This is a genomic window from Sphaerotilus hippei (assembly GCF_003201595.1).
In the GTDB taxonomy this organism is placed as follows: Bacteria; Pseudomonadota; Gammaproteobacteria; order Burkholderiales; family Burkholderiaceae_C; genus Sphaerotilus; species Sphaerotilus hippei.
In genome coordinates this window covers 1-56847 of sequence record NZ_QJJS01000002.1, presented here as the reverse complement: position 1 = coordinate 56847, position 56847 = coordinate 1, and the positions used below count along the sequence as shown (strand labels likewise).

48 protein-coding genes, 1 tRNA gene and 1 riboswitch (1 of these 50 only partly in view) are annotated in these 56847 nt (G+C 71.8%); of the genes, 32 read left to right on the top strand and 17 right to left on the bottom strand.

The genetic code is table 11. The annotated features are described in order from the left end of the window. The 6 genes from C7444_RS02255 to C7444_RS02230 all read right to left on the bottom strand — a co-directional run. On the bottom strand, positions 1-760 hold the 5' end (the start) of the coding sequence (locus C7444_RS02255) for a chemotaxis protein CheW (RefSeq protein WP_110399222.1). Its footprint begins 764 nt before the window's first position; the window shows 760 of its 1524 coding nt (coding positions 1-760); it begins with the start codon at positions 758-760; its stop codon lies beyond the left edge, outside the window. Next, complete coding sequence (locus C7444_RS02250; protein WP_245909369.1) at positions 757-3159, bottom strand: methyl-accepting chemotaxis protein; 2403 nt, start codon at positions 3157-3159, stop codon at positions 757-759. Before C7444_RS02250 ends, C7444_RS02255 begins: the two co-directional genes overlap by 4 nt. A 258-nt stretch (positions 3160-3417) precedes the next feature. Continuing rightward, a complete protein-coding gene (locus C7444_RS02245) occupies positions 3418-4377 on the bottom strand; it encodes a cation diffusion facilitator family transporter (RefSeq protein WP_110399220.1) in 960 nt (319 codons plus the stop codon). A gap of 91 nt (positions 4378-4468) precedes the next feature. Continuing rightward, complete coding sequence (eda, locus tag C7444_RS02240; RefSeq protein WP_110399219.1) at positions 4469-5092, bottom strand: bifunctional 4-hydroxy-2-oxoglutarate aldolase/2-dehydro-3-deoxy-phosphogluconate aldolase; 624 nt, start codon at positions 5090-5092, stop codon at positions 4469-4471. Positions 5093-5136: 44 nt separating this feature from the next. Beyond that, positions 5137-6957 carry a phosphogluconate dehydratase gene (gene edd / locus C7444_RS02235; RefSeq protein WP_110399218.1) on the bottom strand — a complete coding sequence of 607 codons (1821 nt, stop codon included), beginning with the start codon at positions 6955-6957 and terminating at the stop codon, positions 5137-5139. A 187-nt stretch (positions 6958-7144) separates the two neighbouring features. Further along, entirely contained in the window at positions 7145-7666 is a 522-nt protein-coding gene (locus C7444_RS02230; protein WP_170130601.1) for an OmpA family protein, read from the bottom strand. A 130-nt stretch (positions 7667-7796) separates the two neighbouring features. Between C7444_RS02230 and C7444_RS02225 the strand changes: the two genes are divergently transcribed. Next, a complete protein-coding gene (locus tag C7444_RS02225; protein WP_170130600.1) occupies positions 7797-8405 on the top strand; it encodes a gamma-glutamylcyclotransferase in 609 nt (202 codons plus the stop codon). A 3-nt stretch (positions 8406-8408) separates the two neighbouring features. Here C7444_RS02225 and C7444_RS02220 read toward each other — a convergent pair whose 3' ends face one another. Then, positions 8409-9026, bottom strand: coding sequence for a nucleotidyltransferase family protein (locus C7444_RS02220; protein ID WP_110399215.1), 618 nt, complete (start codon positions 9024-9026; stop codon positions 8409-8411). A 236-nt stretch (positions 9027-9262) separates the two neighbouring features. Between C7444_RS02220 and pdxH the strand changes: the two genes are divergently transcribed. After that, a complete protein-coding gene (gene pdxH / locus C7444_RS02215) occupies positions 9263-9898 on the top strand; it encodes a pyridoxamine 5'-phosphate oxidase (protein WP_110399214.1) in 636 nt (211 codons plus the stop codon). A gap of 18 nt (positions 9899-9916) precedes the next feature. Here the strand turns inward: pdxH and msrA are convergent, their stop codons facing one another. Then, on the bottom strand, positions 9917-10483 hold the full coding sequence (gene msrA, locus C7444_RS02210) for a peptide-methionine (S)-S-oxide reductase MsrA (protein WP_110399213.1): 567 nt from the start codon (positions 10481-10483) through the stop codon (positions 9917-9919). Positions 10484-10562: 79 nt separating this feature from the next. Here msrA and C7444_RS02205 point away from each other — a divergent pair, with 79 nt between their 5' ends. Continuing rightward, positions 10563-11351 (top strand): YdcF family protein, encoded by a 789-nt coding sequence (locus tag C7444_RS02205; RefSeq protein WP_170130599.1) that lies wholly within the window; start codon positions 10563-10565, stop codon positions 11349-11351. Positions 11352-11590: 239 nt separating this feature from the next. On the opposite strand, the gene C7444_RS02200 is transcribed toward C7444_RS02205, so the two are convergent. Then, positions 11591-13177 carry a UbiD family decarboxylase gene (locus C7444_RS02200; RefSeq protein WP_146219341.1) on the bottom strand — a complete coding sequence of 529 codons (1587 nt, stop codon included), beginning with the start codon at positions 13175-13177 and terminating at the stop codon, positions 11591-11593. A 250-nt stretch (positions 13178-13427) separates the two neighbouring features. Between C7444_RS02200 and C7444_RS02195 the strand changes: the two genes are divergently transcribed. The 20 genes from C7444_RS02195 to C7444_RS20845 all read left to right on the top strand — a co-directional run bounded on the left by C7444_RS02195 (position 13428) and on the right by C7444_RS20845 (position 33458). Then, positions 13428-14351: a lytic transglycosylase domain-containing protein gene (locus C7444_RS02195; RefSeq protein WP_110399210.1), complete on the top strand. Its 924-nt coding sequence runs from the start codon at positions 13428-13430 to the stop codon at positions 14349-14351. A 37-nt stretch (positions 14352-14388) separates the two neighbouring features. Continuing rightward, positions 14389-14514, top strand: a riboswitch (ZMP/ZTP riboswitch). A 76-nt stretch (positions 14515-14590) separates the two neighbouring features. Continuing rightward, positions 14591-15841, top strand: coding sequence for a serine hydroxymethyltransferase (glyA, locus tag C7444_RS02190; protein ID WP_110399209.1), 1251 nt, complete (start codon positions 14591-14593; stop codon positions 15839-15841). Between the two features lie 113 nt (positions 15842-15954). Then, positions 15955-16398 (top strand): transcriptional regulator NrdR, encoded by a 444-nt coding sequence (gene nrdR, locus C7444_RS02185; protein WP_110399208.1) that lies wholly within the window; start codon positions 15955-15957, stop codon positions 16396-16398. A gap of 124 nt (positions 16399-16522) precedes the next feature. After that, complete coding sequence (locus tag C7444_RS02180; protein WP_110399207.1) at positions 16523-17059, top strand: GspH/FimT family pseudopilin; 537 nt, start codon at positions 16523-16525, stop codon at positions 17057-17059. 12 nt (positions 17060-17071) lie between these two features. Continuing rightward, a complete protein-coding gene (locus C7444_RS02175) occupies positions 17072-17539 on the top strand; it encodes a type IV pilin protein (protein ID WP_110399206.1) in 468 nt (155 codons plus the stop codon). Between the two features lie 38 nt (positions 17540-17577). Then, positions 17578-18237 (top strand): hypothetical protein, encoded by a 660-nt coding sequence (locus C7444_RS02170; protein WP_146219327.1) that lies wholly within the window; start codon positions 17578-17580, stop codon positions 18235-18237. Then, complete coding sequence (locus tag C7444_RS02165; RefSeq protein ID WP_110399204.1) at positions 18234-19499, top strand: hypothetical protein; 1266 nt, start codon at positions 18234-18236, stop codon at positions 19497-19499. Before C7444_RS02170 ends, C7444_RS02165 begins: the two co-directional genes overlap by 4 nt. Further along, on the top strand, positions 19486-20670 hold the full coding sequence (locus C7444_RS02160; protein WP_110399203.1) for a hypothetical protein: 1185 nt from the start codon (positions 19486-19488) through the stop codon (positions 20668-20670). Before C7444_RS02165 ends, C7444_RS02160 begins: the two co-directional genes overlap by 14 nt. A gap of 53 nt (positions 20671-20723) precedes the next feature. Further along, positions 20724-21896, top strand: a complete 1173-nt coding sequence (gene ribD, locus C7444_RS02155) for a bifunctional diaminohydroxyphosphoribosylaminopyrimidine deaminase/5-amino-6-(5-phosphoribosylamino)uracil reductase RibD (protein WP_110399202.1) — start codon at positions 20724-20726, stop codon at positions 21894-21896. 28 nt (positions 21897-21924) lie between these two features. Further along, complete coding sequence (ribBA, locus tag C7444_RS02150; RefSeq protein WP_110399201.1) at positions 21925-23022, top strand: bifunctional 3,4-dihydroxy-2-butanone-4-phosphate synthase/GTP cyclohydrolase II; 1098 nt, start codon at positions 21925-21927, stop codon at positions 23020-23022. A 49-nt stretch (positions 23023-23071) separates the two neighbouring features. Further along, positions 23072-23536 carry a 6,7-dimethyl-8-ribityllumazine synthase gene (ribH, locus tag C7444_RS02145; protein WP_110399200.1) on the top strand — a complete coding sequence of 155 codons (465 nt, stop codon included), beginning with the start codon at positions 23072-23074 and terminating at the stop codon, positions 23534-23536. Then, positions 23533-24033, top strand: coding sequence for a transcription antitermination factor NusB (gene nusB, locus C7444_RS02140; RefSeq protein ID WP_211317465.1), 501 nt, complete (start codon positions 23533-23535; stop codon positions 24031-24033). The genes ribH and nusB overlap by 4 nt, the downstream gene beginning before the upstream one ends. 11 nt (positions 24034-24044) lie before the next feature. Next, positions 24045-25244 (top strand): pyridoxal phosphate-dependent aminotransferase, encoded by a 1200-nt coding sequence (locus tag C7444_RS02135; RefSeq protein WP_110399198.1) that lies wholly within the window; start codon positions 24045-24047, stop codon positions 25242-25244. After that, positions 25241-26401, top strand: coding sequence for a serine/threonine-protein kinase (locus C7444_RS02130; protein ID WP_110399197.1), 1161 nt, complete (start codon positions 25241-25243; stop codon positions 26399-26401). The genes C7444_RS02135 and C7444_RS02130 overlap by 4 nt, the downstream gene beginning before the upstream one ends. Before the next feature lie 39 nt (positions 26402-26440). Then, positions 26441-26932, top strand: a complete 492-nt coding sequence (gene ybgC / locus C7444_RS02125) for a tol-pal system-associated acyl-CoA thioesterase (protein WP_110399196.1) — start codon at positions 26441-26443, stop codon at positions 26930-26932. After that, a complete protein-coding gene (gene tolQ / locus C7444_RS02120; RefSeq protein WP_110399195.1) occupies positions 26929-27636 on the top strand; it encodes a protein TolQ in 708 nt (235 codons plus the stop codon). Before ybgC ends, tolQ begins: the two co-directional genes overlap by 4 nt. A 13-nt stretch (positions 27637-27649) precedes the next feature. Further along, a complete protein-coding gene (locus C7444_RS02115) occupies positions 27650-28108 on the top strand; it encodes an ExbD/TolR family protein (RefSeq protein WP_110399194.1) in 459 nt (152 codons plus the stop codon). Between the two features lie 2 nt (positions 28109-28110). Beyond that, positions 28111-29472, top strand: a complete 1362-nt coding sequence (tolA, locus tag C7444_RS02110; RefSeq protein ID WP_110399193.1) for a cell envelope integrity protein TolA — start codon at positions 28111-28113, stop codon at positions 29470-29472. 120 nt (positions 29473-29592) lie between these two features. Continuing rightward, positions 29593-30924 carry a cyclic di-GMP phosphodiesterase gene (locus C7444_RS02105; RefSeq protein ID WP_110399192.1) on the top strand — a complete coding sequence of 444 codons (1332 nt, stop codon included), beginning with the start codon at positions 29593-29595 and terminating at the stop codon, positions 30922-30924. A 14-nt stretch (positions 30925-30938) separates the two neighbouring features. Then, positions 30939-33458 carry a sensor domain-containing protein gene (locus C7444_RS20845; protein ID WP_110399191.1) on the top strand — a complete coding sequence of 840 codons (2520 nt, stop codon included), beginning with the start codon at positions 30939-30941 and terminating at the stop codon, positions 33456-33458. A 24-nt stretch (positions 33459-33482) separates the two neighbouring features. On the opposite strand, the gene C7444_RS02095 is transcribed toward C7444_RS20845, so the two are convergent. Then, positions 33483-34613 carry a S1C family serine protease gene (locus C7444_RS02095; protein ID WP_110399190.1) on the bottom strand — a complete coding sequence of 377 codons (1131 nt, stop codon included), beginning with the start codon at positions 34611-34613 and terminating at the stop codon, positions 33483-33485. 68 nt (positions 34614-34681) lie between these two features. Here C7444_RS02095 and C7444_RS02090 point away from each other — a divergent pair, with 68 nt between their 5' ends. The 3 genes from C7444_RS02090 (at position 34682) to C7444_RS02080 (ending at position 39398) form a co-directional block, all read left to right on the top strand. Continuing rightward, positions 34682-36112: a TAXI family TRAP transporter solute-binding subunit gene (locus C7444_RS02090; RefSeq protein WP_110399189.1), complete on the top strand. Its 1431-nt coding sequence runs from the start codon at positions 34682-34684 to the stop codon at positions 36110-36112. Positions 36113-36148: 36 nt separating this feature from the next. Then, positions 36149-37978: an aminopeptidase P family protein gene (locus tag C7444_RS02085; RefSeq protein WP_110399188.1), complete on the top strand. Its 1830-nt coding sequence runs from the start codon at positions 36149-36151 to the stop codon at positions 37976-37978. 115 nt (positions 37979-38093) lie between these two features. Continuing rightward, entirely contained in the window at positions 38094-39398 is a 1305-nt protein-coding gene (locus C7444_RS02080; protein ID WP_110399187.1) for a DUF4397 domain-containing protein, read from the top strand. A gap of 114 nt (positions 39399-39512) precedes the next feature. On the opposite strand, the gene C7444_RS20840 is transcribed toward C7444_RS02080, so the two are convergent. The 4 genes from C7444_RS20840 to C7444_RS02060 form a co-directional block, all read right to left on the bottom strand. Further along, positions 39513-41120 (bottom strand): methyl-accepting chemotaxis protein, encoded by a 1608-nt coding sequence (locus C7444_RS20840; protein WP_110399186.1) that lies wholly within the window; start codon positions 41118-41120, stop codon positions 39513-39515. A gap of 112 nt (positions 41121-41232) precedes the next feature. Further along, positions 41233-42699, bottom strand: coding sequence for a methyl-accepting chemotaxis protein (locus C7444_RS02070; RefSeq protein ID WP_245909368.1), 1467 nt, complete (start codon positions 42697-42699; stop codon positions 41233-41235). A gap of 156 nt (positions 42700-42855) precedes the next feature. After that, positions 42856-45642 carry a zinc-dependent metalloprotease gene (locus tag C7444_RS02065; protein WP_110399184.1) on the bottom strand — a complete coding sequence of 929 codons (2787 nt, stop codon included), beginning with the start codon at positions 45640-45642 and terminating at the stop codon, positions 42856-42858. A 55-nt stretch (positions 45643-45697) separates the two neighbouring features. Next, complete coding sequence (locus C7444_RS02060) at positions 45698-47401, bottom strand: NAD+ synthase (protein WP_110399183.1); 1704 nt, start codon at positions 47399-47401, stop codon at positions 45698-45700. Here C7444_RS02060 and C7444_RS02055 point away from each other — a divergent pair. Beyond that, positions 47400-48650 (top strand): GNAT family N-acetyltransferase, encoded by a 1251-nt coding sequence (locus C7444_RS02055; RefSeq protein ID WP_110399182.1) that lies wholly within the window; start codon positions 47400-47402, stop codon positions 48648-48650. The two genes, C7444_RS02060 and C7444_RS02055, sit on opposite strands and share 2 nt — an antisense overlap. Before the next feature lie 132 nt (positions 48651-48782). Further along, a complete protein-coding gene (locus tag C7444_RS02050) occupies positions 48783-50108 on the top strand; it encodes a DUF1615 domain-containing protein (protein WP_146219326.1) in 1326 nt (441 codons plus the stop codon). Between the two features lie 120 nt (positions 50109-50228). On the opposite strand, the gene C7444_RS02045 is transcribed toward C7444_RS02050, so the two are convergent. Together C7444_RS02045 and ppa are read right to left on the bottom strand one after the other, a co-directional pair. Next, complete coding sequence (locus C7444_RS02045; RefSeq protein ID WP_110399180.1) at positions 50229-52013, bottom strand: ABC transporter ATP-binding protein/permease; 1785 nt, start codon at positions 52011-52013, stop codon at positions 50229-50231. Between the two features lie 110 nt (positions 52014-52123). Next, entirely contained in the window at positions 52124-52666 is a 543-nt protein-coding gene (gene ppa, locus C7444_RS02040) for an inorganic diphosphatase (protein ID WP_110399179.1), read from the bottom strand. A gap of 185 nt (positions 52667-52851) precedes the next feature. Here ppa and C7444_RS02035 point away from each other — a divergent pair, with 185 nt between their 5' ends. From C7444_RS02035 to C7444_RS02020, 4 genes are all read left to right on the top strand, one after another. Beyond that, complete coding sequence (locus tag C7444_RS02035) at positions 52852-53715, top strand: HDOD domain-containing protein (protein WP_110399178.1); 864 nt, start codon at positions 52852-52854, stop codon at positions 53713-53715. 196 nt (positions 53716-53911) lie between these two features. Continuing rightward, entirely contained in the window at positions 53912-55153 is a 1242-nt protein-coding gene (locus C7444_RS02030) for a polyhydroxyalkanoate depolymerase (RefSeq protein ID WP_110399177.1), read from the top strand. 80 nt (positions 55154-55233) lie between these two features. Beyond that, complete coding sequence (rsxB, locus tag C7444_RS02025) at positions 55234-55893, top strand: electron transport complex subunit RsxB (RefSeq protein WP_110399176.1); 660 nt, start codon at positions 55234-55236, stop codon at positions 55891-55893. 57 nt (positions 55894-55950) lie between these two features. Next, positions 55951-56026 (top strand) — tRNA-Ala (locus C7444_RS02020). Between the two features lie 263 nt (positions 56027-56289). Here the strand turns inward: C7444_RS02020 and C7444_RS02015 are convergent. After that, positions 56290-56751, bottom strand: a complete 462-nt coding sequence (locus C7444_RS02015) for a hypothetical protein (protein WP_146219325.1) — start codon at positions 56749-56751, stop codon at positions 56290-56292. Positions 56752-56847: the final 96 nt, after the last annotated feature.

Sequence of the window (56847 nt, the reverse complement as noted above, 5' to 3'; positions counted from 1 at the left end):
GCACGACGAAGGCCTGGGCACCGGCCTGCCCGGTGCACGGGCCCAGGCCGAAGAAGGTGATCAGGTCGAGCACCGGGATGTGGCTGCCGGCGTAGTCGATGACGCCCAGACAGTCGCCACGGGCCAGCACCGAGGGCCGGATCTTCGGGTCCGAGACGGTGGCATGCACCGACATCGCGTCGATGGCCAGCGGCACGCGGCCGCAGCGGAACAGCATGACGGGCACGAACTGGTCGTCGATCACCACCTCGGTGCTGTCGGCGACCCGCTGCTGGCGGGCCGGCTCCGGGTCGTCGACCATCGGCACCTGGGGCAGCCGCGCCAGCGCACGGGGCTCGAGCACGTTGACCAGGCTGCGGTCGTCGTTGCGCTGGATGCTGCCGGCGAACACCGCGGCGGTCGGGTCATCGACCTGCACGCGGTGCAGCGTGCCCTCGATGCCAGGGAAGACCCCGCTGACCCCTTCGGCCAGCAGACCGAGGATGCGGCCGTCGTCGACCATCAGCACGACGCAGGGCGCGGCGCAGGGCGGCGCCTCGCGGCCGAGCAGGCGGCGCAGGTCGACCACCGGCACCAGCACGCCGCGCAGGTCGATGCCGCCGATGACGCAGGCCGCCGGACACGGCAGGTCGATCAGCGGGCCGCACGGCACCACCTCGCGCAGCGCGGCCATCGGCAGCGCCAGCTGCATGCCGCCGAGCGTGAAGCCGCCGTAGCCCTCGACGGGGCCGGCACGGGTGGCGTCCGGCGGCGTGCTCATGCCTGCACCGGAGCGCCGGTCAGCGCGTCGATCAGACCGGACACCTCGTTGGCCGTCAGACGCTGGCTCTCGGTGGCCTGGGCGATCTGGGTGACGCTGCTGCCCGTGCGGCCGACGCTGCTGAGGATGCCCTCGAAGCTGCGGGCGGCCTCCTTGCTGACCTCGGCGCCGTGGGTGATCTGCAGCACCGAGTCCTCGATGAGGTGGGCGATCTCGCGGGCAGCCACCGAGCTGCGCTCGGCCAGCTTGCGCACCTCGCCGGCCACGACCGAGAAGCCCACGCCGTGCTGGCCCGCCCGCGCGGCCTCGATGGCCGCGTTGAAGGCCAGCAGATTGGTCTGGTTGGCGATGTCGCCGATGACCCGCACGATCTCGGACACCTTGACCGAACTGGTCTGGATGGCCCCGATCGCGGTGATCGATTTCTGCAGCGACTCCGCGCCCGAGCGGGCCGCCTGCGACGCCTCGTCGGCCATCTCGGCGGCCACGCCGGAGTTGGCGGCGATCTCGGTGATGCTCTGCACCAGGCGGCGCACGCTGACCGCCATCTCCGTGGAGTTGGCGGCGATGCGCTGCTCCAGCATCACCTCGTTGGTGACGTCGTAGGCGTACTTCACCACCTTGACCACCTTCCCGTTGAGGTCGAGGATGGGGTTGTAGGTGGCCTGGATCCAGACGTTGCGGTCGTACTTGCCCACGCGGTGGAAGCGCCCGCTGATGAACTGGCCCTCGGTCAGGCGCAGCCAGAAGTCGCGGTACTCGACGCTCTGGGTGTACTCGGCGGTGCAGAAGGTGCTGTGGTGCTGGCCCTGGATCTCGCGCAGCGTGTAGCCCATCGCGGCCAGGAAGTTGCGGTTGGCGGTGAGCACGTTGCCGTCGAGGTCGAACTCGATGACCGCCTGGCCGAGGTCGATGGCCGCGACCTTGGCCTCGAACTCGGCGTTGCGCAGCCGGGCCTGCGTGATGTCGCTGGCGAACTTGACCACCTTGACGGGTTTGCCAGACGGGTCGAACACCGGGTTGTAGGTGGCCTGGATCCAGACCTCCTTGCCGCCCTTGCCCACCCGTTTGTACTCGGCGGACTCGAACTCGCCCCGGCCCAGTCGTTCCCAGAAACCCTGGTACTCGGACGTCGTGGCGTGTGCGGGCTCGACGAACATGCGGTGGTGACGGCCCTTGACCTCGTCCAGCTGGTAGCCGAGCAGCTGCAGGAAATTGTCGTTGGCACTGAGCACCCGGCCGGTCAGGTCGAACTCGATCACCGCCTGGGCCCGGTCGATGGCGTGCAGCTTGCCTTCGGCGTCCAGCCGCTCGAGCTTGGTGGCGGTGATGTCCTGAGCCAGGACCAGGACCTTGAGCAGCGTGTCGTCCAGTCCCATCACCGGGCTGAGCACGGCGGAGAACCACAGCTCGCGCCCCCCTGATCCCTGACGACGGAATTCACCACTCACGGCCCGGCCGGCACGCAGCTCGCGCCAGTGCTCCAGGTGCGTGGCCGACCCGGCCTCGCCTTCGAACAGCAGCATCGATTCGGGCTGGCCGATCAGCTCCGAGGCGCTGTAGCCCAGCGTGCGCTGCATGCCGTCGTTGAGCGTCAGGATGACTCCGTCGCGGCTCAGCTCGATCACGCAGCTGCTGCTGGAGAGAGCGGCCATGCGCACATCGGTCTCGAGACCGGCCAGCTTGGCCGCGGTGACGTCGGTGGCGAACTTGACCACCTTGACCGGCTGGCCCTCGAGGTCGAGGATGGGGTTGTAGCTGGCCTGGATCCAGAGGCGCTTGCCGTTCTTGCCGAAGCGCAGATACTCGCCGGCATCGAACTCACCCCGGCCGAGCTTCTGCCAGAAAAGCCGGTAGGCCCCGCCGTTCACCTCCTCCTTGTCAATGAAGATGCGGTGATGCTGGCCCTGGACCTCCTCGAGCGTGTAGCCCGTCAGCTGCAGGAAGTTGTCGTTGGCCATCAGGACGTGGCCCGACAGATCGAACTCGATCACGCCCTGCGACCGCGAGATCGCCTCGAGCTTGCACCGGTCCTCGATGGACTTCAGCTTGGCCGCCGTGACATCGCTGGCGAGCATGAGCACCTTGATCGGCTCGCCCTGGTCACCCGCGATCGGCACGTAGCTGGCCCGCAGCCAGACCGGACGCCCCTGGCGGCTGCGACGCTGGAACTCGCCGTCCTGGACCTGGCCAGCCCGCAAGTGGGTCCAGAGCGCCTCCTCCCCCGCGTCATCAGGGCAGAAGAGGCGGTGGGGCTGACCCACGACATCGGACAGCGCATGATCCATGGCCGTCAGAAAACGTTCGTTGGCACTCAGCAAGCGCCCGTCGAGGTCGAATTCAGCCACCAGCTGGCTGCGCATCAGGGCGGTATGCAGGCTGCCCGCACCAGGGGGCATGCCAGCGGGCACATGGACCGAAGGGGCGACATCCGGGGGCGTTGATTTGTTCATGGTGTCCGGCAGTGAGGTGGAACGTGCAGACCGGATGCCGGCGCCGGGTCGCTGACCCGGCAGGCGCGGCGACCCGACGCACCGAACCGATGCGTCATGAACGGTTTTTCGGTCAATGCGCCGTCAGCTTGAGCCCTTCCACCTGGGCAGTTCCCCCAACCCGGCACCGTGCCTCGAACGGCAGGTGCCCGGATCGGCGGCGGCTCAACCGGACTGGACCGCCGTGGCGGGCGCGTGATCGAGGTCGGGACGCCGCCACGGGTCGACGTGGGTCATCAGGTTGAGCACCCGGTGGCGCTGCAGCACGCGGTGGCGGGCCTCGACGGCGATGTCGTGGCCCGCCTCGACGGTGAGGGTCGCGTCGACCTCGATGTGGGCGTCGACCACGATCATGTCGCCCATCTTGCGGGTGCGGATGTCGTGCACGCCGCTGACGCCGGGCGTGCCGGCGAGCGTGGCGCGGATGGCCGCGACCTCCTGCTCGTCGACCGCACGGTCCATCAGGTCGTGCATCGCGTCCCAGCCGAATTCCCAGCCCATCTTGCTGACCATGCAGCCGACGACCAGCGCGGCGATCGGGTCGAGGATGGGGTAGCCCATCAGGTTGCCGATGATGCCGATGCCCACGACCAGCGAGGAGGCGGCATCCGAGCGGGCGTGCCAGGCATTGGCCACCAGCATGCTCGACTTGACCCGCTTGGCCACCGCCAGCATGTAGCGGAACAGCAGCTCCTTGGCCACCAGCGCCCCGCCGGCGACCCACAGCGCCGCCAGCCCGACCGAGGGCACCAGCTCGGGCTGCTGCAGCTTCAGGAAGGCCGACCAGACCATGCCCAGGCCGACGGCCAGCAGCAGGCCGCCCAGCACGAGCGAGGCGGCGGTCTCGAAGCGCTGGTGGCCGTAGGGATGGTCCTCGTCGGCGTCCTTGCTGCTGTGGCGGTTGGCCAGCAGCACGACGAAGTCGGCCACCAGGTCCGACAGCGAGTGGATGCCGTCGGCCACCAGGCCCTGGGAGCGGGCCAGCACCCCGGCCGTGATCTGCAGCACCGTCAGCACCAGGTTGACCAGCACGCTGACCCAGGTGCTGCGGGAGGCCGCCCGGCGGCGCTCGGCGGCGGAGTGGTCGCTGTCTTCGGCTTCGGCGTTCAGATCGGAGAAGTGCATGGTGCGGCGGCGTGCAGTCCGTGAAGCCGACATCCTAGTGGGGTCCGCTGCACAACGGGCGCCGGAAACCGGGCGCCCGCCCGCCGGCGCCTCAGGCGCGCAGCGTGTGCGTCTGGCGCGCCAGCTCGGTGATGCGGGCCCAGTCGCCGTTCTTCACCGCATCAGCCGGCGTCAGCCAGGAGCCGCCACAGACCTTGACGTTGGGCAGCGACAGGAACTGCGGCGCGGTCTCGAGCGTGATGCCGCCGGTGGGACAGAACACCACGTCGTGGAAGGGGCTGGCGAAGGCCTTGAGCAGGTTGACGCCGCCGACCGCGGTGGCCGGGAACAGCTTGAGGAAGCGGTAGCCGTCGGCGTTGGCCATCATCACCTCGCTGGCGGTGGACACGCCCGGCAGCAGCGGCAGGCCGATGTCCAGGCAGGCACGGCCGATCTCGGAGGTGTAGCCCGGGCTGACCGCGAACTGGCAGCCCAGCGCCTGGACGGCCCTGGCGTCATCGACCGAGCGCACGGTGCCGGCGCCGACGATGGCCTCGGGCACCTCGGCGATCATCGCCTCGATGCACTTCAGCGCCGCGGGCGTGCGCAGCGTGACCTCGAGCACCTTGACGCCGCCGGCCACCAGGGCACGGGCGAGCGGGACGGCGTCCTCGACGCGGTCGAGCACGATGACGGGAATGACGGGGCCGTGGGCAATCAGATCGAGGGTGTTCATGGTCGGTGGGTCCGGGTTCGGTAGCGGAAAGGGAGAGGCCGGCTTCAGAGCCAGGTGATCGCGCCTTCTTCGGCGGTCAGCGCGTGGCGGCGCATGCCGCCGAACAGTTCGCGGCCCAGGCCGTGGCCGGCATCGTCGGCCAGCTCGGCCGAGCGCTCGCCCGGTGCACGGGCGGCCCATTCGTCGGCGGCGACCAGGGCCTCCAGCGTGCCGGCCACCGCGTCCAGGCGGATCAGGTCACCGTCACGCACCTTGCCCAGCGGCCCGCCGGCCAGCACTTCGGGGCTGACGTGGATGGCGGCCGGCACCTTGCCCGACGCCCCGCTCATGCGGCCGTCGGTCACCAGCGCGACCCGGAAGCCCTTGTCCTGCAGCACCGCCAGCGGCGGCGTCAGCTTGTGCAGCTCGGGCATGCCGTTGGCCTTGGGGCCCTGGAAGCGCACGACGGCGACGAAGTCGCGCTCGAGCCGGCCCGCCTTGAAGGCCTGCTGCAGCTGCTCCTGGCTGTCGAAGACGATGGCGGGCGCCTCGACGACGTGGCGCTCGACCGGCACCGCGCTGGCCTTGATGACCGCCCGGCCCAGGTTGCCGGTCAGCAGCTTCAGGCCGCCCTGCTCGCTGAACGGCGCGGCCGCGGTGCGCACGACACTGTCGTCGATCGGCTCGGCCGGCAGCGCCGTCCAGGTCAGGCTGCCGTCGGCCTGCTGCGACGGCACCGTGCCGTAGGCGGCCATGCCGCCGTCGGCCACGGTCAGCACGTCGCCGTGCACGCAGCCGGCGTCGAGCAGCTCACGCAGCACGAAGCCCGGGCCGCCGGCGGCCTGGAACTGGTTCACGTCGGCCTTGCCGTTCGGATAGACGCGCGACAGCAGCGGCACGCAGTCCGACAGCTCCGAGAAGTCGGTCCAGTCGATCAGGATGCCGGCCGAGCGCGCCACCGCGACCCAGTGGATCAGGTGGTTGGTGGAGCCGCCGGTGGCCAGCAGCGCGACCATCGCGTTGACGATGCAGCGCTCGTCGACCAGCTCGCCGATCGGCGTGTAGCGCTCTCCGCCGGCGCGCAGGCGCAGCGCCGTGCGCACGGCCTCGCGGGTCAGCGCCTCGCGCAGGCCTTCGTGCGGGTGGATGAAGGCGGCGCCGGGCACGTGCAGGCCCATGGCCTCCAGCAGCATCTGGTTGGAGTTGGCCGTGCCGTAGAAGGTGCAGGTGCCCGCGCCGTGGTAGGCGGCCGACTCGGCCCGCAGCAGCTCGTCGCGGCCGACCAGGCCCTGGGCAAACTGCTCGCGCACCTTCGACTTCTCGGTGTTGGACAGGCCGCTGCCCATCGGGCCGGCCGGCACGAACACGCACGGCAGGTGCCCGAAATGCAGCGCGCCGATCAGCAGGCCGGGCACGATCTTGTCGCACACGCCCAGCAGCAGGGCGGCGTCGAAGACGTCATGGGTCAGGCCCACGGCGGTGGCCATCGCGATGGTGTCGCGCGAGAACAGGCTGAGCTCCATGCCCGGCAGGCCCTGGGTCACGCCGTCGCACATCGCCGGCACGCCGCCGGCGACCTGCACGGTGGCGCCCTGGCGGTGCGCCTCGTCGCGGATCAGGGCCGGATAGGCCTCGTAGGGCTGGTGGGCCGACAGCATGTCGTTGTAGGCGGTGATGACCGCCAGGTTCGGCGCCTTCTCGGCCACGACGCGGAACTTGTCCGATCCCGGCAGCGCGGCAAAGGCGTGCGCCACATTGGCACAGCCCATGCGTTCGACGCCCCTCGGACGGCCGGCCGCCGCACGCACCCGGCGCAGGTAGTCGTCGCGTCCGGGCTGGCTGCGCTCACGGATGCGGGCGGTGATGTCGGCGATCTGGGTTTTCATGGCAGCGGGCTCGGCTGCCGGAGCAGCCTGATGTTGAAACCGATGCCTCGATTAGAACGAAACAAAGTTACAGCGTCAATCGCCTTTCCCCTCTGCGCAGCGGGTCGGGCGGGCACAAAAAAACCGCCCGGGCCACAAGGCCTCGGGCGGTCGATGCACGTCAGCCCGCCCTCGGCGGGAGCGCGCGTCAGGGCGCGTCGATCAGGCGGATCTCGACGCGGCGGGCAGCGGCCGCATCGGCGCCACCGTCGGTCACTTCCGGCTTGCGCAGCAGCACGCGGTCGGCGGCGATGCCACGGGCGACCAGCGCCGTGCGCACGGCCTTGGCCCGCTGCTTGGCCAGTTCGGCGTTCATCGCCGGGTCGCCGGTCGAGTCGTGGTAACCCGACAGCAGCACCTTCTTGGCCGCGTCGGCCTGCAGGGCGGTGACGGCGGCATCGAGCACGGTGGCGGACTCGGGCAGGATGTCGGCCGAGCCCGACGGGAAGAAGGTGGTGGCCAGGGCCTCTCCGGTGGTCACGATGTCGACCAGCACGTCGGCGGCGGCTTCAGCCGGTGCGGACGCCGCCATCCCGGTCGTCGGTGCGGCCGACTGGCCCGTGGTGCGCATCACGGCGTAGCCGATCACGCCGATCAGCAGCACCGCCACCGTCGTGAACACCACCCAGAGCCCCACCTTGCGGCTGTCGTCGCGGTCATCATCACTCATCGTTTCCTCCAGTTGTCGTGAAAAGATGCGCGCAGTGTAGTGGCCCCGCCGGGGCACAACCATGGCAAACCCTTGCGCAGACGCAACAGGCCGGACGGATCGCAGCCTTCTGGCGACACTGGAACCCGTGATGCACGAACCGACGCTCAGCCCCGAGCAGCACCTCCACCGCCAGCACCTGTTCAGGCAGGTCCAGGCCGAAGCCGCGCGGCAGCCGCGGCTCTGGGTGTTCGCCTACGCCTCGCTGCTGTGGCGCCCGGAGTTCGTGTCCGACGAGGCGCGCCCGGCCCGGGTCTGGGGCTACCACCGCACGCTGAGCATGCGCTCGAACATCAACCGGGGCAGCCCGCAGCGCCCCGGGCTGGTCTATGCGCTGATGCGCGGCGGCTCGTGCCGGGGACAGGTCCAGGCCGTGCCGCCGCACCGGCGTGACGAGACGCTGCAGGCGCTGTGGACCCGCGAGATGCCCACCGGCGTCTACCAGCCCCGCTGGCTGACCTGCCAGACGGCCCGGGGCGCGGTGCGGGCGCTGACCTTCACGCTGCCGCAGCACAGCCCACACCACACCGGCCCCCTGTCCGACGAGGCGCTGGTCGAGGTGTTCCGCCATGCCGAGGGGCGCTACGGGCGCTGCATCGACTACCTGCGCCTGACGGCCGAACGGCTGCGGGAGCTGCAGATCCACGATGCGCAGACCGAGCGCCTGATGCGCCTGGTCCGCCATCACGGGCTGGCCTGAGCGTCAGGACCGGTCGGCGGACCAGCGCTGGCGGGCCTGCTCCAGGTCGTCGCGGGTGTCGACGTCGAGCAGCACGCCAGGGTCGTCGATCTCGAGGCTGTAGGTCGGATAACGCGCCAGCAGGCGGCGCGCGCCTTCGTCGCCCTTCAGCGAGACCAGCTCGGAATACAGCTCCGACGAGAAGCCCACCGGATGACCGCGGCGCCCGCGGTGCTGGGCGTGCACGATCACGTGCTGCCGCATCGCCTGCGCGATGCGCTGGAAGGTGGCCGGACGCACCATCGGCATGTCCGCGGGCATGACCATCCAGCCGCTGGCCTGGGAGCGCGCGGCCACCCCCGCCGCGATGGAATAACCCATGCCGAGCGGCTCGTCGCCGCTGCCCACCGCCGGCACCAGCACGACGTCACGCGCGGCCACGACCCCCTGCGCCAGCGACGCCAGCGGGGCGGTGGTCACCACCACCATCGGCAGGCCGGCCGCCAGGATGCGGTGCAGCGTGGTCGCCAGCACCGTCGACGGACCGAAGGGCTGGGCCAGCTTGTGGCCGTCGCCGTCGAAACGGGCGCCACGACCGCCCGCCACGACCACCACCACGGGCCCTGGAGCAGCCGTGTTCATGCCCGACCGCCGCGCGGCCATCCGGCCCTGCCACCGCAGGACACGGCCCCTCGATCGATCAGGCACTCACGCTGTTTCACCCACACCCTCCCGGATCGGCGCTCGAGTCGAGCGCCATGCCCCGATGGAACCGCACAAGCGCCGCTCGCGAAAGTGGTGCGTTCACCTACGCACAAGCACCGCTCGACGGCGGGCGACGGACGCGCAATCCCGCAGAGCGTTCCTATACTGCACACATGAAGAACATCGCCGATCTGCGCAAGAGTTATGAAGCGGGCGAACTGGACGAGCACCAGAGCGCCAGCGAACCCCTGACCCAGTTCGAGGGCTGGCTCGATGCCGCCCTGAAGGCCGGACTGCCCGAGCCCAACGCGATGACGGTGGCCACCGTCGGGGCCGACGGCCGGCCGTCGACGCGCATCGTGCTGATCAAGGGCTGCGACGCCCGCGGCATCGTCTGGTACACCAACTACGACAGCCGCAAGGGCCGAGAGCTGGCCGGCCACCCATGGGCCGCGCTGCAGTTCCACTGGGTCGAGCACGAACGGGTGGTGCGCATCGAAGGCCGGGTCGAGCGCACCGCGGCCGAGGAGTCGGACGCCTACTTCGCCTCGCGGCCGCTGGACTCGCGCCTGGGCGCCTGGGCCTCGCCGCAGAGCCAGGTGATCAGCTCGCGGGCGGTGCTGGTGGGCCATGCGGCCCGGGCCGCCGTGCAGCACGGCCTGAACCCGCCGCGCCCGCCGCAATGGGGCGGCTTCCGGCTGGTGCCCGATCGCTGGGAGTTCTGGCAGGGCCGCCCGTCGCGGCTGCACGACCGGCTGGTCTACCGCCTCGAGGCCGGGCGATGGATCAAGGAACGGCTGGCGCCCTGAGCACCCGGGGCACGGCACTCAGCCGTGCCGCCGCAGCCGGGCGAAGGTGTGGCGGAACTTGGCCACCTTGGGCGCGACCACCCAGGCGCAGTAGCCCTGCTCCGGGTGCTGCTCGAAATAGCGCTGGTGATAGGCCTCGGCCGGCCAGTAGTTCTGCTCCGAGCGGACCTCGGTGACCACCGGGTCGGGCCACAGCGCCCGGGCCTCGTCCAGCACGGCCTCGATCACCTCGAGCTGCGACGGATCGTTCCAGTAGATGCCGGAGCGGTACTGGGTGCCCGCATCGTTGCCCTGGCGGTTCAGCGTGGTCGGGTCGTGCACCACGAAGAAGACCTGCAGCAGCTCGCGCAGGCTGACCCTCGACGGGTCGAAGCTCACCCGCACCACCTCGGCATGGCCGGTGCGCCCGGAGCAGACCTGCTCGTAGGTCGGATGGGGGAGCGGCCCGTTGCAGTAGCCGCTCTGCACCGCCAGCACCCCCTCGACGTCGAGGTAGACCGCCTCGGTGCACCAGAAGCAGCCGCCGCCGAGCGTGATGGTCTCGGTCGCGGGCAGGGTCGGGGAGGCATCGGCGGGCTGATTCATGGCGGGATCCGGTCGGGGCGTGCGAGGCATTATTCGGCAGAATGCGCCGCGCCGCCGTCCGGCCCCGACAAGCCCCCGCATGAACAGCCTCTACGCCCTCAAGCCCTTCATCACCGCCCTGCTGATGCCGCCGACCAGCCTGCTGCTGATGCTGGGCGCCTGCCTGGCCTGGCGGCGAACGACGCGCTGGACCCGTCCGGTGGCCGCCGCGCTGCTGGTGCTGCTGTGGCTCAGCGCCTGCCAGGGCAGCGGACGCTGGCTGGTGCGCGACGTGCTGAGGCCGCCCGCCGCGCTCGACCGCCCCGCGCTGGCCGCCCTCGCGGCCGGACCGGACGGCCCCTCCACCGCGGTGATCGTGCTGGGCGCCGGACGCTACGGCGCCGCGCCGGAATTCCTCGACCAGCCCGACCTGACGCCCAACGGCCTGGCCCGGCTGCGCTACGGCATGTGGCTGTCGCGCCAGCTGCAGCAGCCGCTGGGCTACAGCGGCGGGGTCGGCTGGGCGCAGAAGGACGGCCCGAGCGAAGCCGACGCCGCCGCACGCATCGTGCGGGACGAATGGGGCGGCACGCTGCGCTGGGCCGAAGGCCGCTCGCGCGACACGCGCGAGAACGCCGACTTCAGCGTGCCGCTGCTGCGGGCCGACGGCGTGCGCCGCATCGTGCTGGTCACGCACGCCTGGCACATGCCCCGGGCACTGGCGCACTTCCGCCGCGCCGCCGGCAGCGGGATCGAGGTGGTCGCCGCGCCGTTCGGCTTTCCGGGCGAGGACGAGCGTTCGCTGCTGGACTGGATCCCGAGCACCAGCGGGGTGCTGACGGTGCAGTGGGTGGTGCGCGAGCTGCTGGGGCGGGCCGCGGGGGCCTGAAACTGAAAACCCGCTCGGAACGGCTGTTCGCGAGCGGGTCCGGTGGATCAATGACCACCTGCGGCCACCAGAGGTATCAGGTCCGGTGAACCCTCCGCGCAGAGACTGCGCGGTCTGTAGGCCTGTTCAGTGAACAGGTGCCCCCACGTTAAGCGTTGCCGTGCGCCCGTGCAAGATCAGGGCTTCAATCGTGCGCGCGGACACCATCGTCAGCGCGATATTGACACCGCACTGCAACATCACTTCGCCACCGGAGCGGGCCGGCCGGCGGTCAGCTCGGCCCACAGCTTCTCCATGCGTGCGTCGACCTCGCGGTCCATCGTGATCGGACGCCCCCACTCGCGGCTGGTCTCGCCCGGCCACTTGTTGGTCGCATCCAGCCCCATCTTGCCGCCCAGGCCCGACACCGGCGAGGCGAAGTCGAGGTAGTCGATCGGGGTCTGCTCGACCAGCGTGGTGTCGCGCACCGGATCCATGCGGGTGGTGATGGCCCAGATCACCTCCTGCCAGGAGCGGGTGTCGACGTCATCGTCCACCACGACGATGAACTTGGTGTACATGAACTGGCGCAGGAAGCTCCAGATGCCGAACATCAGCCGCTTGGCGTGGCCCGGGTAGGCCTTGCGGATGCTGACCACCGCCATGCGGTAGCTGCAGCCCTCGGGCGGCAGGTAGAAGTCGACGATCTCCGGAAACTGCTTGCGCAGGATGGGCACGAACACCTCGTTGAGCGCCACCCCCAGCACGGCGGGCTCGTCGGGCGGCTTGCCGGTGTAGGTCGAGTGGTAGATCGGGTCGGGCCGCATCGTGATGCGCTCGATCTCGAAGACCGGGAACCAGTCCTGCTCGTTGTAGTAGCCGGTGTGGTCGCCGTAGGGGCCTTCGAGCGCATGCAGGTAGCCGCCCCGCTCCTTCAGGGGAACGCCGTGCGCGGACACGCCTTCGTAGCCGGGTTCGGCCACCGGGATGTGGCCCTCGAGCACGATTTCGGCGCTGGCGGGCACCTGCAGCTTCAGCTCGCCCTCGCCCACGCCGCTGTCGGCCACCTCGGTGCGCCCCCCGCGCAGCAGGCCGGCGAACTGGTACTCCGACAGGCTGTCGGGCACCGGCGTGACCGCGCCCAGGATGGTGGCCGGATCGGCGCCCAGCGCCACCACGATCGGGAACGGCCGGCCCGGGCGGGCCAGCGCGAAGTCGCGGAAGTCGAGCGCGCCGCCGCGGTGGGCCAGCCAGCGCATGATGGTCTGGCGCGGCCCGATCACCTGCTGGCGGTAGATGCCCAGGTTCTGGCGCAGGCGCGCCCGCGGCCCGCCCTGGGGCCCGCGGGTGACGACCAGGCCCCAGGTGATCAGCGGCGCGGCATCGCCGGGCCAGCAGTGCTGCACCGGCAGGCGCCCCAGGTCGACCTCGGCGCCCTCCAGCACGACCTGCTGGCAGTCCGGCCGCCGCACCAGCGCGGGTTTCATGTCCCACACCGTCTTGGCCATCTGCAGCAGTCGGCCGGCGTCCTTCAGGCCGCGCGGCGGCTCGGGCTCCTTCAGCCGGGCCAGCAGCTCGCCGATGTCGCGCAGGGCCGAGACGTCCTCGGCCCCCATGCCCAGCGCGACCCGCTCGGGGGTGCCGAACAGGTTGGTCAGTGCCGGCATGCCCACGGACGCACCTTGACGGTGCGGATCGGAGAACAGCAGCGCGGGCCCGCCGGCACGCAGCGCACGGTCGGACAGGCTGGTCATCTCCAGCTCGGTGGACACCGGCTGCGCCACGGTCAGCAGCTGGCCACGCCGCTCCAGCATGGCCATGAAGTCACGAAGGTCGCGATACTTAATCATGAAAAGGCATAAGAAAACCAGTCTTTATTATTGACTAGTTATTAGGAAGACTTCTAGAATCCGGCAACTTCAGTACCACAGGCCAGCGGCGTTTTTTCGCCCAGTCGTCAAGCCGCCTGTTCCGCCCCTGTCACGTGTGCAGCTATGCACGCTTTTTGCACTTCCCAGGTGCATGTCGACAGGGATTATCAGGGTGCCGATCCTACGGGGTCCCAGAGCACCCGAGCAGATGAACCGAAGGAGTGTCATGTCTGCCATCCAGTCGTGGTCGCATGTGCGATCGGCCGTTTCCCGTTCGTCACGCGTTTTTATCACCGATGTGGGCCACGGATTGCTCGCTGTCAGCCACAACTCCCTGGCCCTGATCGGCCTGGGCGTGCTGGGTGCCAGCCTGCTGCTGGGCGGACGGGCCGACCTGCGTTCTTCGCTCGAGGCGCAGGCCCTGGACTGGCTGCTCGAGCGCCATGAAGCCCGCATCGACGTCGACACCGACCTGCTCGCCCCCGGCGACGCCTCGGCCGTGGACCGGGCCACGGCGACCGACCCGGCCGAGCTCAACCGCCAGCAGGCCGCGGTCGCCCAGTGGCTGGCGCGGCGCTACCGCGTCGCCCCGGAGCCGGTGAGCCGGCTGGTGCAGGAGGCCTGGTCGCTCGGCCAGCGGGTGGGCCTGGAGCCCACGCTGATCCTGGCCATCGTGGCCATCGAGTCCAGCTTCAACCCCTTCGCGCAGAGCGCGGTCGGCGCGCAGGGCCTGATGCAGGTGATGACCCGGGTGCACGACGACAAGTACCTCGCCTTCGGCGGCAACCATGCGGCCTTCGACCCGCTGACCAATCTGCGCGTCGGTGTGCAGGTGCTCAAGGACTGCATCGCCAAGGCCGGCTCGGTCGAAGGCGGCCTGCGCCACTACGTCGGCGCGGCCAACCTGGTCGATGACGGCGGTTATGCCTTCAAGGTGCTCAGCGAGCAGGGTTTCCTGCAGCAGCTGCTGCGCGGACGCTCCGTGCCGGTGACCGCACGCATGCCGGTGCCCCAGACCGCGCCGAAGATCGACGGCGGTGATGCCGCCTCGGCCCCTTCCACGGCCCGCAGCACGCCGGCCGAAGAAGCCCCCCACGACCGCCAAGCGCCGTCGCCGGTGTCGACCGCCCGCATCGCGCTGGCGCGCTGACCCGCAGGCGCGTCAGCGCCTGCCTTCCGCTACACTCGCGTCGTCGTGCGACTGGCGTTCAAGGGCTCCGCAACGGAGTCCGTGGTGGGCAACCACCGTGGAGCACGACCTGCTGCGGGCAACAGCCGGCAGCGGTGTTTCGCCGTGCGCCTGGGCAGCCCTGACATCGATGGCCGGTCACCGATCGCGGCCGGCCGATCCGTGCAGGGACCAGCAATCACCGACAGGACGACCCCGACATGTTTGACCGCGCCACCCAGACCCTGGCCGCCATCGACCCCGAGATCGCCGCCGTCATCGCCGACGAGACGCGCCGCCAGGAAGACCACATCGAGCTGATCGCCAGCGAGAACTACACCTCGCCGGCCGTGATGGCCGCCCAGGGCAGCCAGCTGACCAACAAGTACGCCGAAGGCTACCCCGGCAAGCGCTACTACGGTGGCTGCGAGCATGTCGACGTGGCCGAGCAGCTGGCCATCGACCGCGCCAAGCAGCTGTTCGGCGCCGAGTTCGCCAACGTGCAGCCCAACAGCGGCTCGCAGGCCAACCAGGCCGTGTTCTTCGGCCTGCTGCAGCCCGGCGACACCATCATGGGCCTGAGCCTGGCCGAAGGCGGCCACCTGACGCACGGCATGCCGCTGAACATGTCGGGCAAGTGGTTCAAGGTCGTCTCCTACGGCCTGAACGCCGCCGAAGACATCGACTACGACGCGATGGAGCGTCTGGCGCATGAGCACAAGCCCAAGCTGATCATCGCGGGCGCCTCGGCCTTCGCGCTGCGCATCGACTTCGAGCGCTTCGCCAAGGTGGCCAAGGACGTCGGCGCCTACTTCATGGTCGACATGGCCCACTACGCCGGCCTGATCGCCGCGGGCGTCTACCCGAACCCGGTGCCCTTCGCCGACGTGGTCACCACCACCACGCACAAGACCCTGCGCGGCCCGCGCGGCGGCCTGATCCTGATGCGTGGCGAAGAAGTCGCCAAGAAGATCAACTCGGCCATCTTCCCCGGCATCCAGGGCGGCCCGCTGATGCACGTCATCGCCGGCAAGGCCGTGGCCTTCAAGGAAGCGCTGTCGCCCGAGTTCAAGGCCTATCAGGAGCAGGTCGTGAAGAACGCCGCCGTGCTGGCCCAGACGCTGACCGAGCGTGGCCTGCGCATCGTCAGCGGCCGCACCGAGAGCCACGTCATGCTGGTCGACCTGCGTCCCAAGGGCCTGACCGGCAAGGAAGCCGAGGCGCTGCTGGGCCGGGCCCACATGACGTGCAACAAGAACGGCATCCCCAACGACCCGCAGAAGCCCTTCGTGACCAGCGGCATCCGCCTGGGCTCGCCGGCCTTCACCACGCGCGGCTTCAAGGAAGAGCAGGCGCGCCAGGTGGCCAACCTGATCGCCGACGTGCTGGACGCCCCGCATGACGAGGCCGTCATCGAGCGCGTGAAAGCCCAGGTCGCCGCGCTGACGCGCGACTTCCCGGTCTACCGCTGACCCGGCCGGGACGCCGCCCCGCGCGGCCTCCCGTCCAGCCCCTCCTGGCGGCGACCAGCTCGTTCACGACTGGTCGCCGCCGTCCTTGTGCCCCGCCCCGATCCGGACCGCCCATGCGTTGCCCCTACTGCGGCCATCTAGAGACCACCGTCGTCGAGACGCGTGAATCGGACGAAGGTGATGCCGTGCGCCGCCGCCGCCGCTGCGGCCAGTGCGAGAAGCGCTTCACCACCTACGAACGGGCCGAGCTCGCCATGCCGGCCGTGGTCAAGAAGAACGGCGACCGCACCGAGTTCAGCCGCGCCAAGCTGCGCGCGTCGATGGCCCTCGCGCTGCGCAAGCGCAACGTCAGCGTCGACCTGGTCGACGCGGCGATCGCCAGCATCGAGGAGAAGCTGCTGTCGAGCGGCTCCAGCGAGGTCGGCACGGCCCGGGTCGGCGAGCTGGTGATGCGCGAGCTCAAGCGCCTGGACAAGGTGGCCTACGTGCGTTTTGCCTCGGTGTACCGCGAGTTCGAGGACATCGAGGCCTTCAGCAAGCTGATCAAGGAAATCTGAGGCCGGGCCACCCGCCCGTCGCTCGCCCCTCTCCCTCCTGAGGGGGACCCGGCTTCCCCCATCGAGGGGCATCGTCATCGCCACCTGCCTGCGTAGACTCGATCGGGTCGCAGGAGGAAACGAGATGCGCCCTTCCCTCGCCGCCCCGCCCGCCCGGGGCTGGACCCTGAGCGAACTGCTGGTCACGGTGCTGGTCTGCGCCGTGCTGCTGACGCTGACCGGCCCCTCGTTCAGCCGCTTCCTGCTGCAGCGTGAGCTCGAGGGCCTGTCGGCCCAGCTGCAGCACGACCTGCAGGTGCTGCGCACCGCGGCGGTCAGCCGCCAGGAGCCGCTGCGCTGGAGCCTGCTGACCGGAACCGGCGGCACCTGCAGCCTGGTGCACAGCGGCGAGGCCGCCGACTGCAGCTGCGCCAGCCCGGCGCGCTGCGGCGGAACGGCCCGGCTGATGCGCAGCCTGGTGGTCCGCGCCACCGATCCACCGGTGAGCCTGAGCAGCAATGTCGGCTCGATGCGCATCGATCCCCGCCATGGCACCGTCAGCCCGACGGGCAGCATCGAGCTGGCCAGCCGGGACGGCCACACGATCCGCCACGTGGTCAACATCCTCGGCCGGGTCCGCACCTGCAGCCCGAGCGGGATGTCGGGCCTGCCGCGCTGCTGAGGCGGATCCGCCATGCCCGCGCCGCCCCCACCCCGCCCGGCCCGTGGCCACACCCTCGTCGAGCTGTGCATCGGGCTGGTGGTGCTGGCCGTGCTGGCGACGGTGGCGCTGCCCTCGTACCAGGAGCAGCTGCGCCGGATCCGGCGCAGCGACGCCCTGCGCGCGCTGGCCACCGTGCAGCAGTGGCAGGAGCGCTGGCGGGCCGGGCATGAACACTACTGCGCCACCCTCGGCACGGGTGGCCTCGGCCTGCCGGAGCACAGCCCCGACGGACATTACCGGATCACGCTGGCCCTGGACGCCGCGACGCCGGGATCGGCCTACACGGTGAGGGCCAGTGCCCTCGATGGCCAGCAGGGCGACAGCGGCTGCCAGGAACTCGCCCTCGAGCTCGGCGAAGGCACGCTGGTGCAGCGCTCCGGGCCGGACGCCACGCTCGGCAACGGCGCGGCCGCCAACCAGCGGTGCTGGGGGCGATGAGCCCGCGCCGATGTGGCGGCATCACCCTCGTGGAGATGATGCTCGCACTGACCCTCGGGCTGTGGATGGTCGCCACGCTGCTGCCGGTGGTGGCCCACCAGCTCCAGGAACAGCGACGGCTGCTGCGCCTGACCCGCCTCACGCAGGACCTGCGGATCAGCGGCGAGCTGATCGCGCGTGACCTGCGTCGCTCGGGCCACTGGGGCAGCCCGGCCGACGCCCTGTGGCGCAGCGCGGCCGACGGCCCCCGCCCGGCCAACCCCTACCAGGGGGTGCTGGTGGACACCGCCAGCCACGTCGTCTATCGCTACAGCCGCGACCCTCAGGAAGATCAGGTGGCCGGCAGCAACGAGAGCTTCGGCCTGCGCGTGCACCCGGTGCAGGCCAGCCTCGACCTGCGCCTGAGCGGCCCCCGCCTGGCGCCCGGCACCGGAGACCAGTGGCAGGCGCTGACCGACCCCGAGCAGGTCCGGGTGACCCGCCTGCAGATCAGCCTGCAGACACGGCAGCGCTCGCTGCTCGATGCCTGTGCGGTCACGAGCTGCACCGGGACGGGATGCGGTCCGGCCCGCACCACGCACCTGGTCACGATCGAGCTGACCCTGGCGTCCCGCCAGGAGCCGGACCTGCAGCGCAGCTGGCGCAGCACCGTGCTGCTGCGCAACGCCGAACGCCACGGCGAGTGCCCGTCCCCATGACGACCGGCCAGCGCCTCGGGCACGGCGGCTCGGCCACGCTGCTGGTGCTGCTGAGCCTGCTGCTGGGGCTGAGCACCGCCGTGCTGTGGAGCCACCGCGGCCAGCTGGCCGAGCAGCGCAGCGCCGCCGACCAGGCCCGTGCCACCGCCGCCCTGCACGCCGCCCAGGCCGGACTCGACTGGGGCCTGGCGCAGCTGCACCGCCGCACCCCGCTGGACGGCCGCTGCGCCCCCGACCTGTCGTCGACCACCTCGTGGCGCCAGCGCTACCTCGGCCTGCTGCACGGTGAACGCACGATCACCCCGCTGGGCTCGGCCGAAGCCGGCTGCCTGCACGACGGCTCGGGCTGGACCTGCGCCTGCCCGGCCTCGGCCGGCAGCCGGGCGTTCGAATCGCTGACCGCGCCGACCGACGGACAGGAACACCCCGGCTTCCTGCTGCGCTGGGAGACGGTGGCCACCACGGGAGCGGTCACGCTGGTGTCGACCGGCTGCCTGCCGGCCGGTCCGGCCTGCAGCGGCACGGACGGATCGGCCTGGCCCGCGGCGTCGGCCCGTGCACGCCTGCGCCTGGACCACGGCCTGCTGGGCACGCTGCGCCGCTGGCCGCTGGCACCGGTCAGCGCGGCGGGCCGGGTCACGCTGGGCCCGGCCGTGGAGGTGGTCCAGCCCGATGCCACCTGGCTGCCGGGCTGGACCGTCGCCGCCGGTGGGGCGGTGGTGCTCGAGCCCGGTGCCCGGCTGAGCAGCGTGGCCCACGCCGGCACCGACAGCGCACGGGCCCAGCTGCCAGGCCTGTCCGGCGACCTCGACACCTGGCTGCGCCGCCATGTCGGCCTGCCGATCGCCTGGTTGCGCCGCCTGCCGTCGGTCACCACGCTCGACTGCAGCCAGCCGTGCAGCGGCGCCACGCTGGCGGCCGCCTGGAACCGCGAGCGCCCGGTCCTGGTGATCCGCGGCGACGCCACGCTCGACGACCAGGCCCCGCGGGGCAGCCTGCAGCAGCCGCTGGTGCTGCTGGTCGACGGCACGCTGAGCGCGCAGACCAGCGGCGCCTGGCACGGCCTGATCGTGGCCCGGGCGGTGCAGTGGCAGGCCGGCAGTTCGAGCGGGCTCGACGGGGCGCTGCTGTCGGCCGGCGACCTGCGGCTGGACGGCCCGCTCACCGTGCGCGCCTCGCGGGCCGTGCTCGAGCAGGCCGGGGACAGCCTGGCGGCCCTGGTGCCGCTGGCCGGCGGGTGGCGCGACCATGAATCACCCTGAGCGCAGCGCCGGCCTGACGCTGCTGGAGCTGCTGATCGGGCTGTGCGTGCTCAGCCTCGGCACGGTCGGGCTGCTGCAGTGGCAGCGACTGCTGGCCGGCAGCGCCGACGAGGCCCGGCAGCGTTCGGCCGCGATGCGGCTGGCCGAAGAAGCGCAGGAGCGGCTGCGGGCCTTCGACCATGTCGAGACCGACCCGGCGGACGTCGGCGGGGCCTGGCAGGAGCGGGTCACGAGCACCGCCGAGGCGGTGGCGTTCGATGGCACGCAGACGCTGCAGCGGCACACCACGGTCACGCTGCTCGAGCCGCTGCGCCTGAAGGCGATGAGCACGCACCTGCAGTGGCCGGACCGCGACGCACAGACCCGGTCGCTGGTGCTGCACGGCCTGCTGGCGGGCGTCGATCCGCAGCTCGGCGTGGTCGCCACGCTGGCCCGCGACACCGAAGCGGCGGGCGCCTCCGGCGGCGCCGCGCAGCGCCACCCGTCGATTCCCGTGGCCGCGACGGACCTGGATGCCCGGCGCAGCGCCTTCAAGCCCCGGGCCGAAGGCCCGCTCACCTGGGTCTTCGACCGGAGCAGCGGCGAGGTGATCGAGCGCTGCGAGACCCCGGTGGGCGTGGACAACACCCTGCTGACGCCCTCGATGCTGCTGCGCTGCGCCGCCCTCAGCGGCTGGCTGCTCAGCGGACAGGTGCGTTTTGCCACCCACGGCGACCTGCTCGGCGCCCAGGACGCCGAGCAGCCGGCGGATCCGGTCATGAGCCTGGCCCTGCGGCTGCAGTTCACCAGCACCGGCCACCCGAGCCCGGGCTGGGAATGTGACGACGACGCCCCCGACCACGTCCCGCCCGGCCTGACGCTGCGCACGCTGGTCAGCTACCACTGCGTGGTGCAGCCGGCCGGACAGCCACCCGCCTGGTCGGGGCGGCTCGACGTCGTCGCGGCCGGCTGGGTGATCGGCCGCGGCGCCGGCGAGTTCCAGGTATGCCGCTACAGCGCCGACCACGATCACGACGGCCGCATCGAGGCGGCCGAACACCCTGCCGTGCACCAGGGCGTGAGCGGGCCGCTCGGGGCGCAGAACTTCCTGGTGGTGCGAGGCACGGCCAGCTGCCCCGTGGACACGCCGGGCCGGGGCCTCGACGACGGCACGGTGCCCCACCAGCCCTGAACCCGAGCGCCACCACGGCCACGGCACCCGGGCACGGGCCGACAATCCGGGCCATGACACACACGCCCGCCTCCTCCTTCAGCCCGGCCGATCAGGCGGCGATGGCCCTGGCCATCGCCCAGGCCGAACAGGCGATCGGCCTGACCGATCCCAACCCGCGGGTGGGCTGCGTGCTGGTCGGGCGCGACGGCCAGCTGCTCGGCCAGGGCCACACGCAGCAGGCCGGCGGCCCGCATGCGGAGGTGATGGCGATGCGCCAGGCCCGCGCGGCCGGCCACGACCTGCGCGGCGCGACCGCCTACGTCACGCTGGAGCCCTGCGCCCACCATGGCCGCACCCCGCCCTGCGCGGACGCGCTGGTCGAGGCCGGGCTCGGCCGCGTGGTCGCCGCGCTGGTCGATCCGTTTGCCCAGGTGGCCGGCCAGGGCCTGGCCCGGCTGGCACGGGCCGGCATCGTGACCTCGGTCGGGCTGATGGCCGACGAGGCGCGGGCGCAGAACATCGGTTTCCTGTCGCGGGTGCTGCGCCAGCGACCCTGGGTGCGACTGAAGGTGGCCGGCAGCCTCGACGGCCGCACGGCGCTGCCCAACGGAGTCAGCCAGTGGATCACCGGCCCGGCCGCGCGGGCCGACGGCCACGCCTGGCGCCGCCGCGCCTCGGCGGTGCTCACCGGCATCGGCACCGTGCTGGCCGACGATCCGGGGCTGGACGTGCGCCTGGTGCCGACCCCGCGCCAGCCCTGGCGGGTCGTGCTCGACAGCCGGCTGCGCACGCCGGTGGGCGCCCGCCTGCTGGACGGCCCCGGCGAGACGCTGATCTGCACCCTGGCCTCGCCCGCCGAGCAGGACCGCTGGAGGCAGTCCCTGCCCCACCGGCCCGAGGCCGCGGGCCGGGTGACCCTGCTCGAGGCGACCCCGGACGCCCGGGGCCGCCCCGCACTGCCCCCGCTGCTGCAGGAACTGGCCCGGCGCGGGGTCAACGAGCTGCATGTCGAGGCCGGTGCCGAACTCGCCGGGGCGCTGATCGAGGCCGGCCTGGTCGACGAGTACCTGTTCTACCTGGCCCCGAGCCTGCTCGGCCCGGGCCGCCCGCTCGCCGCACTCGGTCCCTACGAACGGCTCGAGCAGGCCCGCCTGCTGCGCTGGCAGTCGGTGAGCCCGGTCGGCGACGACCTGCGCCTGATCGCCCGCCCCGCGGATCAGGACCTGAGCTGGCTGGCGAGCTGAGGCCCCCCTGCCCGCCTACAATCGCGGCATGGCTATATCTCCTGTTTCCGAGCTGGTCGCCGAACTGGCCGCTGGCCGCATGGTCATCCTGGTCGACGAAGAAGACCGCGAGAACGAGGGCGACCTCGTGATGGCGGCCGATCTGGTCACGCCCGAGGCCATCAACTTCATGGCCAAGCACGGCCGCGGACTGATCTGCCTGACGATGACGCGAGAGCGCTGCGAATACCTGCAGCTGCCCCCGATGGCCACGCGCAACGGCACCAAGCACGGCACGGCCTTCACCGTGTCGATCGAGGCCGCCACCGGCGTGAGCACCGGCATCTCGGCCGCCGACCGGGCACGCACGGTGCAGGTGGCCGTGGCCAGGGACACCCGCCCGGCCGACCTCGTGCAGCCCGGCCACATCTTCCCGCTGCAGGCCCAGGACGGTGGCGTGCTGATGCGCGCCGGCCACACCGAAGCCGGCTGCGACCTGGCGCGCATGGCCGGGCTGTCGCCCGCCTCGGTGATCTGCGAGGTCATGAACGACGACGGCACGATGGCCCGCCTGCCCGACCTCGAGGCCTTCGCGCTCGAGCACGGCCTGAAGATCGGCACCATCGCCGACCTGATCAGCCACCGCAGCCGCAACGAGAGCCTGATCGAGCGCCTGGGCTCGCGCGAGATGCAGACGCCCTGGGGCCGTTTCACCGGCACCAGCTTCCGCGACCGCAGCGGCCAGGTCCACCTGGCGCTGAGCGTCGGGCAGTGGAGCGCCGAGGACGAGGTGCTGGTGCGGGTGCACGAGCCGCTGTCCGTGCTCGACCTGCTCGACGTCGAGGGCAGCGCCCACTCGTGGTCGCTGCCGCGTGCGCTGACGACGCTGCAGGAGACCGGCAAGGGGGTCGCGGTGCTGCTCAATGGCGGCTGCGATGCCGACATCCTGACGGGCCAGCTGCAAGCCGGCTCGAGCGAGCCGCCCCGCACCACGATGGACCTGCGCACCTACGGCGTGGGCGTGCAGATCCTGCTCGACCTCGGCGTGCGCCGCATGAAGCTGATGAGCAACCGCCGCCGCATGCCCAGCATGACCGGCTACGGGCTGGAAGTCACCGGCTTCCTGCCCACCGGCCCCGGCGCCTGAACCCGGCGCCCCGTCGCCTGCCTCCCCTCCCCGACCCGGAAAGACACCCATGCAAGGCGCAGACAAGGGCCTGACGGCCGAACTCGATGGCAAGGACCTGAGGATCGGCCTGGTCCAGGCCCGCTTCAACGCGGCCCTCACCGACAAGCTGGCCGAGACCTGCATCGCCGAGCTGACCGCGCTCGGCGTGCAGCCCAGGCACATCCGCAAGGTCACCGTGCCGGGCGCGCTGGAAGTGCCCATCGCCCTGCAGGCCCTGGCCGAGAGCAAGGACCATGACGCGCTGATCGCCGTGGGTTGCATCATCCGCGGCGAGACCTACCACTTCGAACTCGTGGCCAACGAAAGCGGCGCGGGCGTGACCCGCGTGGCGCTGGACCACGGCATGCCGATCGCCAACGCCATCCTCACCGTCGAGAACGACGCCCAGGCCTGGGCCCGGGTCGACGAGAAGGGCCGCGATGCGGCCCGCGTGGCGGTCGAAATGGCCAATCTGCTGGAAGACCTCTCTTGAATCAACCGACCCCACCCGACACCTCCCGCGCCCGTGCGCCCGCTCAGGGCGTGCGCCCCAAGTCCGCGCGGCGGCGTTCGCGCGAACTGGCGCTGCAGGGCCTGTACGAATGGCAGATCAACCGCGCCGACCCCGGCGTGGTCGACGCGCACATGCGTGAGCAGGACGAATTCGGCAAGGCCGATGTCGCCCACTTCGACGCGCTGCTGCACGGCTGCATCGCCCAGCGCGACGAGCTCGACGCGCTGCTGGCCCCGCACCTGGACCGCACCGTGGCCGAGCTCTCGCCGGTCGAGCACGGCGTGCTGCTGATCGGGCTCTACGAGCTCAAGCACTGCCTGGACGTGCCCTACAAGGTCGCGATCAACGAGGCGGTCGAGCTGGCCAAGTCCTTCGGCGGCACCGACGGGCACAAGTACGTCAACGGCGTGCTGGACAAGGCCGCCGCGGCGCTGCGGCCGGCCGAGGTGGCCGCAGCGCCCCGGCGCGGCCGGTGAACGCTGCAGCGATGGCACGGCCCCCGCGGCTGGCCAGCCGGGTCGGGCTGATCGAGCCCTTCTGGGTGATGGAATGTGCCAAGGCGGCCGATGTCATCGCGCGCAGCCCGGCCTGCGACCCGGCCCTCGGGGGCACGCCGATGATCTACCTGAACATCGGCGAGCCGGACTGCACCGCACCGGCCGCGGTGGTGGCCGCGGCGCAGCACAGCCTCGAGCGCGGACTGACCCAGTACACCCCGGCCGCCGGCCTCGCCACGCTGCGCGAGGCGCTGTCGCGCTGGTACGCGCAGCGCTGGGGCCTGGCCATCGATGCGCAGCGCATCGTCGTGACCGCCGGCGCGTCGGCGGCGCTGCAGCTGCTGTGCAGCGCGCTGGTCGAGCCCGGTGACGAATGGCTGATGCCCGACCCGTGCTACCCCTGCAACCGGCACTTCGTCAGCGCCTGCGGCGGTTCGGCCCGGCTGCTGCCCACGACCGCGGCGCAGCGTTTCCAGCTCGACGCCGCCAGCGTGGCCGCCCACTGGGGCCCGGCCACCCGGGGCGTGATGCTGGCCTCGCCGTCCAACCCGACCGGCACCTCGATCACGCCCGAGGCGCTGCAGGGCATCGTCGAGACCGTGCGGGCCCGCGGTGGCTGCACCGTGGTCGACGAGATCTACCTCGGCCTGAGCTACGAGCAGCAGACGCCCCGCAGCGCGCTGGCGCTCGGCGAGGACGTGCTGGTGGTCAACAGCTTCTCGAAGTACTTCGGCATGACCGGCTGGCGGCTGGGCTGGCTGGTGCTGCCGCCCGCGCTGGTGCCGGCGATCGAGAAGCTGGCGCAGAACCTCTACATCTGCCCGTCCACGATCGCCCAGCAGGCGGCGCTGGCCTGCTTCGAGCCCGCGACGCTGCAGGAATGCGAACGCCGCCGCGACGAGCTGCGCAGGCGCCGCGACTTCATCGTGCCGGCGCTGCAGCGCCTGGGCCTGGACGTGCCGGTGCCGCCCGACGGTGCCTTCTACGTCTGGTTCGACACCAGCGCCCATGCCGCCAGCAGCTGGGACTTCTGCTTCGACATGATGGAGCGGGCCCATGTGGCACTGACGCCGGGACGGGACTTCGGCCATGCCGACACCGGCCGCTACGCCCGGCTGTCGTTCGCCAGCAGCATGGACAGCCTCGAGGAAGCCGTGCGCCGGCTGGGACGGGCCCTCGGCCGCGCATGAGGATCGACCAGCCCCCGGCGGCGCGACCTGCGGGCGTCGAGGCCTTCGAGCACACGCCGCGGCTGGAGCGCCCGCCCGTCGACGTGCCCGAGCCGGTCGGCGAACGCTACCGCCTGATCCGCCGGCTCGGCGAAGGGGCGCTGGGCACCGTCTGGGAGGCCGAGGACACGCTGCTGATGCGCCGGGTCGCCTTCAAGACGCTGTCGCTGCACCGGTGCGGGCCGGCCCGCGAGCAGGCGGTGCAGCAGGTGCTCGACGAGGCGCGCACGGTCGCCCGGCTCAGCCATGCCCACATCGTCACGGTGCACGACGCGGGCATCAGCGCCGAAGGCGCCTACATCACGATGGAGCTGCTGCACGGCCAGGACCTGGGGGCGCTGCTGCGGCGTGGCTGGCGAGCCCGGCCGGAGCAGGCCGCGCTGATCGTGCGGCGGGTGGCCGATGCGCTGGGTTATGCCCACAGCAAGGGGGTCATCCACCAGGACATCAAGCCGGCCAACCTCTTCATGGTCGGGCGCACCCGGCCGATGGTGCTGGACTTCGGCATCGCCCGCCTGCTGCACCGCCACGACGAGGGCGGACCGGCGCGGGGTTCGCCCCACTACGCCGCGCCGGAGCAGTACCGGGGCTGGCCCTGCGACGCCCGCAGCGACATCCATTCGCTGGGCGTCGTGCTCTACGAGCTGCTGACCGGCCAGCGGCCGTTCCAGGGCAGGACGCTGGCGGAGATCGAGGCCGCGGTGCTGGCCGGCCGTGTGGTGCCGCCCTGCCAGCGGGACCCGACCCTGCCCGCCGCACTGGAGCGCATCACGCTGCAGGCGCTCGATCCCGACCCGGCGCGGCGCCACCGCACGGCCGGCGCGCTCGCCCGCGACCTGCGGACCTGGCTGGCCAGCCAGCAGACCGCCGCCGGTGACGGGGGTGGCGCCGACGGCACGCCCGGCAACGGCAACGGCAGCGACACCGCCCCCTGCCCGGCCGTGACGGCGACGGTGACGGTCGACGGCCCGCCTCAGGCTCAGGCTCAGGCTCAGGCGGTGCCGGTGCCGGTGCCGGTGCCGGTGCAGAATGCGGGCCGTCCGGGCCCCCGGCGCTTGATATTGGCGGCCCTGGCCCTCAGCTTGCTGGCAGCACTCCTGATCGCGGCCCTGGGCTGAGGTCATGGAGATCATCGCCCCGCACACCGACTGCACACCATGAGCCCATCCGATCCGTCCCGCGTCCCGGCCGCCTCCGACCCGTCCCCGCGCCTGCCCGTGGCCGCGCTGAGCGTCAGCTCGACCACCGCGGTGCACTGCCGCTGGCCGGTGCGGGTGTACTGGGAGGACACCGACGCGGGTGGCGTGGTCTTCTACGCCAACTACCTGAAGTTCTTCGAGCGCGCCCGCACCGAATGGCTGCGCGGCCTGGGCTTCTCGCAGGAGCAGCTGCGCGCCGAGACGGGCACGATGTTCATCGTCACCGATACTTCGGTCCGTTACCTGCGCCCGGGCCGCCTGGACGACCTGCTGGAAGTGACCGTCAAGGTGGTCGAATCCGGCGGGGCGAGCCTGGTCATCGAGCAGGAAGCCTGGCTCGGTGGCGAGCTGCTCTGCCAGGGTCGCATCCGCATCGGCTGCGTCGACGCACTGAACTTCCGTCCGCGCCGCATCCCCAACCTCCTTCTTGAACAGATCCCCCTCACATGAATCAGGACCTCGACATCCTGCAGCTGGTCGCCCACGCCAGCTTCATCGTCCAGTTCGTCATGGCCCTGCTGCTGCTGGGCTCGCTGGCGAGCTGGGCCGTGATCTTCGCCAAGTTCATGGGCGTGCGCCGGGTGCGCGCGCTCAATGACGACTTCGAACGCGAGTTCTGGTCAGGCCGCCCGGTGCACGAGCTCTACGCCCAGAGCGAGCGCCGCGCCGACACGGCCGCGCCGATGGAGCGCATCTTCGCCTCGGGCATGCGCGAGTTCATGAAGCTGCGCGAGCGCCGGGTCACCGACACCAACGGCATGCTCGACGGCGCCCGCCGCGCGATGCGGGCCAGCTTCCAGCGCGAGGTCGACGTCATCGAGGCCCGCCTGTCCTTCCTGGCCACCGTCGGTTCGGTGTCGCCCTACATCGGCCTGTTCGGCACGGTCTGGGGCATCATGCACGCCTTCACCGGCCTGTCGAACCTGCAGCAGGTCACGCTGGCCACGGTCGCCCCGGGCATCGCCGAAGCGCTGGTGGCCACCGCCACCGGCCTGTTCGCCGCCATCCCGGCGGTGGTGGCCTACAACCGCTACGCCCACGACATCGACCGCATCGCGATGCAGATGGAGAACTTCATGGAAGAGTTCTCCAACATCCTGGCGCGCAACATCGCTCAGGCACCGGCCGGCAGCACGCCCGGCACGGTGCGCTGAGCCGGAGTCCGGCATGCCAGCCGTGTCCGGCCGAGGCGGGCGTGGGCGCCGCCGCACGATCTCCGAGATCAACATGGTGCCCTTCATCGACGTGATGCTGGTGCTGCTGATCATCTTCATGGTCAGCGCCCCGCTGATGACGCCGGGGGTGGTCGACCTGCCCAGCATCGGCCAGGCCCAGCGCCAGCCCGACCGGGTGATCGAGGTCATCATCGACAGCAGCGAGCAGCTGCGCCTGAAGGTCGACGGCCAGCGCGCCGGCGCCGACGGCGGCACCGACGGCGGCCAGCGCATCGAGCTGAGCCAGCTCGCCCGCCAGGTGCGCGAGCTGCAGGAAGGCAAGGCGAATGCCCCCGTCATCATCGCCGCCGACAAGGGCGTGAAGTACGAGTCGGTGGTCAAGGTGATGGACACGCTGCAGCGCGCCGGCGTGCAGCGGGTCGGGCTGGCGGTCCGCACCACGGGGGCCTGAACTTGCACGATCCCCTCGTCTCCGCCGATCGTGGCGCCGGGCACGATGCCCTGCGCCAGCCCCCGTCGGTCGACGCCAACGGCCGCGGCACCGCGCTGGCCCTGGCCGTGCACGTCGGACTGGTGGCCGCGCTGGCGCTGGGCGTGCAGTGGCGCCGCAGCGACGTGCCCACTGCCAGCGCCGAGCTGTGGTCGTCGATCCCGCAGGTCGCCGCGGCCGCCGACGAAGGGGGCGCCCCGGCCGCGCCGGCCCCCGAGCCACCGCCCCCGCCGATCCCGGTGCCCGCACCCCGGCCCAGCCCGGCGCCGGTGCCCGCACCGCCGCCCCCTCCACCCCCGCCGCCACCGCCCCCTCCCAAGGCGCCACCGGCCCCGCCGCTGCGTGCCGTGCCCCCCGCGCCGTCACCGGCCGAGCAGCGTGAGGCCGACATCGCGCTGCGCCAGGCCGAGCGCCGCAAGGCCGCCGAACGTGAGGCCCGCGAAGAGCGCGAGCGTGAGCAGGCCCGCCGGCTGAAGGAGGAGAAGGCCGAGAAGCTCGAGGCGCAGAAGAAGAAGGAAGCCCGGCAGGAAGCCGATCGCCAGGCCGCCGAGCGCAAGGCGGCGGCCGACCGCAAGCTCGCCGAGCAGAAGGCGGCCGATCGCCGGGCCGAGGAGAAGAAGGCCGAGGAACAGAAGGCGCAAGACCGCAAGGCGGCCGAACGCAAGGCCGCCGAGCAGAAGAAGCTCGAGGCCCAGAAGGCTGAAGCGAAGAAGGCGGAAGAGAAGAAGGCCGAGGACCGCAAGGCCGAGGCGAAGAAGGCGGCGGAACGCCAGGCGGCCGCGGCCGACCAGAAGAAGGCCGACGAGCGCAAGGCCCAGGATCGCAAGGACGCCGAGCGCGACAAGGCGGCCGCGGCCGCCGACGCCAAGGCCGAGAAGGAGCGCATCGCCCGCCAGCGGGCCGAGCAGATCGAGCGCATGAACCGCCAGCTCGGCGGCAGCGGCTCGGGCGGCAGCGGTGGCAGTGGTTCGGGCACCGGCTCCGGCGCCGCCGGCAGCAAGGGCAGCCCGTCGGGCACTGGCTCGGGCGGGGGCAGCGCGGCCCAGTCGTCGGGCCCGAGCGCGGGCTACGAAGGCCGGGTGCGGGCGCGCATCCAGCCCAACGTGATCTATGCCGGACCGATCACCCCGGGCGTGGCCGCCGAGGTGGAGCTGAAGGTGGCGCCCGACGGCACCATCCTCAACAGCAAGCTGATCCGCTCCAGCGGCCTGGCGGAGTGGGACCAGGCCGTCGTGCGGGCCGTCGAGCGCACGGAGATCCTGCCGCGTGACGTCGACGGCAGCATCCCGCCGCGCATGATCATCACCTTCCCGCTGCGGCGCTGAGGCGGGTCGGCCCGGGACGCCGCTTCCACCATTCGGGGGGGGCGTCTCAAGTCGGCCGGAGGGGGCTCCGATAAAGCTGGCAGGTCCGGACGGTTCCGGACACCGCCGACTGCCCCCTCCATGATCTTCGACCGCGCCGACGACAACATCCTGCTGATCGACACCGAGTCCCTGCGCCTGGGCATGTTCGTGCACCTGGAGCTGGGCTGGCTGGACCACCCCTTCTCGCGCAGCCGCTTCCGGCTCGACCACACCGACCAGATCGGCACGCTGCGCCAGCTCGGCCTCAAGCAGGTCAAGGTGAGGCGCGACCTGAGCGATCCGGCGGCCTTCGCCGTCGTGCCGCCGGCCGCGGCCGCACCGGAGCCGGTCGTCACCCCGGCCGACACGGCGCCGACCGTCACGCCCGAGTCCACCCGCCCGGCCGTCGCGACGCAAGACCCCGAGCGGGCCCGCCGCCGCGCGCTGCTCTCGGCTCAGCGGCTGAGCCTGCAGCGCTGCGAGCGTGCCCATGCGGTGGCCTCGAGCGCCTGGCTGGGCGTGACCCGCGAGGTGGTGCGCGACCCGGCCACCGCCCACGAGACCGCGCAGGCGCTGGCGGGCGAGCTGGTCGAGGACATGATGCACGACGAGCACACCACGCTGCGCGTGCTCGGCGAGGCCGCGGGCACCGCCGCCTCGCAGCATGCGATCAACGTGGCGGTGCTGGCACTGATGCTGGCGCGTTTCATCGGCCTGCCCGAGGCGCAGCTGAACTCGGTGGCACTGGGCGCGCTGATGCACGACATCGGCAAGCACCTGCTGCCCGAGCACCTGCGCAACGTCAGCCCCGACCAGACCACGATGGTGCTGCGCGAGCGCCGCGAGCACGTGGCTCAGGGCGTGCGCCTGGGCATGGCCATGGGCATGGACCCGGTGGCGCTGCGCATCCTGGCCCAGCACCACGAGCTGCAGGACGGCTCCGGCCTGCCGCAGGGCCTGAAGGGCGACGAGATCGCGCTGCCCGCGCGCGTGGTGGCGCTGGTCGACCAGTACGACCGCCTGTGCAACCCGCGCCAGGGCAGCATCGGCCGCACGCCGCACGAGGCCCAGGCGCTGCTGTTCGCGCAGATGCGCGGCAAGCTCGACCACTCGGTGCTGGCCGGCTTCGTCAAGCTGATGGGCGTCTACCCGCCGGGCTCGGTGGTCGAGCTCAGCGACGGCCGCCACGCGCTGGTGACCGGCGTGCAGCCGGCCCATCCGCTCAAGCCCAGCGTGGTCGTGCACGACCCGAAGGTGGACCGGGACGTGGCGCTGCTGCTGCACCTGAAGGACCATGCGACCCTGTCGATCCGCCGCAGCCTGCATCCGCAGCACCTGCCGCGGGCGACGCTGGACTACCTGTCGCCGCGTGACCGGGTGCACTACTACTTCGCCCACGGTGGCGAGGCCGCCGCGGCGATCGCGGCCTGAGACACGGACGCGGCATGTCGAGCACCCCGGCCCGCCTCACCCCGCACGCACCTGCGGCGGCCCTGCCGGCCCACTGGCAGGGCCTGCTGGAGGCGCTGATCGAGGCCGCCTGCCTGGTGGACGGCCGCACGCAGCGCATCATCGCGGCCAACCAGGCCGCCGCCACGCTGTGGGGCCGCCCGCTCGACACGCTGGTGGGGGGCGACGTCATCGACCTCGCCGCCACGCCGGAGGACCTGCTGTTCTGGAGCCAGGCGGCGGCCGAGGGCGGCGGGCTGCATTCGGACACGCTGATCCACCGCGACGACGGCAGCGCGCTGGAGGTCGAGCGCCGGGTCAGCCCGATCCAGCTCGACACCGGCCGGCCGGGCTGGCTGGTGACGCTGGTCGACCAGTCCGGCCGCCGCCAGGTCGAGGACGAGCTCAGCCGGCTGGCCGGCGAGCTGGGCGCGACGCTGGACACCAGCCACGAAGCCATCCTGATCACCGACCTGTCGGGTGCGGTGCGCACCTACAACCGGGCCTTCGCCCAGCTGTGGCGGCTGCCGGACCTGCCGCCGCGGCTGTGCGACAGCGACCAGGTGCGGGCGGCCGTGCGCAGCACCATGCCCGATGCCCTCGACTACGAGCAGGCGCTGGAGCGGCGCCTGTGCAGCCTGCGCGACTCGGCCCACGGCTGCGTCAGCGACCGCCTGCAGCTGCGCGACCGGCGCGTGCTGGAGCGGCGCCTGCTGCCTCAGTACGGCCGTGGCCAGGTGGTGGGCTGGGTGCAGGTCTGGAGCGACCTGACGGCGGAGCTGGAGAACCAGGCCCGCCTGGCGCTGGCCTCGCGGGTCTTCGACAGCAGCCTCGACGCCATCCTGGTGGCCGACGCCGAGCACCGCATCGTCGCGGCCAACCCGGCGGCCGAGCGGCTGTGCGGCGGCAGCGCGCGGGTGCTGCGCTCGCTGCGGCTGGACCAGCTGCTGACGACCGACGGCGAGCCCGTGGCGCCCTGGCTGCGCCTGGCCGAGCGCCAGCAGTGGGAAGGCCCGCTGACGCTGGACACGCCACGCGGCCCGGTGCCGCTGCTGGCCAGCCTGGTGGCCCACGTCGCCCCGGCCGAGCTGGGCGACGAGCGCCCGGGCTGCATCGCGGTGCTGCGCGACGTCTCCGAGCGCCAGGCCTGGCGTCACCAGCTGCAGGAGCTGCGCCTGACCGACACGCTCACCGGCCTGCCCAACCGGCGCCGCCTCGAGACCCTGCTGCGGCTGGCGCTGCCCGACATCGACATCGACACGGCCGCCGACGGCGCGGCCGACCCCAAGCGCCCGGGCATGGCGCTGCTGCACGTCGGGCTGGACCGCTTCAAGCACATCAACGACACCCTCGGCCACCGCAACGGCGACCGGGTGCTGGTCGAGGCCGCCGCCCGGCTGCAGCAGGGCCTGCGCACCGGCGACACCGTGGCGCGGCTGGAGGGAGACCAGTTCGTCGTGCTGCTGCCGCGCTGCGACGCGCAGACCGCCGAGCTGATCGCGCGCCGGCTGCTGCAGCAGCTGGCCGCCGACTGGGTGCTCGACGAGCTGCGCCTGAGCATCGGCGCGAGCATCGGCGTGGCGCTGTTCCCCGGCGACGGCCGCCAGTCCCAGGACCTGCTGCTGCACGCCGAGCAGGCGATGCGCCGGGTCAAGCAGCGGCGCGGCGGCGACGTGCGCTTCTACCAGCCGCAGATGAACATCGACCGGCTCGCCCGCATGAAGCTCGACCACGCGATGCGCCGCGCGCTGCCGCAGGGCCGCTTCAGCCTGCACTACCAGCCGCAGCTGGACCTGCGCAGCGGCGCGCTGGTCGGCGCCGAGGCGCTGTGCCGCTGGCACGACACCGAGCTGGGCATGGTCTCGCCGGGCCATTTCATCCCGGTGGCCGAGGAGACCGGCTTCATCGCCGAGCTGGGCGACTGGGTGCTGCGCGAGGCCGTCGCGCAGGCCGTGCGCTGGCAGGCGCAGGGCCTGCGCCTGCCGGTGTCGGTCAACGTGTCGGTGCTGCAGTTCCAGCAGCCGGGCTTCGTGCAGCGGGTGGCCGAGGTGCTGGCCCACGCCGGGCTCGAGGCCCGCTGGCTGGAGCTGGAGCTGACCGAGAGCATCCTCGCCGACGACCTGACCCAGGTGCAGGGCCAGCTCCAGGCGCTGGCCGAGCTGGGCGTGACGCTGTCGATCGACGACTTCGGCACCGGCTACGCCAGCCTGAGCTACGTGCGCCACCTGAGCATCCACCGGCTGAAGATCGACCGCAGCTTCATCCAGCACCTGCCCGGGGACGCGGGCGACGCGGCCATCGCCCGCACCATCGTCGACCTGGCGCTGGCGCTGGGGCTGCGGGTCATCGCCGAAGGGGTGGAGACCGAAGCCCAGCACGCCCACCTGGCGGGCATCGGCTGCCACGACTTCCAGGGTTTCCTGTGCTCGCCGGCGGTGCCGGCGGCGCAGTTCGAGGCCCTGGCGCGGGGCCGGCTGGCCGCGCCCGCCGACCCGGGCACCCGGCGCATCGCCTGAGGTGCGGGCCGGCCCGCACCGGGCTCACTCGCGCAGGTCGATCACCGTCACGCGCACCTTGCGTTCCGCCGGGCCGCGGCGCACGGTCAGCTCCACCTGCGCATCCACGCCCGCGCGCTCGAGCTCGGTGACGAAGGTCGACAGCGTCTCGACCGGCCGGCCCTCGACCGCGACGATCACGTCGCCCAGGTCGCCGGTGCGGCGGTTGATCGGCTGCAGGCCGGCCTTGGCCGCCGGCGTGCCACGCCCCACCTCGGCCAGCACCACGCCACGCACCCCGGCACGGGCGACCAGGTCGGGGCGCATCGGCGTCACGCCGATGCCCGGCAGCGGCGCCCGGCCCTTGGCGATCAGTGCCGGCACGACCCGGTTGACCAGGTCGGCCGGGATCGCGAAGCCGATGCCCGACGAGCTGCCGCTGGCCGAGCGGATCGCGCTGTTGACCCCGATCAGCCGGCCGGCGCTGTCGAGCAGCGGCCCGCCCGAGTTGCCGGGGTTGATCGCCGCATCGGTCTGGATCACGCCGACCACCTCGCGGAAGTTGGCCGTCGGCAGTTCGCGGTCGAGCGCGCTGACCAGGCCCTTGGTCAGCGTGCGCTGCAGGCCGAACGGGTTGCCGATGGCGTAGACCGTCTGGCCGATGCGCAGGTCGCGCGAGCTGCCCAGCGGCAGCGGGCGCAGGCCCTGCGGCACCCGCGCGAGCTTGATGACCGCCAGGTCGTACTCGACCGCCCCGCCCACCGGCACCGCCTCGATCGCATTGCCCGCGTCGAGCTGCACGAACACCCGGCGCGCGCCCTGCACGACGTGGAAGTTGGTGACCACATGCCCCTGGCTGTCCCAGACGAAGCCGCTGCCCGCGCCCTGGCTGACCTCGGCCCCGCCCAGCGCGTTGCGCTGCACCGTCTCGGTGGTGATGTAGGCCACCGACGGCGCGGACTGCTCGAACAGGTTGACCACCGCCTGCTCCTCGGGCAGCAGGCTGCCGCGCGGGGCGACGCTGCGCGGCTGGGCCTCGCGGGCATCGCTGTGCAGGGTCACCAGCAGCAGGCTGGCCAGCCCGGCACCGGCCAGCAGGCCCAGGAAGCCGCGCCACAGCGAACGGCGCACCGTCTCGTCGCCCGGTCGCGGACCGGGTGTTGCCTGATCAAGCATTCAATCCTCCTTCCGGAATCCGGGCGCGCAGTATGCCGCGACCGTCCCGACGTTATGCTGCCTGCCGAATGACACGCCTGAAATCGACCCTGCTCTCCGTGCGCGACCTGCTGGCCACCGCCGGCCCGGTCGTGCTGCTCGCCCTGCTGCTGCTCGTGGCGGCCTACCGGGTGCTGGACCCGACGCCCCCGCGCCGCATGGTGCTGGCCACCGGCACCGACCAGGGCGCCTACGCCGAGTTCGGCCGCCTTTACCGCGAGGCGCTGCGGCGCCAGGGCATCAGCGTCGAGCTGCGCGCCACCCGCGGCTCGCTCGAGAACCTGCAGCTGCTGGCTCGAGGTGAGGTCGATGCCGCCTTCGTTCAAGGGGGCGCCGACGAGGTCCACGAAGGAGACGCCCCGCCCGCGCCCGACCTGCTCAGCCTGGGCAGCCTGTTCCGCGAGCCGGTCTGGATCTTCTACCGCGAGGACACCGCCCGGCGGCGCCTGAAGACCGCCACCGTCGACAGCCTGGCCCAGCTCGAGGGCTGGCGGCTCAACATCGGCCACCCCGGCAGCGGCGTGACCAACCTGATGCGCCGGCTGCTGGCGGCCAACGGGCTGGAGGCGCAGCGCCTGCAGCTCAGCCAGCTCGAGTCCACCCCCGCGGTGATGGACCTGCTGGCGTCGCGCCTGGATGCGCTGGCCCTGGTGTCGGCGCCGGAGTCGCCGCTGGTGCGCATGCTGCTGATCACGCCGGGCATCCGGCTGCTGGACTTCGGCCAGGCCGAGGCCTACTCGCGCCGCCTGCCGCAGGTCAGCCCGGTGCTGCTGCCGCGCGGGGTCGTCGACCTGGCGCGCGACCTGCCGCGCCAGGACGTGCGCCTGGTCGCCCCCACCGCCACGCTGCTGGTGCGCGAGCAGACCCACCCGGCGCTGCAGCAGCTGCTGGTGCAGGCCGCCCGCCGCATCCACGGCGAGGCCAACTGGTTCCAGCGCCCGGGCGAGTTCCCGCGGGCGCAGGCGGGCGAGTTCCCGCTGTCGGCCGAGGCGGCGCGTTTCTACGAGTCGGGCGAGCCGCTGCTGCAGCGCCACCTGCCCTTCTGGCTGGCCAACCTGATCGACCGCATGTGGGTGGTGCTGGTGTCCATCGTCGCGGTGCTGATCCCGCTGTCGCGGGTGGTGCCCCCGCTCTACACCTTCCGCATCCGCTCGCGCATCTTCCGCTGGTACGCGCTGCTGCGGCGCATCGAGGAGGAGGCCGGCGAGCCGCGCCACGACGCGCGGGCGCTGATGGACCGGCTGCAGGACCTCGACGACCGGGTGCAGGGCCTGAGCGTGCCGCTGTCGCATGCCGACGAGCTGTACTCGCTGCGCAGCCACATCGCGCTGGTGCGCCGCCGCCTGACGACCCTGCCCGAGGCGGGGCCGGCGCCGGTCCCGGCCGCCGCGGAGGGCGCCGATTCGCCACAATCCGGCCAGCACCCGGGCGCCCCTGGCGACCCGTCACCGGCGGCCTGAACGCTGCCCGGCCTCCCTCTTGCCCGAAAGACCCGCATGGACACCCGCACCGACCCGATCCGCCAGCGCCTGACCGAGCTGCGCCTGGCCCTGGCCCACCACGGACTCGACGCGCTGCTGGTGCCGTCGTCCGATCCGCACCTGTCGGAGTACCTGCCGGCGCACTGGCAGGCCCGCCAGCACTACTCGGGCTTCACCGGCTCGATGGGCACGCTGGTGGTGACGCGCGAGCACGCCGCGGTCTTCGCCGACAGCCGCTACTGGGTGCAGGCCGAGGCCGAGCTGGCGCACACCGGCATCGAGCTGGTGCGCATCCCGACCGGCGCGGCCACCCACCACATCGACTGGCTGTGCACCCGGCTGGCGCGCGGGGCGGTGCTCGGCGTGGACGGCGCGGTGCTGGGCCTGGCCGCCGCGCGCCAGCTCGGCGAGGCGCTGGGGCCGCGCGGGCTGACGCTGCGCACCGACCTCGACGTCTTCGCCGGCGTCTGGACCGACCGCCCCGCCCTGCCCGCGGCCCCGGTGCGGGAACACCGGGCGCCCGAGGCCAGCACGCCGCGCCGCGACAAGCTGGCCGTGCTGCGGGCGGCGCTGCAGCAGCAGGGCGCCAGCCACCACTTCGTCTCCACGCTCGACGACATCGCCTGGATCACCAACCTGCGCGGGGCGGACGTCGACTACAACCCCGTCTTCCTCGCCCACCTGCTGCTCGATGCCCGCGGCGGCACGCTGTTCATCGCCGCGGGCAAGCTGCCCGAGGCGGTGAGCGCCGCGCTGGCCGCTGACGGCCTGCAGGTCGCCGACTACGACGGCTGCCGCGCCGCGCTGGCCGCGCTGCCCGCCGACGCGGTGCTGCTGCTCGACCCGCGACGCATCACGCTGGCCTTCCGCGAGGCGGTGCCCGCCGCGGTGCGGGTGATCGAGGCCATCAACCCCAGCACGCTGGCCAAGAGCCGCAAGACCGCCGCCGAAGCGGCCTTCGTGCGCGAGGCGATGGTGCGCGACGGCGCGGCGATGTGCCGCTTCTACGCCTGGCTGGAGGCCGCGCTCGGCCACGAGCACATCAGCGAGCTGACCATCGACGAGCGCCTGAGCGCCGAACGGGCCCGCGAGGCCGGCTTCGTCAGCCTGAGCTTCCCGACCATCGCCGGCTTCAATGCCAACGGCGCCCAGCCGCACTACCGCGCCACCGCCGAGGCGCACGCGGTGATCTCCACGCCCGAGGGCCTGGTGGCCGAGGGCCTGCTGCTGATCGACTCCGGCGGCCAGTACCTGGGCGGCACGACCGACATCACCCGGGTCTGGCCGATCGGGCAGCCGTCGGCGCCGCAGAAGGCCGACTTCACGCGGGTGCTGCAGGGCACGATGGCGCTGTCGCGGGCGCGTTTCCCGCTGGGCACGCTGTCGCCGCACCTCGATGCGCTGGCGCGCGCGCCGCTGTGGCAGGCCGGGCTGGACTTCGGCCACGGCACCGGCCACGGCGTGGGTTATTTCCTCAACGTGCACGAGGGCCCGCAGAGCATCTCGCGCGCGCTGCCCGACGCCACCATGGCGATGCAGCCGGGCATGATCACCTCGATCGAGCCGGGGCTCTACCGGCCGGGCCGCTGGGGCATCCGCATCGAGAACCTGGTGCTCAACGTGCCGGCCGAAGGCGCGGCCGGCCACGAGGAGTTCGGCGAGTTCCTGGAGTTCGAGACGCTGACGCTGTGCCCGATCGACAGCCGCTGCATCGACCTCGAGCTGCTGCGCGCCGACGAGCGCGACTGGCTCGACCGCTACCACGCCCTGGTGCGCGAACGCCTGCTGCCGCGCGTCGACGGCGCCGCGCGCGACTGGCTGCTGGCCCGCACCGAACCGCTCTGACCGGCCGGCACACGGTTCTTCACGGGACCGACACGTCGGGCAAGCAAGCCACAACACCCGCGCACGACCATCTCCGCGGTCCGGATCATCCCGATCCGGCCAAGGAGCTGACAACGTGCTGGAACTGATGCTGGGCGCCCGAGTGCGCGCCATCCTGGGTAGTGTGCTGATCGCCGGACTGGCGGCAGGCTGTGGTGGCAACGACGACGACACCGACGCCAAGATCCGCCTGATCAACGCGAGTCCGGACTACGCGTCGCTGTCGCTGCAGTGGGACGGCAGCACCGTCGCCTCCAGCGTCGCCCTGGGCAGCGCCAGCGGCTACGGCTCGGTCGCCGCGGGCACCGAGACGACGACGCTCTACAGCAGCGACTCGGCCGCCGCGCTGGTGTCGACCGACCGCACCGTGGCCGAGAGCACGCCCTACACCATCGTCGCCTACGGCTGGGCCGGCGCGCTGAAGACGGTCATCATGACCGACAACGAGGAGGCGCCCTCCAGCGGTTATGCCAAGCTGCGGGTGTTCAACACCGCCACCGACGCGGGCTCGCTCGACGTCTACCTGACCAGCACCGACACGACGCTGGCCAACTCCAGCCCGGTGATCTCGGCCGTCTCCGGCGGCTCGTTCAACAGCACCGGCTACGTCAACGTCAACCAGGGCACCTGGCGCCTGCGCGTGACCAGCAACGGCAGCACCACCGACCTGCGCTTCGACCAGTCGGCGCTGACGCTGTCCAACCAGCAGGTCTACACGCTGATCCTGACGCCCACCACCGGCGGCGTGATGGTCAACACCATCCTGGCCAAGCAGGGTGACACCGTGACGGCCACCGACACGAAGCTGGCCCGGGCCCGCCTGGTGGCCGGCGTGGGCAGCACCAGCACGCCGACGGTCTCGGCCGTGCTGGGCGGCACGACGCTGAGCAGCGGCAGCAGCTCGCCGTCGGTGGGCGCCTACGTCACCGTGCCCACCGGCACGTCCAGCGCGCTGGACGTGAAGGTCAACGGCACGGCGCTGAGCACCACCTCGCTGGACGTCAAGGCCGGCGCCGAGCTCAGCCTGATGGTCGCCGGCGACGTCAGCGCCCCGCAGCTGATCGTGCTCGACGACGACAACCGCCTGCCAGCCACCAGCTACGCCAAGGTCAGGCTGGTCAACGGCACCTACGGCCTGGGCAGCGGCCTGTTCATGAGCGTGGACTACGCCGCCCTGGCCAGCGACGTGACCTTCGGCACCGCGTCGGACTACTCGACCATCGCCGCCACCGGCAGCACCACCTCCGTGCTCTCGGTCAGCAGCTCGAGCGGCTCGCTCTACGACGTCAGCGACCTGAACCTGCAGAGCAAGGGCATCTACACGGCCTTCCTGCTGGGCCTGTCGTCCTCGCCGCAGGGCGTGCTGCGCAAGGACCGCTGAACGACGCACGGGCCGGGGATCCGGGCCCGAAAGCCCGGGCCCCCGGCCCGTGAACGGCAACGGGCGTGCGCCCCCGGACCGGGGGCGCACGCCCGCTTCAGGACGGTGACTCGGTCAGAAGGTTTCCCAGTCCGCATCGGCGGCCGCGGCAGATGGCGCGGCCACGGGTGCCGCGGTCGGCGCGGAGACCCGACGGGCGGGCGCCGGCGCCACGGCCTGCCGGTTCATGACGGCCGCCGGCGTCACGCGGGGGGCGGCCACCGACCGGATCGGTGCCGCCGTCACCGGGGCGTGAACGGACCGCTCGTCGCGCCGGAAGGCCTGCACCGCGTCGGTCAGTCGACCGGCCTGGGTGTGCAGCGAATCGGCGGCGGCCGTGCTCTGCTGGACCAGCGCGGCGTTCTGCTGCGTCATCTGGTCGAGCTGGTTGATGGCCACGTTGATCTGGCCCAGCCCGCCGCTCTGCTCGGACGTGGCGGAGCTGATCTCCGCGATGATGTCGTTGACCCGCAGCACGCTGGAGACGATCTCGTCCATCGTCGCGCCGGCTTCCTGCACCAGGCGCGAGCCGCTCTCCACGCTGTCGACGCTGCTGCCGATCAGGCTCTTGATCTCGCGGGCCGAGCTGGCCGCACGCTGGGCGAGGTTGCGCACCTCGCCGGCGACCACCGCGAAGCCGCGGCCCTGCTCGCCGGCCCGGGCAGCTTCCACCGCCGCGTTCAGCGCCAGGATGTTGGTCTGGAAGGCGATGCCGTCGATCACGCCGATGATCTCGGCGATCTTGCGGCTGGACTGGCTGATGCCCTCCATGCTGCTCACCACCTGCGACACCACCTGGCCACCACGCTGGGCGGCGTCGGCGGCCGACGCGGCCAGCTGGTTGGCGGTGCGGGCCGAGTCGGCGGTCTGGCTGACGGTGCTGGTGAGCTGCTCCATCGAACTGGCGGTCTGCTCGATCGCGCTGGCGGCCTCCTCGGTGCGGCTGGACAGGTCCTGGTTGCCCACCGCGATCTGGTGGCTGGCCGTGGACATCGAGCCGGTCGCCATCTGCACCTCGCTGACGACGCGGGCCACGCGGGCGATCGCGTCCTTGAACTGGCGTGCCAGCAGGGTGTGGGCCGGCTCGTTCTCCAGGTGCAGGTCGATGTGCTCGCCGTCGGTCAGGCGCTCGACCAGCGCGCTCACCTCGTCGCCGGCGGCCATGTCGCTCTTCATGCGCTGCGCCATCACGATCTCGAAGCCGGCCTGCACCACCACGTAGCCGGCGTGGATCAGGATCTGGTAGAAGTTGGGCTCGGTCAGGCAGTAGACCCCGGCGCCCGAGGCCTGGAGCCGGTCGAACAGCACGTGATGCAAGGCGATGGTGAGCGCGCCGGTCACGATCACCGTCCAGTCGCGGTAGGCGATCAGCAGCGCCAGCCCCAGGAACACGCCGAAGTGGAACTCCGACATGCCGCGTGACAGGTCGATCTGCAGCGCCACCATCACCATCGTCGAGAAGGCGAACACATGGCGCGAGGCCGAGGAGGCCGGCGCCATCATCCAGGTGCCCACCGCCAGCATGCCGACCAGCACGCTGACCCCCAGGGCGAGCGGGAATCCGCCGAAGTACGAAGCCTCGGCCAGTGCGATCAGGCACTGGGCGGACAGGACGGCCAGCATGAACCGGTCGGCCCGCTGATGAGCCGCCTGCTGGCGACCGGTGGGGGCGGGTTGGGACATTCGTGAACTCCACAAGCTGAAAGGGAAAACTTCAGGGGGTATGTTCCCCCCGCCAGCCGGTTCGCGATGCGCCGAACAACTGCCGCCCGAGGCCCCAGTTCGTGCGCAGGCCTCAGAAGTTCTCCCAGTCGTCGCTGCCACGGGCAGGACCGGAATCGGAGCCCCGCGGCGGCGCGGGCGGAGGCGCCGACGGCGCGGGGGCACCGGCCGACGGCGCCTGGCGGGCCCGCTCGCGGGCATCGCTGATGGCGGTGTGGGCGGTCCAGGTCGCCTCCTGGGTCTGCTGCAGCAGCCGGAACGCGCCGACCACCTTCTGCAGGCGCTCGGCCTGCTGGCGCAGCGACTCGGCGGCCGAGGCGCTCTCGTCGACCAGCACCGCGTTCTGCTGCGTCATGTGGTCGAGGTGGGCCACCGACTGGTTGACCTGGCTCAGGCCCTCGCTCTGCTCGCCGGTGGCGGTGCTGATCTTGCCGATGATCTCGGTGACGCTCTGCACCGAGCTGACGATGGCCTCCATCGTCGCCCCCGCGTCGCGCACCAGCTTGCCGCCGGACTCGACCTTCTCGACCGAGGTGTTGATCAGGGTCTTGATCTCCTTGGCCGCGCTGGCCGCGCGCTGGGCGAGGTTGCGCACCTCGCCGGCGACCACCGCGAAGCCGCGGCCCTGCTCGCCGGCCCGGGCGGCTTCCACCGCCGCGTTCAGCGCCAGGATGTTGGTCTGGAAGGCGATGCCGTCGATCACCGCGATGATCTCGCTGATCTTGCGGCTCGAGGCGCTGATGTCCTCCATGTTGTGCACCACCTGGGCCACCACCTCGCCACCACGCTGCGCGGCGGTGACCGCGCTCTGCACCAGCTCGTTGGCGGTGCGGGCCGACGAGGCGGTCTCGCGCACCGTGCCCGAGAGCTGCTCCATCGAGCTGGCCGTCTGCTGCAGCGAGCCGCTGGTCTGCTCGGTGCGGCTCGACAGGTTGGCATTGCCCGCGGCGATCTGGGTGCTGGCCGTCGAGATCGAGTCGGTGGTCTCGCGCAGGCTGCCCACCATGGTGCGCAGCCGGTCCTGCATGCCGCCGATGGCCTGCTGCAGCCGGCCGAACTCGGCATCGTCGTAGTCGGGCAGCTGCTCGGTCAGGTCGCCACGGGCGATGCGCTCGGCCACCTCGATGGTCTGGCGCATCGGGCTGCGGATGCCGCGGATCAGCCATCCGGCCAGCAGCACCGCCAGCGCCGTCGACGCGCCGATCATGCCGATCACCCACCAGAGCTGGCGATCGGCCTGCTGCTGCGCCTGCACGAGCGCCTCGCTGTTGGTGCGGCTCATCTCGCGAGCCAGCTCGCGCAGCTGGTCGCGGCCGGCGTCACCGCCGGCCTGGCCCAGCAGCGTCTGGGCCTGCTGCAGGCGGGCGTTGTTGGCCTGCACCATGCGGCCCAGGTCGGTCTGGCTGGTCTGCAGGGCCGACCAGCCCAGCGCCGCGACCGCGCACAGCATCAGCACGATGAGCCCGAAGCCCAGGCTCAGGCGCGTGGTGACCGAGTGGCGGCCCAGCAGCTGGCGCGAAGGAGAGAGAAGCGACGACATCGGCGGCATACCCCGGAGATTTGGACGTTGCCGGGGATTCTGCTCACCCCCGGCCGGCCTCGAAGCGCCGATGTGCGGCGCGGACCGGGGTCAAAAGAGGCGATGGCACCGCGGCGTTCAAGCCGCCAGTCGCGCCCTCGGGCGAGCCGCCGCGCCTCAGCCGGGCAGGCGGTTCAGCCGCGCCGCGAGGGCCTCGCGCAGCAGGTCCTGCCCGGCCTGCAGGTGCAGGCGGGCCTGCGGCGACCAGCCCGGCCGGCCCGAGGCGGCCTGCAGCCGGAGCAGCAGCGCCTGGGCCTCGCTGCGGGCCAGCGCCTGGGCGTCGGCCCGGCCCTGCGAGGCCGGGCGCAGCAGCATCACCGCGAGCCGGCCCAGGTGGTCACGCTGCAGCTCGCGCCGCGCCAGCGGGATGTCGCCACCCCGCTGGGCCAGCTCCGACCACAGCACCCGCGCGAGCCGCTCGTGCAGCTCGACCAGGCTCAGCGAGGGCTCGCCCGGCGCGGTCTTGGCCTGGGCCGACAGCAGGCGCTGCACCAGCGCGTCGCTCATCAGCTGACCCAGCAGGCCACGCTGCAGCTCGAGCACCTGGTCGGCGGGGTTGTAGTCGGCGGTGTCCGCGCCCGGCCCGTCGGCACGCGCCAGGTAGTCGGGCGCGAGGCGGCGCTGCAGGGCCGCCGACACCGGCAGCGCGTCGGCCGCGAACACGCGGCTGGCGATCAGGTCGAGCGCCTCGAGCTGGCGGTCCGGCGGCACCGGCACCATCGGATCGCGGCCGCTGCCCGGCGCATCGCGCAGCATGCGGATGCCACCGATCTGGCGCAGCAGCACCGCGCTGCTGCGGGCCACGTCCCGCAGCGCGAACGAGACGGTGCGGCGCAGCCGTGCATAGCTGTCGTCGGCCCGCAGCGGCGTGGCCTCCAGCCGCCGGATCAGGTCGCCGGCGATGTCGAAGCGGCGGCGCACGAAGGCCACCGGATCGTCGCCCTGGTCGTTCTGCAGCGTCTCAGGATCCAGCCCGAACAGGCTGTCCTCGTCGGTGCCGAAGGCCAGTTCGGGCTCGCTGCTGCGGGCGGCGACGCGGGCCAGCTCGCCGGCCTCGTCGGCCGCCGGCCAGGTCCGGTAGGCGTACTCGATGGCCCAGTGGTCGTAGGGCCCCAGCGTGGTCTGGAACGGCGTGGGCGCCGGCTCGCCGCGGCGCGCCAGGTTGATCGGCAGGTACTCCATCACCGAGCCCGCGAGCACGGTGCTGGCCGGATCGGCGATCTGGCGCTCGCCATAGACCCGCGAGGCCCGGAAGTTGTGGCGCAGGCCCAGCGTGTGGCCGACCTCGTGCATCGTCACCTCCTTGAGGTAGGCCTGCACGAAGGCCTCGGCCTGCGGGCTGTCGGGCTCGATCCCGTCGCGCACGGCGGCCAGATCGAGCCCGTAGGCCAGCTGCTCGGCCGCCTGGTCGGCATGCTGGCAGGACGCGTCGTGCAGCGCGTGCAGCCCCTCGGGCCGGCTCGCGAAGGCCGGCAGGTCGGCACTGGCCGCGTCGAGCAGCGCACGGTCGATGTATTGCGTGCGGTAGGCCCGCACGCCGCGCGAGGACAGGCTCTCGAGCGCGATGTCCGCATCGAGGATCTCGCCGCTGCGGGGGTCGACATGGGTCGGCCCGATCGCGCCGAACTGCGCCTGGGCATTGGTCATCCAGCGCACCGAGGCCTTGCCGGTGTCGAGCGTGTCGTCGCGGGCGTCGTCGGGCTGGACCTGCACCCGGATCGCGTCCTTGAAGCCGATGCGCTCGAAGGCCCGGTTCCACTCCAGGATGCCTGCGGTGATGGCTGCGCGGTAGCCCACGGGCACGCTGCGGTCGATCCAGTAGGTGATCGGCTGCACCGGCTCGGACAGCGCTGCCGCGGGATCACGCTTGTCCAGGCGCCAGCGGTTGACGAAACGCTGGCGCGGCGTGCGCGCCAGGTCGTCGCTGAAGTCGCTGACCGAGGTGGTGAAGTGGCCCAGGCGGGCATCGGCGCGGCGCGGGGCCATCGGCGTGGCCGGCAGCCGGGTGATCGAATACTGCACCTTGACGAACAGGCTGCGGGCGTCGGGCAGCATGTCGGGCACGCTGGGCGCCGGCGCCCCCGGAGCCGTCGACGGGCCCGGGCTGGCGAGGCTGCCGGTGGCGTAGTGGTTCTGCACCTCGATCACCAGCTCCTGCGGCTGGCCGCGCACGCCGGTGATGGCCGAGTGGCGAACGTCGTGGCCATAACCCTGGCGGAAGCTGCGCTGCAGCTGCATCGCCACCCCCGGCATGTCGCCGAGGAACAGGGAGTTGGCCTCGACCAGCACCGTGCGGCGCTCCGGATGGGGCAGGCTGGCCAGCGTGGTGCTGCCCAGCAGGCTGGGCGAATACGCCGCCGCCACCGCCCGCGCGGCCGGCGTGCCGGCGCGCGCGACCGACTCCGCGTTGCGCGCGATCATCTGCACCTGCTGGTGCACACGCCGGAACTCGATCCACTGCGGCCCGCCGAACGGCCCGAAGCGCCCGGCCATCAGGCCGCCAAGCACCCCGGCCTCGCCGATGCCGCTGGCCAGCTTGGGCGACAGGAAGAACGGCCGGTCGAAGTCCTGCTCCGACAGCTCGATCCAGACCTTGTCGTCCTTCTGCCAGGCGTCGAGCACCCCGGGGATGCGGCGGGCCTGCTCGATCACCCGGGCGAACGGCGGCAGCGCCGGGGCCGCCCCGGGGCGCACCGCGGCCGCACCGGGCGCCGACGCGACCGAGGCCGACGACGCCGCCGGGGCCGGAGCACCAGCACCAGCACCAGCGGCCGGCGCGGTGGCCGGTGCGCTCGCGCAGGCGCCCAGCAGCAGCACCGACGCCGCCAGCAGCGTCAGGCGCCAGGGTCGGGCGGAAGAAGAGGTCGGCTCACCGCCGGATGCGGCGCTCGAAGATCGGGTCATGCAGGCTCCAGCCGGGACGGACGAGACCATCGCGCGGGGGTCGGATCGGCCGCGCTCAGGCGCGGAACTTCGAGGTGATCGGGTAGCGCCAGTCGCGCCCGAAGGCCCGGTGCGTGATGCGGATGCCCACCGGCGCCTGCCGGCGCTTGTACTCGTTGAACTTGATCAGCCGGGTCACGCGCTCGACGTCGGCCCGCTCGAAGCCCGCGGCGATGATCTGCTCGATGCCCTGGTCCTCCTCCATGTAGCGCGCCAGGATGGCGTCGAGCACCTCGTAGGGCGGCAGGCTGTCCTGGTCGGTCTGGTCGGGGCGCAGCTCGGCCGAGGGCGGACGGGTGATGATGCGCTCGGGAATGACCTCGCCCTGCCCGCTCGCCACGCCCTGCGCATTGCGCCAGGTGGCCAGGCGATAGACCAGGGTCTTGGCCACGTCCTTGATGACCGCGAAGCCGCCGGCCATGTCGCCGTAGAGCGTGCAGTAGCCGGTGGCCATCTCGCTCTTGTTGCCGGTGGTCAGCACGATGGAGCCGAACTTGTTGGACAGCGCCATCAGCAGCGTGCCGCGCACGCGCGCCTGGATGTTCTCCTCGGTGGCGTCCTCGGGACGGCCGGCGAAGTCGGTCGCCAGCGTCGCCTTGAAGGCGTCGAACATCGGCACGATCGACTTCTCGTCGTAGCGCACGCCCAGGCGGGCGGCCATGTCGCGGGCGTCGACCCAGCTGATCTCGGCGGTGTAGGGGCTGGGCATCATCACGCAGCGCACCTGGTCCGCACCGATCGCGTCGACCGCGATGGCCAGCACCAGCGCCGAGTCGATGCCGCCCGACAGGCCGATCAGCGCGCCCGGGAAACCGTTCTTGCCCAGGTAGTCGCGCACGCCGCAGACCAGCGCGGCCCAGGCCTGGGCCTCCTCGCCCGGCAGCTCGGCGCACTCGCCCGACAGGCGGCCGTCGGCCTGCCAGTCGACCAGCGCCACCGCCTCGTCGAACATCGGCGCCCGCGCCGCCACCTCGCCCGTGGCGTCGACCGCGAACGAGGCGCCGTCGAACACCACCTCGTCCTGCCCGCCCACCAGGTGGGCGTAGAACAGCGGCACGCCTGCCGCCCGGGCGCGCGCGCCCATGCGGGCCTCGCGCTCGGGCTGCTTGCCCAGGTGGAAGGGCGAGGCGTTGAGCACCAGCAGTGCCTGCGCACCGGCGGCGCAGGCCGCGGCGGCCGGCTCCTCGAACCAGGCGTCCTCGCAGATCAGCAGGCCCAGGCGGCGCCCCGCCACCTCGATGACCACCGGCGCCAGGCCGGCATCCCGGCCAGAGACGAAATAGCGCCGCTCGTCGAAGACCTGGTAGTTGGGCAGCTCTCGCTTGGCGTAGGTGGCGACGAGCGTTCCCCCGCTGAGCACCGAGGCCGCATTGAGGCAGCGCTGCAGCGACCACGAGCGCGTGCGAACATCGCTCGCCGGCATGGTGACCTCGTCGAGCGCCTTCGGGTGGCCGACGACCAGGTGGAAGCCGGCCAGGTCGGCCAGCTCGCGGGCGACGTCGGCCAGCGCGGCGTCGCAGGCGCTCAGGAAGGCCGGGCGCAGCAGCAGGTCCTCGGGCGGATAACCGCACAGGGCCAGCTCGGGCGCCACCGCGACCGCCGCACCCTGGGCGTGGGCCCGGCGGGCCGCCTCGACCAGGCGGCGCACATTGCCCGCCAGGTCACCGACGGTGGGATTGATCTGCAACAGGGCCACCCGCAGGGGGGAGAAAGAAGACATGGGCAGCAACGACGGGTTGAAATCGGAGAGCCTCGATACTAACGGGGCCGCAGCGGGCCTGCCGCCCCGCGTCCCGGCTGCCCCGTGGCGCCTGGAGCTGCACGAGGATCCGACCACGCTGGAGGCGACCGCCTGGAACGCGCTGCTGCAGGCCAGTCCGCAGCCCACGCCCTTCCTGCGCCACGAGTTCCTGGCCGCGCTGCACCGCAGCGCCAGCGCGGTGCCCGCCACCGGCTGGACGCCGCTGTTCTTCACCCTGCGGTCGGGCACCACGCCCGACGCGCCGCTGGAGGCAGCCGCGGCGCTCTACCTCAAGCGCCACTCCTACGGCGAATACGTCTTCGACTGGGCCTGGGCCGACGCCTGGCAGCAGGCCGGCCAGCGTTATTACCCCAAGCTGCTGGGTGCGGTGCCGTTCACGCCGGTGCCCGGCAGCCGCCTGCTGGCCCGCAGCGACGCCGCCCGCGCCGCGCTGCTGCAGGCGATCGAGCGCTTCGCCGACGAGCAGGGCCTGTCGTCGGCCCACCTGCTGTTCGTCGACGAGGCCGACCGGGCGGCGGCCCGGGCACAAGGCTGGCTGCAGCGCGAGGGCGTGCAGTTCCACTGGCACAACCGCCACCACGACGGCCAGGGCGAGCCCTACGCCGATTTCGCCGACTTCCTCGCCAGCCTGAACCGCGACAAGCGCAAGAAGATCCAGCAGGAGCGGCGCTACGTGCGCGAGGCCGGCGTGAGCTTCGAGGCGCTGCGCGGCACCGGGATCCGCGAGGCCGACTGGGACCATTTCCACGCCTGCTACGTGCAGACCTACCGCGAGCACCGCAGCAGCCCGTACCTGAGCCGGGCCTTCTTCGCCGAGGTGGCGCAGACCCTGCCCGAGCACTGGCTGCTGTTCGTCGCCCGCCGCGGCGGCGAGCGGGTGGCCAGCTCGCTGGTGGCGCTCGATCCCGAGCAGCGCGTGGCCTACGGGCGCTACTGGGGCTGCACGCAGGACATCCCCCACCTGCATTTTTCAGCCTGTTACCACGAGCCGCTGGACTGGTGCGTGCGCGAGCGTTTCCGGCGTTTCGAGGGGGGCGCGCAGGGCGAGCACAAGATGGCGCGCGGGCTGCTGCCGGTGCGCACCTTCTCGGCCCACTGGCTGCGCCACCCCGGTTTCGCCGACGCGGTGGCGCGTTTCCTGGCGCAGGAGAGCGCCGGCATCGAGGCCTACGTGGGCGAGCTGGCCGAACGCAATCCCTTCAAGTGAGGGTACGCGGCAACAGGACAGCAGCACATCGCGACCTATGATCCGCCGGACCCCGGCCTGGCCGGTGAAGCCCGCCCGATCCGCCCTGCCCGATCGCCGCGGTGACCCTTCTTCCGCACGAACCCTGAACGCGTGAACGCCCGACTCCGCCTTGCCAGCCTCGCCTCCCTGGTGCTGACCGTATCGGCCTGCACCGTCGCGCCCACCACCCGCACGCCGCTGCCCGCGCCGGCCCCGTCGCCCGAACTGCCGGGCGGCACGACCGCCCCGTGGCCCGCCCCCGCGCCAGCCCCTTCACCGTGGCCCGCACCGGGCCCGACGCCCGCTCCGGTGCCGGCGCCCGGCCCGTCGCCGCTGCCCCCGGCCCCCGTGCCACCGGCGCCCGCCCCGGCGCCGGTGAGCCGCGCCGAGGTGCGCACGGTGGCGCTGCGCCTGCTGCCGCCGGACCTGCCGCAGCGCTCGCTGTGGGCCGAGGACATCGCCACCACCTTCGCCGCGCTGTCGATCCCGGCGCAGGACCACAAGGTCTGCGCGCTGGCCGCGGTGATCGAGCAGGAGTCGGGCTGGAAGGCCGATCCGGTGGTCGCCGGCCTGTCGCGCATCGCCCAGCGCGAGCTCGACAAGAAGCGCGAGCGCTACGGCATCCCCAAGGCCGCCTTCGACCTGGCGCTGATGAAGGCGTCCCCCGACGGCCGCAGCTACCAGGCCCGCATCGAGGCGCTGCGCACCGAGCGGGAGCTGTCGGACCTGTTCGAGGACATGATCCGCGAGATCCCGCTGGGCACGCGCATCTTCGAGGGCCAGAACCCGGTGCGCACCGGCGGCTCGACCCAGGTGAGCATCCGCTACGCCCAGGACCTGATGCGCGAGAAGCCCTACCCGTGGCGGCCGGCCCGCACCGCGCGCGAGGAGGTCTTCACCCGCCGCGGCGGCGTGTACTTCGGCGCGGCCATGCTGCTCGACTACCCGGTGTCGTACAACCGCATGCTGTTCCGCTTCGCCGACTACAACGCCGGGCGCTACAGCAGCCGCAACGCCGCCTTCCAGGCGCTGCTGGCCCGCCTCAGCGGCCAGACGCTCACGCTCGACGGCGACCTGCTGCGTTATGCCGGCGGCACCGCGCTGTCACCGCGCGACGCGCCGAGCGAAGCCTGGCGCGCGCTGCTGTCGCTGCACGACCTGGGCCTGTCGGCCGCGCAGATCGAGCGGGACCTGAAGCTCGAGAAGCAGCACGACTTCGAGGTCACGCCGACCTACAGCCGCCTGTACGCCGTGGCCGCGCTGCGCGGCATGAACCCCGAGCGCAGCCAGCTGCCGCAGATCGACCTGAAGAGCCCGAAGATCACCCGCCAGCTCACCAGCGCCTGGTTCGCCGAGCGCTGCGAGGCGCGCTACCGCGCCTGCCTGGCCCGGGGCACCCCGGCGCCGGCAGCCGCTTCGCCCGCCGTGGCGCCCTGAGCCCGCCGGCCTGAACGGTCGAGGGCGGGCGTCAGGCACGGGCCGCGGGCCGCTCGCTCGGGTGGCCCAGGCCGGTGCGGCACCAGGCGCGGGCGCCGCGCCACCGGGCGGCGTCGCCGGTCAGTGCAGCGACGCCAGCGTCCAGCGGCCGTCGCGGCCCAGCGTCAGGGCCTGGTCGTGGAAGGCGTCGAGCGTCTCGCGGTGACCGACGCTGACCAGGATGGCCTGCGGCAGCTGCTCGCGCAGCAGGCGGTAGAGGCCATGCTCCAGGCCGCTGTCGGTGGCCGAGGTCGCCTCGTCGAGGAAGACCAGCGCCGGGCGGTTGGCCAGCACCCGGCCGAAGGCCAGGCGCTGCTGCTCGCCGGGGGACAGCACCTGCGACCAGTCCTGGTCCACCTCGAGCTGGTCGGCCAGGTGGCCGAGCTGCACCTGCTCGAGCAGCGTGCGCGCCGTCGCATCGGCCAGGTGAGACTGCGGATAGGCCAGCGCCGCGCGCAGCGTGCCCATCGGCAGGTAGGGCTTCTGCGACAGGAACAGGCTGGCCGGACCGGCCGGCCGCTCGGCCCGCCCGGTCGAGAACGGCCACAGGCCCGCCAGCGTGCGCAGCAGCGTGGTCTTGCCCGAGCCGGACGGCCCGCGGATCAGCAGCGCCTGGCCGGCGTGCAGGCTCAGCGACAGATCCTGCGTCAGCGCCCGGCCGTCGGGGCGCAGCACGCTCAGGCCCTCCAGCACCAGCGCGCCGGGGTTCTCGCTCAGTCGCGGCAGCGCCAGGCCGGCGGCGGCCTTGACGTTGCGGTCGAAGCCGTCGAGGCGGTCGAGCACCGCGCGGTAGCCGGCGAAGGAATCGTAGGACGTGCGGAAGAACGACAGCGCGTCCTCGACCTGGCCGAAGGCCTGGCTGGTCTGCATCACGTCACCGAGCTTGATCGAGCCGGCGAACAGGCGCGGGCCCTGGATCAGGAAGGGGAAGATCACCGCCACCTGGCTGATGCCGAGGTTGTAGCCGTCGAACTTCAGCGACCGCCACAGCGTGGCCCAGGCGTTGGCGATCACCGCCGCGAAGCCGCCCATCAGGCCGCCCTTCTCGACCGCCTCGCCGCGGTACAGCGCCACGCTCTCGCCGTATTCACGCAGGCGCATCAGCAGGTAGCGGTAGTTGGCGTTGAGCTTCTCGTTGAGGAAGTTCAGCTCGATCAGCGGGCGGCCGATCCAGATGGCGAACACCGTGGCCACCAGCACGTAGAGGTAGACGAGGAAGACCATCGCACGCGGCACCTCGGTGCCCAGCACCACCATCGGCGCCGACAGGTTCCACAGGATGCCGGTGAACTCGTACATCGACACCACCGAGCCGACCAGGCCCAGCGACAGTGCCAGCGTCTGGGCCACCAGGTTGGCGATGTCCTGCTGGATGCGCTGGTCGGGGTTGTCGACCGCGGGCCGGGCGAAGCGGCCCAGGTAGTAGGCGTGGCCGTCGAGCCAGCCGCTGACGGTGCGCTCGTTGAGCCACTCGCGCCAGTGGATGGTGAAGGCGCCGCGGATGTAGGAGTTCAGCAGCAGCCGGATCACGTGCAGCGTGGCCAGCAGCGCGAACAGCCGGATGTCGAACCAGAACCTGGGCTCGTCGAGCGCCTGCAGCGCGCTGTAGAACTCGTTGTACCAGAACGAGAACAGCACGTTCATGCGCACCGAGAACAGCACGAACAGCAGCATCAGCGCCACGCCCGCCAGCGGCCGCCAGCTGCGCCGGGGCGAGAAGTAGGCACCGGTCAACGACCAGAACTGCCGGCCCCAGATCGTGAAACGCGCCAGCAGCGCCATCACCGCGACGAATGCCACCAGCGTGATGGCGAAGGACCTGGCCAGCCACCAGGCGCTGTTGACCAGCTCGAGATTCCAGTTCATCGCCCGGAGTCTAAGGGCGAAGCGGCATCGTTTCAGGGACGAAAAAAAAGGAGCCCGTGCGGGGCTCCTTGCTTCATTCAGGCCGGGGCGCCCCGCGGGCGCCCGGCGCTTCACTCGGCCTTGGCGGCCTTGCCGTAGTTCTCGATGCCCGAGACGATCTCGGCCTTGGCGGCGTCGACGCCATCCCAGCCCTTGACCTTGACCCACTTGCCCTTCTCGAGGTCCTTGTAGTGCTCGAAGAAGTGCTGGATGCGCGACAGCTCCAGCGGGTTCAGGTCCTCGACCTTCTGGATGTGGCTGTAGAACGGGCAGATCTTCTCGGTCGGCACGGCCACCAGCTTGGCGTCGCCGCCGGCTTCGTCGTCCATGTGCAGCACGCCCAGCGGGCGGCAGGGCACGACCGCGCCATGCACCAGCGGCACCGGGGTGATGACCAGCACGTCGCACGGGTCGCCGTCATCCGACAGCGTCTGCGGGATGTAGCCGTAGTTGCACGGGTAGTGCATCGCGGTGCTCATGAAACGATCCACGAACAGGGCGCCGCTGTCCTTGTCGACCTCGTACTTGACGGGCTCGGCATTCATCGGGATCTCGATGATGACGTTGAACTGTTCGGGGGCCTTGGAGCCCGGGGGCACGTGAAGCAGACTCATCGGGTGTCTCTCTGAATGTGGAAGCGGACAAAAAAAACAGGTCGATTCGGCGCGCATTCTACGGGCGGCCCTTGCTGGCGCCTTGCGCCCCGGAACAGCACAGGAGATCAGGCTCACTTCCAGCGAAGTCCTCACGCCCGGACCCCCTAGAGTCGGGGAGCCGAAATCGGAACACCGAGCTGTACATGGACATCACCACCGTCGACCAGGAACTGAGCGTCGCCCGCGACAACGGGCCGCTGCGCACGCTGGTCATCCCGCCGTGCCCCGAGCTGCTGACCCGCCTGCAGGCGGCGATGCGCCACGACGACCCGGACTGGGACGAGGTGCACGCCATCGCCGCGGCCGACGTGGCCATGTCGGCCTCGCTGGTGCGGGCGGCCAACAGCCCGATGTATGCCCGCCGCACCACGGTGCACAGCGTCGAGCAGGCGATGAGCCTGCTGGGCCTGCGCCAGGTCGCCGCGCTGCTGACCGGCTTCCTGTCGGCGCGCGCGCTGCCGGTCAACCACCCCGCGCTCGAGGACTTCTGGCTCAACTCCAGCCGCCGGGCGGTGGCCATGGGCTACATCGCCCGCCAGCTCTACGACCTGCCGGCCGACCTGGCCCACACCTTCGGCCTGTTCTGCGACGTCGGCCTGCCGCTGCTGCTGCAGAGCCTGCCGGGTTACGCCGGCACGCTGGCCGAGGCCGGCGCCCGGCGCGACCGCTCGTTCACCGCCACCGAGCAGGCCGCCCACCGCACCGATCACGCCATCGTCGGCGCGCTGGTGGCGCGCACCTGGCGGCTGCACCCGCACTTGATGGTCGCCATCCGGCTGCACCACGACGTGCATGCGGTGGAGGACAGCGGCATCGACCCCACCGTGCGCTCGCTGGTGGCCACCTGCGTCGTCGCCGACCACCTCACCAGCACCCACGCCGGCTTCGCGCCGACCATCGAATGGACCACCCGCAAGCAGGGGTGCCTGAACCACCTGCACGTGCAGGAAGACGAGATCACGCTCTGGCAGGACGCGCTCGAGACCCCGTTCGAAGCGCTGCGCTAGGGTCGGTCCGGCCGCAAATTGCGCCAAATTGGCACAATGGACGTGTAACTACCGGATTGTCAAGCGATCGCGGTGGAGGCATTGTCAGCGTACGTGAAGCACTGGCAGTACAATTTATGTTGCACTGCAACAAAAGCCCCACCACCGCCCGGCCGCCCCTCGGCACCGGACGGCCGACGATTCCTGAGGAAATGCGATGCTCTACCAGATCTACGAAGCCCAGCGGGCTTTCCTGAGCCCGTTCGCCGAGTTCGCCAGCGCCTCGGCCAAGCTCTACACCCATCCGGCCTCGCCGCTGACGCACGCCCCGGGCTCGCCCCGCGTGGCCGCCAGCTTCGACCTGCTGCACCGCCTGACCAAGGAGTACGAGAAGCCGGAGTTCGGGATCACGTCGGTCAAGGTCGGCGGCACGGACGTGGCCGTGCAGGAACAGGTCATCGAGCACCGGCCCTTCTGCCGCCTGCTGCGCTTCAAGCGCTACACCGACAACGCCCAGCGCCTGGAGGAGATGCGCGCCCAGCCGGTCGTGCTGGTCGTCGCGCCGCTGTCGGGCCACCACTCGACGCTGCTGCGTGACACCGTGCGCACGCTGCTGCAGGACCACAAGGTCTACATCACCGACTGGGTCGACGCCCGCATGGTGCCGGTCAGCGAAGGCCGCTTCCGCCTCGACGACTACGTCGCCTACGTGCAGGACTTCATCCGCAAGCTCGGCCCCGACGTCAACGTCATCTCGGTGTGCCAGCCGACGGTGCCGGTGCTGGCGGCCATCTCGCTGCTGGCCTCGCACGGCGAGGTCACGCCGCGCACGATGATCATGATGGGCGGCCCGATCGACGCCCGCAGGAGCCCGACGGCGGTCAACAACCTGGCGATGAACCGCACCATCGACTGGTTCGAGCAGAACGTCATCTACCGCGTGCCGAACAACTTCTCCGGCGCCGGGCGGCTGGTCTACCCGGGCTTCATGCAGCACACCGGCTTCGTCGCGATGAACCCGGACCGCCACGCCAACTCGCACTGGGACTACTTCCTGGACCTGGTGCGCGGTGACGACGACAGCGCCGACTCGCACCGCCAGTTCTACGACGAGTACAACGCCGTGCTCGACATGGACGCCGAGTACTACCTGCAGACCATCCGCGTGGTCTTCCAGGACTTCTCGCTCGTCAAGGGCACCTGGGAGGTCAACGGCCAGCTGGTGCGCCCGCAGGACATCACCACCACCGCGCTGATGACGGTCGAGGGTGAGCTCGACGACATCTCCGGATCCGGCCAGACCCGCGCGGCGCACGACCTGTGCACCGGCGTGCCGGCCGACCGGCGCGAGCACTACGAGGTCGTCGGCGCCGGCCACTACGGCATCTTCGCCGGCCGCCGCTGGCGCGAGATGGCCTACCCGGAAATCCGCAAGTTCATCGCCACCCACCAGGGCTGAGCCCGACCGGGCCACGGCCACTGCGGCACAATCGATCAGGCCGGGGCCCAGCGCCCCGGCTTTTTTCATTGGCGCCCCGCATGACCCCCACCGTCGAACAGATCGATCAGCTCCTGCCGCAGACGCAGTGCACCCGCTGCGGCTACCCGGACTGCCGCAGCTACGCCCAGGCCATCGCGCAGCAGCGCACCGAGATCAACCGCTGCCCGCCCGGCGGCCAGCTCGGCATCGAACGCCTGGCCGCGCTGACCGGCCGCCCGGTGCTGCCGCTCGACCCGGAAAGCGGTGCCGAAGGCCCGCGCCACGTCGCCGTGATCGACGAGCACTGGTGCATCGGCTGCACCCTGTGCATCAAGGCCTGCCCGGTCGACTGCATCGTCGGCACCCACAAGATGATGCACACCGTCATCGAGGCCGAATGCACCGGCTGCGAGCTCTGCATCCCCGCCTGCCCGGTCGACTGCATCAGCCTGGACAACGTCAGCGGCGAGCGCACCGGCTGGCAGGCCTGGAGCGCCGCCGAGGCCGAATCGGCCCGCCAGCGCCACCTCGACACCCTGGCACGCCGGCAGGTGGCCGCGCAGCGCCACGCCCAGGCCCTCGAGCGCAAGGCCGAGCACAAGCTGGCTCACCTCGAGACCCTGACCCGCGCCAACACCCCCGACGAGCTCGAGCGCAAGCGCAGCGTCATCGAAGCCGCCCTGGCACGCGCCCGCAGCCGTCGCCAGGACCCGACATGAGCCCCGCCCCTCTTGGCTGACCCGCCAGGACTCTGCTATCATTTCGCTCTGTCGTGTGGGGGGGTAGCTCAGCTGGGAGAGCGTCGCGTTCGCAATGCGAAGGTCGGGAGTTCGATCCTCCTCCTCTCCACCACCAATTGACGCCCAACCGTTCTCGGTTGGGCGTTTTCACTTCCAGACCCCACACGGTACGCGGGGTTCACGCGCATTCTGCGTGTGCCAGGGGGTGGTCAGAACCGGTGCCCGTAGTGACTGGTTCGACCCTTTTCTGCCCTCTGTTCTCTGGAAATCTCCACCAACTTTTTCGCCGTAGCACACGCACATCGCCTTGCGTGACAACGACTTCTGCTTGTGTCGGTTTCTTGAGTTCGCCGACCGGCTTGGACTAGCAAACCATCAGGGCGAAGCGAGGTCCGGGGATGCGCGCGGCATCCAGTACACGCCTTGGCGCCGTTTGGACTTCACGAGTGCTCGGTAGGCATGCAGCGGACCCTCGTACTCCGGCTTCCCCTTGTTCGCGGTCTTCACCTTGAACAGGTCGATCGGCTTGTCGCTGTCCTGGCCAGCGCGGGTCATGATCCGCTCGCCGTCAACCTCGGCGCCCTTGAACGACCACAGGGCGCTGAAGACGGCCGCCTGACCGTCCGTGCACCGGATCGGTCCATGGGTCCAGTCATCCAACGTCACCCAGCCGAAGTCGGCCGAGAACGGCCCGTGCACAGGCGTCCAGGGATCAGCCGCGACCGCTGGTTCCGGAGTCGCGCCCGGCGGGATGTGGGCGATGCCACCGCCGTAGAAGGTGAAGCGCTCCTCCAGCGGCAGCCACTCAATCCCGCCCGCAAACGGAGCCCCACGCACCTGAACCGGCCCGGGAATTGTGGAGGCTCCAACCTTTGAGAAGATGGAGCCATGAACAAGTCGAACAAGTTCTCACCTGAGGTCCGCGAGCGCGCG

Excerpts from the sequence above, each read along its gene's own strand:
- ybgC (WP_110399196.1), top strand. The coding sequence starts at position 26,441 with ATGAGCCCATCCGATCCGTCCCGCGTCCCGGCCGCCTCCGACCCGTCC.
- ribBA (WP_110399201.1), top strand. The coding sequence starts at position 21,925 with ATGGCTATATCTCCTGTTTCCGAGCTGGTCGCCGAACTGGCCGCTGGC.
- C7444_RS02035 (WP_110399178.1), top strand. The coding sequence starts at position 52,852 with ATGGACATCACCACCGTCGACCAGGAACTGAGCGTCGCCCGCGACAAC.
- C7444_RS20840 (WP_110399186.1), bottom strand. The coding sequence starts at position 41,120 with ATGTCCCAACCCGCCCCCACCGGTCGCCAGCAGGCGGCTCATCAGCGG.
- C7444_RS02175 (WP_110399206.1), top strand. The coding sequence starts at position 17,072 with ATGCCCGCGCCGCCCCCACCCCGCCCGGCCCGTGGCCACACCCTCGTC.
- C7444_RS20845 (WP_110399191.1), top strand. The coding sequence starts at position 30,939 with ATGTCGAGCACCCCGGCCCGCCTCACCCCGCACGCACCTGCGGCGGCC.
- glyA (WP_110399209.1), top strand. The coding sequence starts at position 14,591 with ATGTTTGACCGCGCCACCCAGACCCTGGCCGCCATCGACCCCGAGATC.
- C7444_RS02045 (WP_110399180.1), bottom strand. The coding sequence starts at position 52,013 with ATGAACTGGAATCTCGAGCTGGTCAACAGCGCCTGGTGGCTGGCCAGG.
- rsxB (WP_110399176.1), top strand. The coding sequence starts at position 55,234 with ATGACCCCCACCGTCGAACAGATCGATCAGCTCCTGCCGCAGACGCAG.
- C7444_RS02105 (WP_110399192.1), top strand. The coding sequence starts at position 29,593 with ATGATCTTCGACCGCGCCGACGACAACATCCTGCTGATCGACACCGAG.
- C7444_RS02115 (WP_110399194.1), top strand. The coding sequence starts at position 27,650 with ATGCCAGCCGTGTCCGGCCGAGGCGGGCGTGGGCGCCGCCGCACGATC.
- C7444_RS02165 (WP_110399204.1), top strand. The coding sequence starts at position 18,234 with ATGACGACCGGCCAGCGCCTCGGGCACGGCGGCTCGGCCACGCTGCTG.
- C7444_RS02225 (WP_170130600.1), top strand. The coding sequence starts at position 7,797 with ATGCACGAACCGACGCTCAGCCCCGAGCAGCACCTCCACCGCCAGCAC.
- C7444_RS02130 (WP_110399197.1), top strand. The coding sequence starts at position 25,241 with ATGAGGATCGACCAGCCCCCGGCGGCGCGACCTGCGGGCGTCGAGGCC.
- C7444_RS02180 (WP_110399207.1), top strand. The coding sequence starts at position 16,523 with ATGCGCCCTTCCCTCGCCGCCCCGCCCGCCCGGGGCTGGACCCTGAGC.
- ribD (WP_110399202.1), top strand. The coding sequence starts at position 20,724 with ATGACACACACGCCCGCCTCCTCCTTCAGCCCGGCCGATCAGGCGGCG.
- C7444_RS02085 (WP_110399188.1), top strand. The coding sequence starts at position 36,149 with ATGGACACCCGCACCGACCCGATCCGCCAGCGCCTGACCGAGCTGCGC.
- C7444_RS02170 (WP_146219327.1), top strand. The coding sequence starts at position 17,578 with ATGCTCGCACTGACCCTCGGGCTGTGGATGGTCGCCACGCTGCTGCCG.
- C7444_RS02030 (WP_110399177.1), top strand. The coding sequence starts at position 53,912 with ATGCTCTACCAGATCTACGAAGCCCAGCGGGCTTTCCTGAGCCCGTTC.
- C7444_RS02065 (WP_110399184.1), bottom strand. The coding sequence starts at position 45,642 with ATGACCCGATCTTCGAGCGCCGCATCCGGCGGTGAGCCGACCTCTTCT.
- C7444_RS02055 (WP_110399182.1), top strand. The coding sequence starts at position 47,400 with ATGGGCAGCAACGACGGGTTGAAATCGGAGAGCCTCGATACTAACGGG.
- eda (WP_110399219.1), bottom strand. The coding sequence starts at position 5,092 with ATGAACACCCTCGATCTGATTGCCCACGGCCCCGTCATTCCCGTCATC.
- C7444_RS02220 (WP_110399215.1), bottom strand. The coding sequence starts at position 9,026 with ATGAACACGGCTGCTCCAGGGCCCGTGGTGGTGGTCGTGGCGGGCGGT.
- C7444_RS02245 (WP_110399220.1), bottom strand. The coding sequence starts at position 4,377 with ATGCACTTCTCCGATCTGAACGCCGAAGCCGAAGACAGCGACCACTCC.
- pdxH (WP_110399214.1), top strand. The coding sequence starts at position 9,263 with ATGAAGAACATCGCCGATCTGCGCAAGAGTTATGAAGCGGGCGAACTG.
- C7444_RS02205 (WP_170130599.1), top strand. The coding sequence starts at position 10,563 with ATGAACAGCCTCTACGCCCTCAAGCCCTTCATCACCGCCCTGCTGATG.
- C7444_RS02070 (WP_245909368.1), bottom strand. The coding sequence starts at position 42,699 with ATGTCGTCGCTTCTCTCTCCTTCGCGCCAGCTGCTGGGCCGCCACTCG.
- ribH (WP_110399200.1), top strand. The coding sequence starts at position 23,072 with ATGCAAGGCGCAGACAAGGGCCTGACGGCCGAACTCGATGGCAAGGAC.
- C7444_RS02090 (WP_110399189.1), top strand. The coding sequence starts at position 34,682 with ATGACACGCCTGAAATCGACCCTGCTCTCCGTGCGCGACCTGCTGGCC.
- C7444_RS02135 (WP_110399198.1), top strand. The coding sequence starts at position 24,045 with ATGGCACGGCCCCCGCGGCTGGCCAGCCGGGTCGGGCTGATCGAGCCC.
- edd (WP_110399218.1), bottom strand. The coding sequence starts at position 6,957 with ATGAAAACCCAGATCGCCGACATCACCGCCCGCATCCGTGAGCGCAGC.
- C7444_RS02195 (WP_110399210.1), top strand. The coding sequence starts at position 13,428 with ATGTCTGCCATCCAGTCGTGGTCGCATGTGCGATCGGCCGTTTCCCGT.
- C7444_RS02160 (WP_110399203.1), top strand. The coding sequence starts at position 19,486 with ATGAATCACCCTGAGCGCAGCGCCGGCCTGACGCTGCTGGAGCTGCTG.
- tolQ (WP_110399195.1), top strand. The coding sequence starts at position 26,929 with ATGAATCAGGACCTCGACATCCTGCAGCTGGTCGCCCACGCCAGCTTC.
- nrdR (WP_110399208.1), top strand. The coding sequence starts at position 15,955 with ATGCGTTGCCCCTACTGCGGCCATCTAGAGACCACCGTCGTCGAGACG.
- C7444_RS02250 (WP_245909369.1), bottom strand. The coding sequence starts at position 3,159 with ATGCCCCCTGGTGCGGGCAGCCTGCATACCGCCCTGATGCGCAGCCAG.
- C7444_RS02095 (WP_110399190.1), bottom strand. The coding sequence starts at position 34,613 with ATGCTTGATCAGGCAACACCCGGTCCGCGACCGGGCGACGAGACGGTG.
- C7444_RS02230 (WP_170130601.1), bottom strand. The coding sequence starts at position 7,666 with ATGAGTGATGATGACCGCGACGACAGCCGCAAGGTGGGGCTCTGGGTG.
- msrA (WP_110399213.1), bottom strand. The coding sequence starts at position 10,483 with ATGAATCAGCCCGCCGATGCCTCCCCGACCCTGCCCGCGACCGAGACC.
- C7444_RS02060 (WP_110399183.1), bottom strand. The coding sequence starts at position 47,401 with ATGTCTTCTTTCTCCCCCCTGCGGGTGGCCCTGTTGCAGATCAATCCC.
- ppa (WP_110399179.1), bottom strand. The coding sequence starts at position 52,666 with ATGAGTCTGCTTCACGTGCCCCCGGGCTCCAAGGCCCCCGAACAGTTC.